Source organism: Streptomyces spirodelae, from assembly GCF_017676385.1.
Classification (GTDB): Bacteria; Actinomycetota; Actinomycetes; order Streptomycetales; family Streptomycetaceae; genus Streptomyces; species Streptomyces spirodelae.
Genome location: NZ_JAFFZN010000005.1, coordinates 56,399 through 113,126, shown reverse-complemented (window position 1 = coordinate 113,126; position 56,728 = coordinate 56,399). Strand labels below are relative to the sequence as shown.

Here is a 56,728-nt window from a genome sequence, read left to right as displayed (position 1 = left end):
AGGAGTCCCGGCCCGCCGCTCCCACCCTGTACACCACCCAGCTCGACGGCCGCCCGGCCACGGCGGAAGAGCTCGCCCCGCTGGCCTTCGCCGGTTACGCGCACTTCACCGCGGTGCAGGTGCGGGACGGCCGGATGAGGGGGCTCGATCTCCACCTGGAACGGCTGCGCTCCGCCTCGGTTGAGCTGTTCGGCCGGGCGCTGCCCGACGACCGGGTGCGGTCGTATCTGCGGACGGCGCTGGAGGGGGGCCCTGCCGATGTCTCCCTGACGGCGGCCGTGTTCTCGACGGCAGGCGAGTTCACCGCAGCCGGTGACCAGGCCGGGCTCTCCCTGCTGGTGCGGACAGGACCGCCCGCGTCCGGCCCGGCGGGTCCGCTCGCGCTCGGCACAGTCGCGTACGAACGGCCGCTGGCGACGGTGAAACACGTCGGAGAGGTGGCCAAGACCTACTACCTCAGACAGGCGGTGGGGGAGGGGTTCGACGACGCCGCATTCGTCGACCGGCGGGGTCGGCTCAGCGAGGGAACGATCTGGAACCTCGCCTTCTGGGACGGTGAATCCGTGCTGTGGCCCCGGGCCGGAATGCTGGGCGGGACCATGATGGGCGTGGTCCGCCGCCAGCTGACGCGCCTCGGCGTACCCCAGCAGGATCGCGAGATCACCCTCGCCGACCTGCCCGCGCTCTCCGGAGCCGTCGTGCTGAACTCCTGGACGCCGGGCGTGGCGGTGCACCGTATCGGTCCCGAACCGATGCCACCGGCACCGTCGTTCCTCGACCTGCTGCACCGCGCCCACCGGGCCGAACCCCTCACCTCACCCTGAGAGCGGGCGGCGGCGCCGGTAGACGACGCTGGGGCGGAGCGGGCCCGGCGGGACGGTGGGGTCCTCGAAGTCGTCGGCGGGGTCGTGGGCCATCCCCAGGCGGCGCATCACCGCCTGGGAGGGGAGGTTGGTCGCCGTGGTGATCGCCACGACCTCCGGCAGCCCCAGCGACTCGAAGCCGAACCCCAGCGCTGCCCGGCCCGCTTCGGTCGCATAGCCGTGGCCCCACGCCGAGCGTGCCAGCCGCCAGCCCGCCTCCACCCCGGTGACCGGCAGCTCTTCCTCCACCGGGTCCAGCCCGGCGAACCCGACGAACTCCCCGGTCGCCCGGACCTCGACCGCCCACCATCCCCAGCCCCGCGCTTCCAGATCCCGCTGGAACCGTGCGACGGACGCGTCACTCTCCGCGCGGCTGAGCACTCCGGGGAAGTGCTCCCGCACCTGGGGGTCGGCATTCAACGCCGCCCACGGCCCGAGATCACTCTCCCGCCATTCGCGGAGCACCAGGCGTTCGGTTCGCAGCATTCTCACAGTGCGAAGCTAACGGCCCGCAGGATGGAGCGCGACGGAATAACCGCGAGGGAACAGCACGGAGCTACGCGGAACACGGAGCAACCGCGACGGAGCAGCGCGGCCGGCCCCCGGACGGTCAGCCGCGCAGCCGCTCCCGCAGCTCTTCCAGGTCGGTCAGGAACCAGGTCTGCCGCCCGCGGTTGCACTCCCGTACGAAGTCACGGAGCGAAGAACTGCCCTCGAGATGCCGGGAGATGTCGCCGACGACCGCGAGGCGCAGCCCGTACTGGACGAACTTCTGGACGACGTCCCCGGCCAGCCGGGTGCGCAGTTGGAAGAACGCCTCGTCCAGCCGTGAAGCCGGGATCACCGCCCATTCGGCGCCCTGGTACGAGGTGTTGCCGATGACATCGAGGGCATCGCTCTCGCTGCCGATGGTCTCGCCGTCGGCGTCCCATACCAGGACGGTGACGCCGTTGATCGTCTCCAGGCCGCTGCTGCTCATGGCCGTCAAGGCTAGAGCGGTCGACGGGCGAGGGCGACCGGGTTTCGGCGGCGCGCTCAGCCCGCCGCCGGTTCCCGTACCGATCCGTGACCCGGTTCCGCGTCGTCACGGCTTCCGGGCGGGTGGTGGCCGGCGGGCGTGCGCCGGCCACCTGGGGTTCCGTGCCGGTGGTGGTCGCAACGGGCCGCGTGCGGCACTTGGGCGAACGCCCCGTCCGTGCGCTCCACCAGCAGCCGTCTGCCGTGCGCCAGCACAGCGCCTGGCTCCAGGCCGGTCAGACTCGCGGCCGTGTGGACGGCGCTGAGGCTGGCGAGGTCGTGCACGATTCCGATGCTGAACAGGGACCGGGTCTCGGCGATGGCCTCGTGGTCGCCTGCCCGAATGACGACGCGCAGCTGGTCGGCGACGGCTCGTGCGGCGACGGCCACCGAGATGTTGTCCAGGTCGTCGGAGGCGACGGCAGCCATGGCCTGGGCCCGGTGAAGGCCGAGCTTGCGCAGCACGAACCGGTCTTTGGCGTCCGCGACGACGACGGGCACGCCGAGTGCCTTCGCCAGCCGGAGGTTGGGCGCCGCCGGGTCGCGTTCCACCGCGATCACCCCCACGCCGAGACCCTGCAGGCGGGTGCACAGCCGCAGCCCGACCTGGCCGAGCCCGACCACCACCACATGGCCGGAGCGGGGCAGCGCCCTGGGGCCTACCATGCCGATGGAGCGGGGGGCCAGCAGCCGGTCGACCATCCCGGCGGTGAAGACGGCGGTGAAGACGATGGTGGTCAGCATGGCGATACCGGCGAACACCAGGTAGCCAGGCGAGCCGTGCGGCGCAGCAGGGCCGACGGTCGCCAGGGTGCGCGCGGCTTCGAAGAAAGCGTCCACCGGTGGCCGGTGGTTGAGGGCCACCGACCATGTCCAGTCAGCCACCAGCACGGCGAAGAGCCCGGCCAGGCCGGAGAGCATGATCCGCGAGCTGCCGTCGTGCGGTCGCAGCTGTCCCCGGATCTTGCCCAGCCGCGCCCGGTATCTGAGCGAGCGCGGCGGGCGGTACGGTTCGAGCCGTACCGTGTCCTCCTCCCAGCGGGCGCCGATGTGTCCCGAGGAAGTCCGGTCGAGGGCAAGCAGATCGGGCTGGAGACAGGCGGCCAGCAGGACGGGGGCTGCGACCTCGGCAGGTGAGGTGACCCGGCAGTTGGGCACCGTGCTCTCGAGTTGGTCCGCGACCGTCCGGTCGAAGATCGTCACCACCAGATGTACTCCGGGGCGGATGTGTTCGACGGCCAGCGCGTAGCGCAGGGACTCGGCGTCGTCGTCGAAGAGCACCGCGACGCCCGCCACCTCGCGGACCCGGCCCAGGTGCTGGCCCTCGTCGGGCCCGGAGCCCACGGCCCGGTGCAGCGCCGCGTCCGTGGGATAGGCCAGATGGCACACGCTGTGCCCGGCCGCCTGCAGATGGCCGCAGACCCTCCGCGCCGCATCGTCGCCGATCACGACGTAGTGCTTCCGCTGTGTCCGGCCGACGGGGCGCTCGCCGGAAGCCTCAGACACCGAAGGCGCAGTCATCGGACCGGTAGGGGTCGCAGTCGAGGCAACGCAGGCTCTGGCAGCCGTCGCACCTGGTGAGCAATCGGCCGCAGTGGCACCTGGGGCCGCTCTTGTCAGTGGGTTCCGTGTCCGTTGCCGGGCGCCCGCTTGCGGCGCTCATGAACGCTCCAATCAGGGAGAATCGAAAAGGTGAGCGGGAGGGCGGGGGCCGCAAAGGGGCCTGCTCCCGCACACGGTGGTCGGCCTGGACGCTCGGCCGAGCGGACCGGGCCGCAAGTGGCTCATTGGCCGCCCGGCCCGCCTCGCTGCTCCGGACGTCGCGGCTGCGCTCCAGGATGCCGGTGTGCGCAGCGAGCGCGAGCAGCGCGGACGGAAAACTCCCACCGTCCGTGGCGGACCGGGCCGGCCGGCGGAGAAACCGGGGGTCACCCGGCGCGAATCTCGCGCACCCCGACGGTAGGGGTGCCGCCTCCCCCGGACTATGTACAGGTGTCACACCTCTGCCGCCCGCGGTTGGACAGATGCTCAAGGGGTGCGCCCCCTCGGTGCGGGGCCGGTGACCGCGGGCAGCGGTGGCCGGCCGGTCGCTGCTGCCCGGGGGCGGCCGGTCAGGGTTTGCGCGGGGCCCACTCGTAGGCGCCGCCGCCCCGCCAGTCGATGAGGGAGGCGTCGTCCAGCCGGATGTGTTCGCGGTCCATACCGGCGTCTTCGAGCAGGTTCAGCAGTTCCATGACGTTGTGCGCCGTGCCGAGGATCCGGTCGCGGGCCACGACGCGCCGGCCGCCTTCGGCGTCGGGCGGGTGCACGGTGACGGGTGCCGCCATGGGTCCACGGTGCGGCCGCGCGGCGCCGTCCGCATCTCGGGCCGGGTCCCGCAGTCCTGACCTGCGCTGAGGCTTGCGTGAAGGCCGCACGAAGGCCGCACGAAGGCCGGGCGGGGCCGGGTGCGGACGGCGCGGGGGCTGGTACGGCGCCAGGTCCGGTCCGGAGCGCGTAGACACTGTCTACTCGACCCTGGTAGACAGTGTCTATGACGGAATCGAACACTGATACCGGGCCGCCGCCCGGAGGGGCCCTGCGCGCCCTCACCCTGCTCGCCGGTGCCACGGGGGCCGCCGTGGTGGCGCTGGACGGCACCGTGCTCGTGGTCGTCCAGCCCGCCATGCGGCGCGAGCTGGGGGGCACGCTCGCGCAGTTGCAGTGGGCCGGCACCGGCTATCTGATCGCCGTGGCGAGCCTGCTGGTCTTCGCGGGGCGGCTCGGTGACCGGTACGGGCACCATCGCCTCTTCGCGCTGGGCATGCTGGGCTTCGGCGCGGCCTCGGCCGGTATCGGGGCTGCCGACGGCATCGGCTGGGTCATCGGACTGCGCGTCGTGCAGGGGGTCTTCGGGGCGCTGCTGCAACCGGCCACGCTCGGCATGCTGCGCGCCGTCTTCCCGCCGGAGCGGCTGGGTATGGCGATCGCCGTGCGGACGAGCGTGATCGGGCTGGCGGCCGCTGCGGGGCCGGTGCTGGGCGGAGTGCTGGCCGTCGGACCGGGCTGGCGGGCGGTGTTCTTCCTCAACGTCCCGGTGGCGGTGGCCGTGGGGCTCCCCGCGCTGCTGGCTGCGCGGAGAGCGCCGGGGAGGACGGCGCGGGGCGCCGGTCTCGACCTGCCGGGCGCCTGCCTGCTCGGTGCCGCGCTGCTCTGCCTGGTGCACACCCTCGTCGCCGTGCCCGATGGCGGATTGACGGCGGTGAACGGCCTCGTGGCGGCCGTCGGTGTCGTGGCGGCCGCCGCCTTCGTCCGGCACGAACGCCGGTACGCCGCAGCGCCGTTGGTGCCCGGTGGGCTGCTGCGTACACCGGGCATCACGCCCGCGCTGGCGTTGCTGCTCGTGAGTTCGGCGGCGCTCCACGGGACGCTGTTCGTCGGTACGTACTTCCTTCAGGACGTGGTCGGACTCGACCCCTTCGCATGCGCGATACGCACGCTGCCGCTCGCGGTGACGATGGTGCTGGGCGCTCCGCTGTGCGCCGTACTGCTGCGGCGGTACGGTCCGCGCCGTACGGCCGCGGCGGGCGCGTTGGTGCTGGCTGCCGGGGTGGCGCTGTTGTCCCGGGCGGGGGCGGAGGTGGGTGCGGGAACGGTGGGTGCGGCCTTCTTCGCGCTGGGCGGAGGCTTCGTGGCCGTCATGGTCACCGCCACCTCCGTCGTGGTGCGGCAGGCACCGGCCGGGCAGGCGGGGGTGGCAGGCGGCCTGAAGCAGACGGCGGTGAACGTGGGCCCCGCGCTGGGCGTTGCCGCGGCCACCACGCTGATGTCCGTCCGTACGGCTGCCGGACAGCCGCCCGATACGGCCTTTCTGGCGGCGATGCCCCTGGCCCTGGGCTGCCTGGCGCTCGTGGCGGCCACCGGGCTGCTGTCGGCCGGCCGCTTGCCCCGCTCCGGGTCCGGCTCCGACTCCGGCCCCGGGTCCGACTCCGGCCCCGGGTCCGACTCCGGCTCCGACTCCCGCTTCCGGACAAAAAGTTACCGACGAGTTGACAGTGTTTCCCGCCACGCTCACTCTTAGCTGCGCCGTGTACATGCCACCTTCAGTCGTGGGGGGTGGCATCTGCACGCAGCAGACCCGACGCGCCAGACAGGCGAGGAGAGACGCATGGGAACTCAGGGGGACCGCAGCGCAGTCAGCAGACGCATGGTGCTCGCGGGCGTCGGCGGCGCGGGCGCGGCCGCCGTACTCGGCGCGGGCGGCGCGGCGGCGCAGCCCGCGCGGGGCACCGAAGGCGGCGTCGACAAACTGCCGATACCCGACAAGGCCGAACTGACCCTGCTGCTGACCGGTGACGCGGGCACCGGCGAGGACGGCCAGTGGAAGGTCGCCGACGCCGCCCGCGCGGTGTGCGCGCGGCGCGGCGTGGACCTGGCGATCGGGCTCGGCGACAACATCTACGAGAACGGCCCCGAGAGCGCCACCGACGACGAGTTCCAGTCCAAGTTCGAACGCCCCAACACCGGTATCGACGTCCCCTGGCTGATGGTGCTCGGCAACCACGACACCAGTGGCATCATCCCCGGCAGCGGCGGATGGCCCTCGCGGGGCGACCACGAGGTGGCCTACCACGCGCACTCGGCCCGCTGGTACATGCCCGGCCGCTACTACTCGGTGGCCGTACCCGGTGGTGCCGCCGAGCCGGTCGCCGAGTTCTTCGCGCTCGACACCACGCCGCTCTCCTCCTACGTGCTCCAGACCGACCCCAGGTACTACTGGGACGGGCCCTTCGCGCGCGAGCAGCGGGCCTGGCTGACCGAGTCGCTGGCCGCTTCCCGTGCCCGCTGGAAGTTCGTCTTCGCCCACCACCCGCTCCGCAACAACGGCACGCACCGCAACGCCGGCGAGTACGAGGGCGTGACCTGCGGCGACTACCTCAGCGGCAAGCACGTCAAGGAGCTGTACGAGCAAGTCGTCGTCGGCAATGCGGAGTTCATCCTTTCCGGCCACGACCACACCCTGCAGATCCTCGACACCGGCGCCGACCACCGGGGCACCCAGCAGATCGTGTGCGGCGCGGCGGCCAAGACCAAGGGCCGCGCGGACAAGCCCAGCAACAAGGCGTTCTGGGAGGCGTACGACACCCTCGGTTTCATGCTGCTGACGATCAACGCGCAGCAGGTCGTCGTGGACGCCTACACCGTCGACCCCGGCACCGGAGAGCACACCCACGCCTACCGCCACACCCGCACCGACCGGCTGCCCGCCCCCGCCGGAGCCGTCTCGTAGGCCGATGTCCGCACCATGATCGGCCCGGCGTAGATTGGCCCGATGGCGGAGGGGACGAAGACCACAGTCGGGGTGGGGGACCAGTCGGCGGCGGCCGCGGCGAAGCCGGGACTCGCCCGCTCGTCGTTGCTGATGGCGGCCGGTACGGTCGTCTCGCGTGCCACCGGACTCATCCGGCAGGTGCTCCAGGCGGCGGCACTCGGCACCGGGTTGCTGGCCAGCACGTACAACACGGCCAACACCGTGCCGACCAGCCTGTACACGCTGCTGATCGGCGGCGCGCTCAACGCCGTGCTGGTGCCCCAGCTGGTCCGGGCGCGGGCCACGCACCCGGACGGCGGTCGCGCGTACGAGCAGCGGCTGGTCACCCTGGTCGTCACCGTGCTCGCGCTCGGTACCGCGCTCGCCGTCTGGGCGGCGCCGCAGATCGTCGGCCTCTACATGCGGGACACCCCGGCCCAGCACGAGGCGTTCGAGCTGACCGTCGTCTTCGCGCGCTTCCTGCTGCCGCAGATCTTCTTCTACGGCCTGTTCGGGATGCTCGGGCAAGTGCTCAACGCGCGCGAGAAGTTCGGCGCGATGATGTGGACCCCCATCCTCAACAACGTCGTACTCGTCGCCATGTTCGGCGCCTACCTGGGGATGATGACCGTCCCCGAGCGGGTCGCCGACATCACCGAGGGGCAGGTGCGGCTGCTGGGCCTCGGCACCACCGCAGGGATCGCCCTGCAGGCCCTGGCGCTGATCCCGTTCGTCCGCGCCGCCGGCTTCCGCTTCCGGCCGCGGTTCGACTGGCGCGGCACCGGGCTGGGCAGCAGCGCCCACGCCGCCAAGTGGACGCTGCTGTTCGTACTGGCCAACCAGGTGGCGCTCACCGTCGTCACCAACTACGCCAACGCCGCCGACCAGGCGCTGCCCGAAGCGGGCGCCGGGTACTCCGCGTACACCTACGCACAGACGATCTGGATGCTGCCGCAGTCCATCGTCACCGTCTCGCTGGTGACCGCGCTGCTGCCCCGGATGAGCCGCGCGGTGGCCGAGGGGCGCCCCGCTGACCTGCGCGCCGATCTGGCGCGTGCGCTCCGGCTCACCGGCGCCGTGATCGTACCGACCGCCTTCCTCTTCCTCGCGCTCGGACCGCAGATCGCCGCGCTGCTGTTCGCACACGGCGCCGCTGACGCCCAGTCGGCACAGCCACTGGGACAGATGCTCCAGGCGTTCGGCCTCGGGCTGATCCCGTTCTCGGCGCAGTACCTGCTGCTGCGCGGCTTCTACGCGTTCGAGGACACCCGGACGCCGTTCTTCATGGCCGCTTTCATCGCGGCCGTCAACATCGCCCTGGCCACCTGCTGTCACCTGGCGCTGCCCGCGCGGTGGGCCGTGACGGGCATGGCCGCTGGCTATTCGCTCTCCTACGCGGCCGGGTTCGCCCTCACCGCCTGGCTGCTCCGCCGCCGACTGGCCGCGCCGCTGGACCCTTCGGGGCGTGTGCTGGGCGTGTACGGGCGGCTGTTCCTGGCCTCGGCTGCCGCGGCGGGGCTCGCCTGGTGGGCGGCGGATGTGGTGCGGGGTGCGACGGGCGAGGGCACGGCCGGCTCGGCTGCCGCCCTCGTGGCGGGCGTCGTGGCGCTGGCGCTGGGCTATGTGCTGCTGGGGTGGCTGTTGCGGGTGCCGGAACTGCGGGGGCTGGCGGGCCGGCTGAGGGGGCGCGCCCCGAAGGGGCGCGGGGAGCTGCGCGACTAGCCACAGCCCGCCCGCACCCGGGCGAACGACCTCGACCCGAGCGCCGGCTCCCCGCCACCTGGGGCGCCGCACCCGGCATGAACGTACCGTAGTGCCGCCAAGAGGCTGGACCGTGCCAAGGTGAAAGGGCCGAGATGACCGCTGAACACCCCATCGCCGTACTGGGCGAATGCGTCGCCGACGCATTCGTGGCGCCGCCGCGCGGCGAGGACCCCGCACCGCTCGCGCTCGACGTCTTCCCCGGCGGAGGCCCGGCCAACACCGCGGTGGCGCTGGCGCGGCTGGGCACCCCGACCCGCTTCCTCGGGCGGCTCTCGCACGATGTGTTCGGGCGGCTGTTCGCCTCCCGACTCGCGGAGTCGGACGTCGATGTGAGCCACACGGTGCGCGCGCCCGAGCCCAGCACCCTGGCCGTCGCCGACGTCGCCGAGGACGGCAGCGCCGACTACGCCTTCCACGCCCAGCAGACCGCCGACTTCCAGTGGACCGACGAGGAGCTGGCCTCCGGTACCGCCGACCCCCTCTCCTGCCTGCACACCGGCTCGCTGGCGCTGGTGCAGCAGCCCGGCGGTGCGGCTGTCGAGCGGCTTTTGGCGAAGATACGGGACCGCGCCACGGTCTCCCTCGACCCCAATGTGCGTCCCCTGCTGGTCGACCCGGCCGTCTACCGTGCGGCGCTGCCCCGCTGGTGTGCGGCCGCCGACATCCTGCGGCTCTCCGACGACGACCTGGCCCACCTGCGGCCCGGCGCAACGCCGGACGAGGCCGCCGACGCCTTCCACGCGGACGGGGTGCCGCTGGTGGTGGTCACTCTGGGCGCGGAGGGGGTCATGGCCTCGCTCGACGGCAACCGCTTCCGCGTTCCGACGCCGCCCACCGAGGTGGTGGACACCGTCGGTGCGGGCGACTCCTTCATGGCGGGCTTCCTCCACGCCCTTGGCGGGGCGGGCGCGCTGGGCGGCAGACTGGACGCCCTCACCGGGTCCCAGGTCAGCGAGGCGCTGGCCTTCGGCGTACGGGTCGCTGCCGCGGTCGTCTCGGTACGCGGCGCCAACCCGCCCTGGGCGCGGGACCTCGATCAGTAGCCGCGATCCGCAAGGGGCACCCCCCTGAGGATGCCGGCCCCCTCAGGGGCAGTGCACCACCTGGCCCGCCCAGGAGAGACCGCCGCCGAAGCTGAGGAGGAGGACGGGGGCGCCCGGCGGCAGTTCGCGGCGCTCGACCAGCTTGGCGAGGGCCAGCGGTACGGAGGCGGCCGAGGTGTTGCCGGACTCGGCCACGTCGCGGGCGACCACCACGTCCTCGGCGAGATCCAACTGACGCACCAGGGCCTCGATCATGCGCAGGTTGGCCTGGTGGGTGACCACACCCGCCAGGTCCCCCGGCGCCAGCCCGGCCCGTTCGCAGGCGCGGCGGGCCACCGCCGGGAGTTCGGTGGTGACCCAGCGGAAGACCGCCTGGCCTTCCTGGGCGAAGCGCGGCTGCCAGTCGCCCAGCAGCCGTACCGTGTCGCCGCGCGTCGGGTCCGAGCCCCACTCGACGGGCCCGATACCGTCCGGCTCCACCGCGTCGCCGCCGTCGGGTACGGCGCTGACGATCGCGGCGCCTGCGCCGTCGGCCAGCAGGACGCAGGTGGTGCGGTCGGTCCAGTCGGTGACGTCGGACATCTTCTCCGCGCCGATCACCAGCGCGTGGCGTGCCGCGCCCGCGCGCACCGAGTGGCTCGCGGAGGCGAGGGCGGTGCAGAAGCCTGCGCAGCCGTTGTTGAGGTCGTAGGCGACGGCTGAGGGGATGCCGAGCGCGCCCGCGACCTGGGCCGCGTTGCTGGGGCAGCGGTCGCGTGCGGAGCAGGTGGCCAGTACGACCATGTCGATGTCGGCGGGGTCCAGGCCGGAAGCTGCCAGCGCCTTGCCCGCCGCCACCGTGGCCAGCCCCGCGACGGTCTCGGACTCCGCCGCGATCCGCCGGGTGACGATCCCGGTGCGCTGACGTATCCACGCGTCGCTGGTCTCGACCATCCCCGCGAGGTCGTCGTTGGTCAGTACGCGGTCGGGCTGGTGGTGGCCCAGCGCTGCGATACGGGTTCCCGGCACGGTGCTCTTCTCCTCGTCGAGGGGACGGTGTGGCGGGAATATAGCAACCGATCGATCGGAAGTTAAATCACTCCGGCCGGTTACGATGGGTGCATGAGTCCACGCAAGTCCGCAGCCGAGGCCCGCAGAACGCGCGAACGGATCATCGAGCGCAGCGTCGCCATCGGCTCCGTCGAGGGGCTTGAGGGGCTGACCATCGGGCGCCTCGCCACCGACCTCGGCATGAGCAAGGCGGGCGTGCTCGGCCACTTCGGCTCAAAGCAGGCGCTCCAGCTGGCCGCACTGCACGGCGCCTCGGGACTCTTCACCCGCCTGGTGTGGGAGCCGGTCGCCGGACTGCGGCCCGGGCTGGTCCGGCTGCGGGCCTTCTGCGAGGCGTGGATCCGCTATCTGGAACGGGAACGCACCGCCTTCCCCGGCGGCTGCCTGTTCACCGCCGCCTCCGTCGAATTCGACGCGCGTGGCGGCCCCGTGCACGACACGGTGGCCCGCTTCATGCTGCGCGGACGGCGGCTGCTCGTGAACGACCTGCGGATCGCCGTCGAGGTGGGGGAGCTCCCCGGCGAGGTGGAGCCCGAACAGCTCGCCTTCGAACTGCACGGCCTCTACATGGGGCTGAACCAGGAGCTCCAGCTCTTCGCCGACGCCACGGCCCCGGCCAGGACCCGCCGCGCCCTGGACCGGCTGCTGGCGCCGCCGCCGGGCGGCTGACGCCTGGCCTCGGGGTGGCCGGCTGCTACCGGGGTGCCTGCGGAGCGCTCCGTGTGCCTGCGGCGCCGTCCCGCAGGCGTTCCGTACTGTGACCTGTGGGGTGTGCCGGACAGCCGAACGGACACCCGGGCGCCCCGCACGCGGACGCTGGAGGCAGGCACAGTGCACGATGAGCACAGCGAGCGACAGACACCCGGACCCGCCGCGGCCCGGATCTTCTTGCGGCCGGTTGCCAGCAGCCTTCCGCTGGGCCTCTTCTCCTTCGGCATGGGCACGATCCTGCTGTCGGCCGACCAGCTGCACTGGGTGCCGCTGCGGCACACCGGCCAGCTGTTCGTCCTGATGCTGGTGTTCGTCGTACCGTTGCAGCTGCTCGCCGGAGTGCTGGCCTTCCTCGCGCGCGACTCCGACGCCGCCGCCTCGATGCCCACGCTGGGCGCGACCTGGGGCGGGACGGCCGTGCTGTCGCTGTTGCAGCCGCCGGGAGCGCGCAGCCTGGCGCTGGCGGTCTTCCTGCTGTCCGCCGCCGCCTTCGTGCTGATGCTCGGGCTGGTCGCGTTCGCCGGGAAGCGGGTACTCGGTGTGCTGCTGACGCTGGCGGCCGTGCGGTACGCGCTGGACGGCGTCTACGAACTGACGGGCGTCGGTGCCGTACAGACGGCGTCCGGCTGCCTCGGCGTGGCTCTGGCGGGCATCGCACTGTACGGGGGGACGGCGGCGCTGCTGGAGGAGATGACCGAGCGGTCGCCGCTGCCCCTCGGCAGGCGGGGCCGGGCGCGTACAGCCGTCACGGGAACCCTGTCGGACCAGCTCGTCACCGTGCGGAACGAGGCAGGCGTCCGCCGCCAGCTGTGACCGCCCGGCCGCGGCCGGCCAGGACCGGTAAGGCCCTACGCCGCCGGCAGCGCCCGCTCCACGATCGCCCTCAGGTCCAGTCCTGAGGGCAGCGTGCCGAAGGCCGCACCCCAGTCGCCGCCCAGTCGCGAGGCGCAGAAGGCGTCCGAGACCGCCGTCGGCGCGAACCGCACCAGCAGCGAGCCCTGCAGCACCAGCGCCATCCGCTCCACCAGCCGCCGCGCCCTGGACTCGATCCCTTCCAGGTCCGCGAGCTGCGCGAACACGTCCTTCGTCGCGGCGTCCAGCCGGTGGTCGGCGCCGTGCGCCTGCCCGATCTCGGTGAGGAAGGCGTTCAGCGACCCGGGGGAGCGCTGGAGCGCACGCAGCACATCGAGGGCCTGGACGTTCCCCGAGCCCTCCCACAGCGAGTTGAGCGGCGACTCGCGCAGCAGCCGCGGCATCGGCGACTCCTCCACATAGCCGTTGCCGCCGAGGCACTCCAGCGCCTCGCCCGCCAGCGGAACGCCCCGCTTGGTAACCCAGTACTTCGCCGTCGGCAGCGCCAGCCGCAGGAAGGCGCGGTCAGCCGCCGCCTGTTCGCCCTCACCCGCCGCACTGTCGTACGCGGCGGCCAGCCGCAGCGCCAGCGTGGTGGCCGCCTCCGACTCCAGCGCCATGTCCGCGAGGACGTTCCGCATCAACGGCTGCTCGATCAGCGGCTTGCCGAACGCCGAGCGGTGCGCGGTGTGGTGGACGGCCTGGACGACCGCCTGCCGCATCAGCGCGGCCGAGCCCGTCACACAGTCCAGCCGGGTCGCCGCCACCATCTCGATGATCGTCGCCACCCCGCGGCCCTCCTCGCCGACGCGGCGCGCCCACGTGGTGCCGTCGAACTCCACCTCGCTGGAGGCGTTGGAGCGGTTGCCCAGCTTGTCCTTGAGCCGCTGGATACGGAACGCGTTGCGGGTGCCGTCCGGCAGCACCCGGGGCACCAGGAAACAACTGAGCCCTCCCGGGGCCTGCGCCAGCACCAGGAAGACGTCCGACATCGGCGCCGAGCAGAACCACTTGTGGCCCAGCAGCGTGTACTCGCCCTCGCCGCTGCCCTCGCCCGTCAGCGGCACGGCCTCGGTCGTGTTGGCCCGCACATCGCTGCCGCCCTGCTTCTCCGTCATGCCCATCCCGGCGATCGCGCCCCGCTTGGCGCTCGCCGGCCGGTCCAGGCCCCAGTCATAGGAGTGCGAGCTCAGCCGCGGCTCCCACTCGGCGGCCAGCGCGGGGTCCTTGCGCAGCGCGGGCACGGCCGCGTGCGTCATCGAGACCGGACAGCTGTGCCCCGCCTCCACCTGGGACCACACATGGAAGCCTGCCGTACGCAGCAGCTGCCCGTCGGGCCGCGACCACGCGTCCGTCAGCCCGGCGCCCACCGCCCGCTCCATCAGCCGGTGCCAGGAGGGATGGAACTCCACCTCGTCGATCCGGTGCCCGTACCGGTCGTGGGTACGCAGCACAGGCGGGTACTCGTTGGCCTGCCGGCCCCACTCCTGCGCCTCGGCCGAGCCCGCGGCGCGGCCCAGCTCCGACAGCTCGGCGCGGGCCTCCGCGGCGTGTTCGGGGGCCACATGGCGGGCAACGCCTTCGGCCAGTGCGGGGTCGGCGGCGAAGACGTCGTAGTCGACCAGCGGCGGAGCCTGGTTGGTCACGGTGTGTGTCGAGGGTGGCATACAGATACGTTAAAGAGGTGCGTGCAGTCGAGGAAACCCCTGAGCAGACCGCCGGACGGGCCCCGCGGTGGGCTCCCCGGCGGTCCCACAGCCAGTTCCGCAGGGCGCGGGTGAAGTACCGGGACGTCCCCAAAAGGAGGATGGCCTGGCTGCTGCTCAAGGACACCGTCAACTCGTGCATGGAGTACCGCGTGCTCGGGCTGGCGGCCGAGGCGGCGTTCTTCACACTGATCTCGATCCCCCCGCTGCTGCTCGGCGTGATCGGCCTGCTGGGCTACCTGGACTGGATCGGCGCCGACACGATCGAGATGATCCGGCGCAACTTCCTGGACGCCTCAGCGACCGTCCTCTCCGACCGGGGCGTCGACCAACTGGCGCGCCCGCTCATCGACGACGTGATCAAGGGCGGGGGCCCCGACGTGATCTCGCTGGGCTTCGCGCTGGCCCTGTGGTCCGGCTCGCGGGCCGTGAACGTCTTCATCGACACCATCACCGTGATGTACGGACTGGACGGTCGGCGCGGCATCGTCAAGACCCGGCTGCTGGCCTTCTTCCTCTATCTCGTGGCCCTGGTGATCGGTGCCGTGGCGCTGCCGCTGATGGTGGCAGGACCGGACGCGGTACTGCGGCTGGTCCCGCAGGCCGAGTGGGTGGTCGGCGTCTTCTACTGGCCCGTCGTGCTGCTGCTGTCCATCGTCTTCCTCACCACGCTGTACCACGTCTCCGTGCCGGTGCGCTCCCCTTGGCGGGAGGACATCCCCGGCGCGCTGGTGGCCCTCGTCATGTGGGTGCTCGGCAGCTTCCTGCTGCGGCTGTATCTGACGAACACCGTCGAGGGCCCCACCATCTACGGCTCGCTGGCCGCGCCGGTGGCGGTGCTGCTGTGGATCGGCGTCTCGGCATTCGCCGTGCTGGTGGGAGCGGCCGTGAACGCGGCGATCGACCATGTCTGGCCCTCGGTGGCCACGGCAGCGGCGCGGCGCGCCAACGAGCGGCGCCGGGAGGAGGCGGCCGCCGAGGTCGTCGCAGCGGTCGCCGCTCGGCGCCGCCGGATGGAGGAGTACGAAGACGGCGAGGGCGACGGCTTCGACCTGGACGCTCCCGCCGAGTTCCCCGAACGCTGGACCAAGTTCCTGCCGCCCGAGGACGTCCGGGGCCGTCTCCTGCGCCCCCGGGGCCGCGATCGCGGTGACGACAGCGAGGGATAACAGGGTGACGACAGCGAGATAAACGGTGGCGGCGTGGCGCCCTGCCGGGCTACTGTCCGACCGGACCCGCACGGTGGCGCACGAGCCCGCCGTGCCCTGCGACAAGAACGGAGGTGTCACTGATGGCTGTCATCGCGCTGGGCGCTGCCCACAACCAGTCCGTCACATTCACCTCCGCGGCCACCGGCTGACTCTTCCTTTCCGGAGCCGGGGCCGCCCTTGTGAAGGGTCAACCCCTTGTCGCAGCACACCTCGCACACTCGCGCTCACACATCCGCGCAGGATCACGCCGTACTGGCCGCCTACGGTTGGGACGCCGGCTGGCACGCGGCGTACGCACGGGCGATCGCCGACCCGGCCACCGCCGGCCCCGACCCGCTGCCCGGCCGGGTGGTACGGGTCGACCGTGGCCGGTGCGACCTGGTCACCCCGGTCGGCACCCTGCGTGCGGACACCGAGTTCGTCGTCCCACGCGACCCCATGCGGGTCGTGTGCACCGGCGACTGGGCGGTCGTCGACGCGGACGGTGCCCCGCCGTACGTACGGACGCTGCTGCCCCGCCGTACCGCCTTCGCCCGCTCCACCTCCTCCAAGCGCTCGGAGGGCCAGGTGCTGGCCGCGAACGTCGACCACGCGCTGATCGCCGTCTCCCTCGGCGCCGAGCTGGACCTGGGACGTATCGAGCGGTTCATCTCGCTGGCGTGGAGCAGCGGCGCCCAGCCGCTGCTCGCCCTCACCAAGGCGGACCTCGTCCCCGACGCCGTGACCGTCGGGCACCTGCTCACGGACGCGGAGACCGCCGCACCCGGCGTCCAGGTGCTGCCGGTCAGCGCGGAGACGGGCCAGGGGATCGACATCCTCGCCGCCGTCCTCGCGGGCGGCACCACGGCGCTGCTCGGCCAGTCCGGCGCGGGCAAGTCCACGCTCGCCAACGCGCTGCTGGGGCGCCGGGCGCAGACCGTCCAGGCCATTCGCGACCGGGACGGCAAGGGACGGCACACCACGACCACCCGCAACCTGCTGCCCCTGCCCGCCGAGACGGGAGGCGGTGTTCTGATCGACACCCCGGGGCTGCGCGGTGTCGGCCTCTGGGACGCCGAGGACGGTCTCGGCCAGGCGTTCTCCGAGATCGAACAGCTCGCCGCCGAGTGCCGGTTCCAGGACTGCGCGCATCGGGAGGAGCCCGGCTGCGCCGTGCTGGCCGCCGTCGAGGGTGGTGTGCTGCCCGAGCGTCGGCTGGAGAGCTACCGCAAGCTGCTGAGGGAGAACGCCCGCTTGGCCGCCCGTACGGATGCGCGGTTGCGCGCCGAGCAGCGTCGGGTTTTCAAGCAGCGGCAGGCACTGGGGCGGCACATGAGTGAGCGCAAGCGCGGTCGCCGCCGCTGATGGTGCCGCGCGGTTCTTGGGCCCCCTCCCGGTTCTTGGGGGAGGGGGCGCCGCTTGCTGCCGCGTGCAGTCTGCGGGTGAGTTCGCGGCCGCTCGCGCAGTTCCCCGCGCCCCCGACGGGCGTCCCGACGGCCATGTCCGATTTCCGCTAGCTCTTGCCCAGGGCACTGCCCACACTGGGGAACGTGACCACACAAGACAGCAGGTACGAGGCCGTACGCAGCAGGGACGCCCGCTTCGACGGGGTGTTCTTCCTCGGCGTACGCACCACCGGGATCTACTGCCGACCCAGCTGCCCGGCCGTGACGCCGAAGCGGGAGAACGTCAGCTTCTACCCCACGGCGGCGGCCGCCCAGGCCGCCGGCTTCCGTGCCTGCCGCCGGTGCCGCCCGGACGCGGTGCCCGGTTCCGCCGAGTGGAACGTACGCGCCGACCTGGTGGGCCGCGCGATGCGGATGATCTCCGACGGGGTCGTGGACCGCGAAGGCGTCGCCGGACTCGCCCAGCGCCTCGGGTACAGCCCACGCCAGGTGCAGCGCCAGCTGACCGCGGAGCTCGGCGCGGGTCCCGTCGCGCTCGCCCGAGCGCAGCGGGCGCACACCGCGCGTGTGCTGCTCCAGACGACGCCGCTGCCCGTCACCCAGGTCGCGTTCGCGGCCGGATTCGCGAGCGTACGGCAGTTCAACGACACCGTCCGCGAGATCTACGCCCGTACGCCCAGCGCATTGCGCGCCGCCTCGGCGCGGGGCGGGCACGGCCCGGCGGGCCGCCCCGAGGTGCGGGACGCGGCGACGCACGGTGGCGGGGCCGCAGCCGGGGTCCCGCTGCGGCTGGCCTACCGGGGCGCGTACGCGACCGAGCAGGTCTTCGGCTTCCTCGAGCGCCGCGTCATACCGGGCGTCGAGGAAGTGCTGGGCGAACCCGGCAGCCGCACCTACCGCCGCACACTGAACCTGCCGTACAGCACCGGCATCGCGGAGGTCGACGAGTGCCCGGCGCGCAGCGGAAAGGGCTGGCTCGAATGCCGGCTGCACCTGGGTGACCTGCGCGACCTGACGACCGCCGTGCAGCGCATACGGCGCCTCTTCGACCTGGACGCCGACCCGTACGCGGTCGTCGAGCGGCTCGGCGGCCGCACGGCGCTGGGCGAGTTGGCCGCCCGCACACCGGGGCTGCGCTCACCCGGCGCCGCCGACACGCACGAGCTGGCGATCCGCGCCGTCCTCGGCCAGCAGGTCACCGTCGGTGCCGCGCGCACGCTGGGCGGCAGGCTCGTCGCCGCGTACGGCAAACCGCTCGCTTCCCCCGCCGGCACCCTCACCCACCTGTTCCCCGCGCCCGACGCGCTCGCCGAGGCACCACTGACCGAGCTGGGCATGCCCGAGACCCGCCGCCGCACCATCCGGGCCGTCGCGGCCGCCCTCGCGGACGGCACCGTCGTGCTCGACCCGGGCGCCGACCGGGAAGAGACCGAACGGGCACTGCTGGCCCTGCCCGGAGTCGGCCCGTGGACGGCCGGCTACATGCGGATGCGCGCCTTGGGCGACCCGGACGTCTTCCTGCCCGGCGACGCGGGCGTACGGCACGGACTGGCACTGACCGGGGCCGCGCCCGGCGACGCCGACCAGTGGCGCCCGTGGCGTTCCTACGCGCTGCACCACCTGTGGTACGCGACGGGCCTCACTCCTCCGCCAGCCCCCAACTGTGCACCTTCCGCGGGTGAATGACGATCAGCTCGTCACTGAAGTGCGGACCCAGGTCGTGCGGCCCCTCGCGCAGCTCGGCCACGCCCCGGATCTCCACGCCGCGCACCCGCCACGGCTTGAGACTGACGATGTCGTCCACGACCAGCGAGAGACGCGGCTGGGTGAGCAGGTTGCGCCACTTCTTCGTCGTACCGAGCGCGTAGCCGCCCACCAGGACCGTGCCGTCGTCCTGCGGGAAGAACCCGACCGGATTGTTCTGCGGCTGCCCCGCCGTATCCACCGTCGCCAGCCGCCCGAGCCGCTGGGAGGCCAGGAATTCCCGCTCGGCGGCGGAGAACTCCCAGCCGCCGGAACCGGCGGGAGCGGCACCGGAATTCTGTGTCACCTGTGTCATACCGGCAGTGTCGTACCCCCCACTCGGCCCCGCATCGGAACCCGGTCGTACCCCCGTCCCCGCCTTCCGCCCTAGGTCCTGCCCCACCGGTGCCGGACCGACCCGGAGGAGGGGACAATGAGGCCATGAGCCGACAGGGGGCACAGGGTGGTGGGCAACCCCGGGACTGGTGGGCGCAGTTGTACGACCCGCGTGCTCCCGATACGGGCCGGGCCCGGGCCTCGGACAGCTTGGATGAGCGCTACCGCTCGGTGAGCCGCACCCTGACCGACGCCTCCGGCGCGGAGCCAGGACCTTCCGGCGCCGTCGCCCCGGAGCCCGCGGGGGTGCTGCCGATGACCGACCCCGGCTCGGTGGCCGAGGTGGTGCCGGACACGGTGCTGGAGGGGACGCGGTACGGGCGCGCCGCGCTGCGGGCGGCTTCGGTACGCGGGGAAGCGGCGCGGCGTGCAGGGGAGTTGCGCACGGACGCGCTGTTGGTCGTACGGTTCGGAGCGGGCGAGGACGGGTTGCTGCTGGCCGCGGTGGCGGCAGGGGCCGGGTCGGGACCCGGCGGGCACCGGGCCGCGCGCGAGGTGTGCCACTCGGTAGGGGCTGCCGTGGGCCGTAGCAGCGCGCGGCTCGTGGCTGATCTGCGCGCGGACCGCAGGAGCGAGCTCCAGCCGGGCCTGCACCGGCTGACGGACCGCGCCTTCGGCAGGCTGCGCGCCAAGGCGGCGGCGCTGGGTCTTGAGCCCGGCCGGTACACCGCCGACCTGCGGTGCCTGCTGCTGCCCGCCGATCCCCGCTGCCGTACGCGTGTCGCGTTCGGCACCGGCGAGGGCGGGCTGTTCAGGCTGCGCGGCGGCGCCTGGCAGGACATCGGGCCTCCGGCCACCATGTTGTGGCCGCCGGAGCGGGATTCGGTGATCGGCCGTGATCCGGCCGCCGGCGCCGCGGCGGCCCGGGACGGGTTCACCCCCGCGCAACCGCCCGAGCCCGCCCGAACCGAGCCGTTCCGCTTCCGCTCCTGCGCCGCGGACCCCGGTGACGTGCTGCTGCTGTGCGGTCCCGGTCTGGCCGAGCCGCTACGTGCCGCGCTGTCCCCTGCCGGGCAGCCGCACGCCGAGCCGACCCTCGCGGACCGGCTCGCCGCCCGCTGGGCGCCCCCGGGAGGGGAACTGCCCGGACCCGGCGCCTACCTCGACGAGTTGGGGCGCGGTGGTGAGGGTTCTGACGGGGACCGTACGGCGGTCACCATCTGGGAGAGCTGACCGGCAGTCTCACGCCTGCGGCGCCCGGGTGGCGCGTACCGCCTCCAGGTACTCGGCGATGGCGTCCCGGTTGCGGCTCAGGCACTCCACGCGTGCCGTCATGCGCTCCAGTTGGTCCTCGAGGGTGGCGAGCATCTCGGGGGTGGCGTCCTGGAAGTGGATGACCCTGGGCTTGTCGAGGCACGGCAGGATCTGTTTGATGATCCGGGTGGGGAGCCCGGCGTCGAGCAGTCCGCGGATCTGCAGTACACGGTCGACGAACCGCTCGTCGTAGTCGCGGTAGCCGTTGGGCAGGCGGTCGGCGACGATGAGGCCCTGTTCCTCGTAGTAGCGCAGCAGGCGCCTGGGCGTTCCGGTGCGCTCCGAGAGTTCTCCGATTCGCATACCGCGCCCCTCGATCTGACCGGCCGGGTTAGGTTGCGGTTCCGGGTTCGGCTCGGAGCCCGGTTCCGGTTCCGGTTCCGGTTCTGTTTCTGGTTCTGGTTCTGGTTCGATTTGACCTTCACATCAATGTGAGGGTTCGAGCATACCGGCCATGCGAACCGACACCGCGCATGCAGCGCACACCGCGACCGGGGCAACGCCCCCGGCTTCCCCTGAAACCCCCGCGCCCCGGGCCGGCGACCGCCAGCGCCTGCCGCTCGCCGCCCTGCTGGCGCTGGCCACCGCCGTCTTCATCACCAGCCTCACCGAGACCCTGCCCGCCGGACTGCTGCCCGCGATGAGCGCGGATCTCACCGTCAGCGAGTCCGCCATGGGCCAGACGGTCACCGTCTACGCGGTCGGCACCGCTCTCACAGCCATCCCGCTGACGGCGTTCACCGCCGGGTGGCGGCGCAAGCGGCTGCTGCTGACGGCGATGGCGGGCTTCGCCGCGGCCAACACCGTCACGGCCGTCTCCACCGACTACACCCTCACCATGGTGGCGCGCTTCGTCGCCGGGGTGGCCGCCGGGCTGGCCTGGGCGCTGCTGGCCGGCTACGCGCGCCGCCTGGTGCCCCCGCACCTGGGCGGCCGGGCCATCGCCATCGCCATGGCGGGAATTCCGGTGGCGCTCTCGCTGGGCGTCCCCGTCGGCACCTTTCTGGGCAGGGCGCTGGGCTGGCGGGTCGCCTTCTGGGCCATGACGGTGCTCACCGCCGCACTGCTCGCCTGGATCACGGCCGCCGTCCCCGACCAGCCCGGGCAGCGCCCGGAGGCGCGGACACCCATGCTGCGCGTCCTTCGGATACCGGGGGTGGCACCCGTGCTGTTCGTCACGCTCGGCTATGTGCTGGCCCATACGGTGCTCTACACCTACATCGCGGCCTTCCTGGGCGACGCGGGGCTGGGCGGTCAGGTCGACCGCGTCCTGCTGGTCTTCGGCGCCGCGTCCCTTGCCAGTATCTGGTTCGTCGGCGCGCACATCGGGCGCAGGCTGCGCGCCCTCACGATCGGGGGCGCGCTCCTGGTCGCCGTCGCGGCAGCCGCGCTGGCGGTGGCGGCCGACAGCACACCGCTGGTGTACGGCGCGGTCGCCGCGTGGGGACTCGGCTGGGGAGGGGCACCGACGCTGCTCCAGACGGCCGTCGGAGAGGCGGGCGGTGAGTCCGCCGACGCCGCGCAGGCGATGCTCGTCACGCTGTGGAACGCGGCCATGGCGGGCGGCGGCGTGGTGGGCGGCCTCCTGCTGGACGCCTTGGGCGCCGGAGCCTTCCCGTGGAGCGTGCTGGCGCTGATGGCGCCGATGCTGGCCGTGGTCCTGGTGGCCCGCACCCACGCCTTCCCGGCACGGCGCGCCAACGCCACCGGGTGAGGCGCCCGGATCACGCCCCCGCCGAGGTGCCGGAGGCGTGACCGTACCGTCAGCCGAACTGGCGCTCGATCTGGGCCAGTTTCTCCTCCAACGTGTCGAGCCGGGGACTGGCGGCGTTCTTCTCACCGCTGATCCCCTCCCCCTCCCGGCCCAGATCACCGCGGGCAGCGGCGCTGTCGTCCCCCACGGCCTGCAGAGCGGGTCTGCTGCGCGGCACGGGCGCGGCGCTCACCGCGGGCAGGTCGGTGGGGCGCTCGCCGGGGACCGGCGAGGCAGCCGGGGAAGCGGGCGGCGAGGCCGCCGTCGCGGGGCTGCCGATCTCGACCTCCACATGGGGTCCCGGCTGGCCGCGGCCCCGGCTCCAGCGCCGGTGCTGCCGGTTGATGGCCTTGACCCGGGCCCGGTCCAGGCGCTCCTGGTCCTTGCGGCGGAGCCGCTCCTGCTCACGCCTGCGCCGGTCGTCGCGTACCTCGTCGACGGCCTCGTCCAGCGTCCGCACGCCCTCCAGGAGCATCAGCGACCATGCCCCGAACGTCTCGCGGGGAGCCCGCAGCCAGCGGACGATACGGATCTGCGGCAGCGGCCTGGGCACCAGGCCCTGGTCGCGCAGTGCGGCGCGGCGGGTCTGCTTGAGCGCGCGGTCGAACAGGATCGCCGCCGAGAGGGACATGCCGGCGAAGAACTGCGGGGCGCCGTCGTGGCCGACCCCGCGCGGCGCGTGCACCCAGTTGAACCACGCCGCTGCGCCCGCGAAGATCCACACCAGCAGCCGCGATCCCAGCGAGGCGTCACCGTGGCTGGCCTCGCGTACGGCGATCATCGCGGAGAACATCGCGGCCCCGTCCAGCCCGAACGGGACCAGGTACTCCCAGCCGCCGCTCAGCCCCAGGTTCTGCCTGCCGAAGCCGACCAGTCCGTGGAAGGAGAGTGCGGCGGCCACGGCGGCGCAGCAGAACAGGAGCAGATACGCGGCTGTCGCGTAGAGGGTCTCCTTCCGGCGGCGCCGCTCCTCCATGCGCTCCCAGGAGTCGGGCTCTCCGTGCCCGCCCTGGGCCGTGGCCGCATCGTCCCCGGCTGAGGCACCGCTCTCGGCGGAGGAGCCGTGGCGGCGCGAACGTGCCATCACGAGCACCGCGGTCAGAGTGCCGACGAGCAGTACGGCGCTCGGCAGCACCCAGTTCAGCGATATGTCGGTCAGTCTCATCGGGTGTGCCCCTTGCCGCGCGGTACCGGGGCGCGCACATCACGGACGCCGCGTACGGGCCCGTACGTGCGCGGGGCGGTGCCGCGCTCGCGCTCTGGCTTGCTTCGTGTTGCCGAGAATCTTTACGGCAGCGCGGTACCCCTATGGGGGGTTTCAGGGCAAGAGAACGCCAAAAGGGGGGCACCGAGGGCCGACAGAGGTGCGTGGGGTCGAACTTCTCAGCGGGTGCCGGTCATCCGCTCGATACGTTCGGCGTCGCACGTACGGGGGCAGGTGACACAGGTGTCCTCGGGTCGGAGGGTGTAGAAGAGGCAGCAGCTCGCCCGGTCACGGGTGGTCAGCGCGGCGCCGTCGGGCGCTGTCAGCCGGCGGAAGCCCGCCGGCTGGGCGAACGGTTTCAGCGAGCCGGGGAGCAGGAGTTCGGCCTCCGCCTTCGCGCGCGGTTCCTCGCCCAGCAGATGGCCCAGATACCAGAGCCCTTCGGTGATCTCGTCGGTGGCCATCCCCCACAGCGCCCGCGAACCGCGCCGCATCCGCGGCCTGAACCCCTCCAGCACGGGGGCCAGATGGGCCGCCACAGCGCTCCGCACCTCGGCGCGCAGGGCCTCCTCGCCGGACACCACCCGGGCCCCGGGCGCAGTTGCCGCCGGGTCGTCGGGCAGGCACGCGAACTCTTCGATACGGACCGCCAGCCGGCCCAGCGACCGCTGGAAGGTCACCGCATCGACGGGCAGCCTCGGTACCCGCCGCTGCAGGAACCAGGGGATGGTCACGAGCAGGCAGACGGGCCAGGCGTAACGGTGCAGCCCGAAGCTGGCGATGACCTCCGGGCGGCCCGGCTGCCCGTAGTCGCGCAGAATCTGCTCCTCGTCCCAGGCCAGGAACGAGTCGAGCGCCTCGCCGCCGGCCGCCAGGGTGCTCGCGCGGACCCAGCCCGCGCCCCCGGGCAGGGGCTCACCGGCCGTGGTCTCGGTCACACGCAGCGAGGGGAACACCTCGGTCAGCCGCGCGTACGCCGCACGGAAAGGGGAGACGTCAGGGGCTACGCGGGCGAGGGTGGGCACGGCCATGAGGACCACCGAATCGACGATCGTTAGCAGGTAAGCCTTACCTTAACGGATTGTGCCCGAGGTTTGATCTCGTGTCGCGTCGGCCTAGGGTGCACGGCAGCCTGCACTGGTGATGACGTACGGAGAGTGCTGGGGGCCATATGGAGCAGAGCCGAGCGCGGTCGGCCACGGCGCCGACAGCCGTCTCACGGACCGCCGTCGCACCGACAGCCGTCTCGCCGACAGCCGTGTGGCCCGAGAGCGTGCCGGACGCGGTCCCCTTCGCGTCGCTCGAAGCGAGTACCGGACGGGAGCCGGAGCCTGCCACCCGCGGCGAGCACACCCACAGCGAGCCGGCGCCCCCGAAGGTGGTGCCACAGCGGCACTCCGTGCGCGACCAGATCCTGGAAGCCCTGCGCGACGCGCTGCTCTCCGGCGAACTCGTCCCTGGCGAGGTCTACTCCGCACCGGCTCTCGCGGAGCGCTTCGGCGTCTCGGCCACACCCGTACGGGAGGCGATGCAGCTCCTGGCGAGCGAGGGCGCCGTCGAGACGGTGCCCAACAGGGGCTTTCGCGTGGCCCGGTACAGCCCCCGCGACCTCGCGGAACTCTCCGAGATCCGGGCCCTGCTGGAAGTGCCGGCCGTACTGGCGCTCGCCCGGTCCCAGCCCGCGGAGCGCTGGACCCGCCTGCGGCCGCTGGCCGAGGACACCCTGCGGGCGGCGGCGTGCGGGGACCGCACCGCGTACGCCGAGACCGACCGCGCCTTTCACCGGGGCGTGCTGGAGCTGACCGGCAACCGGCAACTGGTCGCGGTGGCCGAGGACGTACAGCGGCGGGCGCATCTGTCGGCCCTGCGCGCCTCGCCCGCACCCCGCACCACCGATCTGCTGGCCGAGGCCGCCGACCACCTCGCACTGCTGGACGCGCTGACGGACCAGGACCTCCCCGCGGTCGAGCGCCTGGTACGCGGCCACTTCTGACCTGCGAGCGACCCCCTTGTGGCGGCCGGTACACGGTCGCTCGGAATGGGCGGCCGACGGCTCGTGAGGCCGAAGCGTCGGCCGCCGCGTCACCCCTCGTTCGGTGACGCCCCCTCAGCGGCGGCGTCCGCGGTGGCCTCGCTCTCGGCTCCGCCGGTGTGCGCCTCGCTCTCGGGCGCGTCGGGCAGCCGGCCCGCGAGCCAGGTGGGCACCCCGCCCAGCAGCCGGAACAGCCGCCCCGCCTCCCGGCGCAGCCGGGTCGCCTCCGGCGCCGACTGTACGTCGGCGAGCGAGGCGAGCGCGGGCGCCATACCGACCAGGAACCCCAGCTCCTCGCGCAGCCGCAGCGACTCGGCGAAGCCGTGGCGCGCCTCGGCCAGTTCGCCCTCGCGCGCCGCGAGCCCGGCCAGATGCCGCCAGGTCGAGGAGCACAGCAGCAGGTCACCGCGTGCGGTCGCGCCCGCGTGCGCCCTGCGGTACGCGGCCCGCGCCGACTCCGGGGTCTCGCTCAGGTTCTCCGCCAGCAGCCCGCGCCGGAAGTCCAGCATGGCGCGGCCCGGTGCGTTGGGCTCCAGCAGCGCCGCGGCCCGGCCGAGCGCGGCCCGCGCCTCGTCGGTGCGGTCGCGTACGCCCAGTACGGTGGCCGCGTAGGCGAGTTGGCCGCGTTCGCAGGCCGCGGCGCCGCGGTCGTCGTCCACCTGCGCGACCGCCTCGGCGACGCGCAGCGCGTCCTCGGCCGCCGCCCAGTCGTCCGCCGTGTACATGCACCGTTCGACGAAGAGCGCGGCTCGGCCGAGCGCCGCCTGCGGGTACTCGTGGGCGTACGGCTCCAGCAGCGCAGCCGCGTCCTCCCAGCAGCCGCGTGAGCGCAGTCGCCACACGGCCCGGCCCAAGGGGGTGTCAGGACCCATCGCAGGTGGGCGCCCCTCGCGCTCCGTGGGTCCTATGGGGTCTGTGGTGCCTGCGGGATCCAGCCTTTCCGAACGTGACATGGCGGTGTCCGCCACAGTGCCCTCCCCAAGCGCGCCGTCGAGCCGGATGTGATCGCATCACAGCACGGGTGGAGCCGCCCGGCCAAGAGGCTGGTGTGAATCAGTTCACAAAGTTTTACCGGCGACCACGGAGTGCCAAGTAGAGGGCAAGGCTCGGAGAGGGGCCGGAAGCGAGGGCCAGAGGGCCGGAAAAGGGCAGCACGGAGCCCGGAGGGGGCAGCGGCGGGGCCCTGACCGGGGCCGGACGGAGCTCGAGCGGCAGCGCGAGGGGCAGAGCACGGGGTAGAGCCAGCTCTACCCCAAGTCGGCAGCCAACTGTGGCGATCTTCGCGGCGAAGAGCGGTTCGCTGGCTGGGTGAACACCACAGCCGCACGTCATGCCGTATACGCGGTCCCCGCCCTGTGGGCCGGATGCGCTGTCTTCGCCGCTCTCACCGCCGCGGTGACCACGCTGCCACCACACCGGGTGTGGGGCGCGTTCGCCGCGTGCGGATACGCCGCTGCCGCGCTCGCCTCGCTGGCCGCCACCCGACGTGCCCGGCGCTTCCGGCGCTTCCGGCGCTTCCGCCGCACCTGGCGCACCCGGCTCTCCCGCTGCGGCCCGGCGCCGGGCGCGGCGTGCCGGTCCGGTCCGCCGCCACTTCGCCGCACGCCGTCACCCCGCTGCACGCCGCTGACCCGCACAGCCACGTACCTGTGCTGCGGGTCGGCGGCCCTGGTGCCGCTGCTCGTGCTCGCGTTCACACACAGCGCCCAGGAAGAGGTGCACGTCGTACACCGCGCCGCCGCCCGCCTGCTGGCCGAAGGCACGCCCTATCAGAGCCCCGGCCGACTCGCCGGCGCCGACTACGCGGCCTACAACCCCTATCTGCCCGGCATGGCCGTCTTCGGCGTACCGCATCAACTCATCGGTCTGGACGCGCGGTTCTGTTTCGCCGCTGTCTTCTTGCTCACGTTCGCCCTCAGCCTCCGGATCGCCGGAGCCCGGTCCGTCGGCCGCCGTACGCTGCTGCTGACCGCTTCGCCGTTGATCGCGCTGCCCATGGCGGTCGGCGGGGACGACCTGCCGGTGCTCGGCCTCGTCTGCCTCGGGCTGGCACTGGGGTGCCCCTGGCCGCCGTCGTCGGGCCGCAGCCCCGCGCGGTACGCGATGTCCGCCGGTCTCGTCATCGGCGCTGCCTGCACCCTCAAGGCGACGGCCTGGCCCGCGCTCGCGGTTGCCCTGGCACTCCTCGCAGCACGCGGTGGGCGCCTCGCGGTGCTGCGGCTCCTCGTCGGTGCGGCGCCGCCCCTGGCGGCCGGACTGGTGCTGCCCGCGCTGGCCGACGGACCCGGCCTGATGGCCAACGCGGTCCGCTTTCCGCTCGGCATGGCGGAGGCCGCCTCCCCTGCGGCATCCCCCTTGCCGGGCACGCTGCTCGCCGGCCTCGGCCCGGCCGGGCACCTGTGCGCCGTCGCCGCACTGGTGCTCGCCGCCCTGCTGACAGCCGCCTCGCTGCTGCTGCGGCCGCCCAGGGACGCGAGCCGGGCCGCTCTCCGGCTCGCGCTGGGGCTGCTGCTGGCCATGGCGCTGCTACCCGCTTCCCGCTTCGGCCACGCCGTCCACCCCGCCGTACTCGCCCTGTGGGCGCACTGGAGGACCCTCGATGCCCGACGAGAGAACCGACCGGATACCCGACCGGATACCCGACGAGACGAATCAGCCGGACCGACCCCTGCCGGGCGCAGCGGCGCCGGACAGCCGTCCCGCACCCCGCCGGGAACAGCCGTGTCCCCGACCGGGCCGCACGCTGATCGTGACGAACGACTACCCGCCGCGCCGGGGCGGCATCGAGACGTTCGTCCACGAGGTCGCACGCCGGTTCCCACCCGATGAGGTCGTCGTCTACACGGCGGCCCAGCCCGGCTCGGACGCCTTCGACGCGGCCCAGCCGTTCCCCGTCGTACGGGAGCGGGTCCGCACGCTGCTGCCGACACCGCGGGTGGCGCGGACGGCCCGGGCGCTGGCCTTCCGCTACGGGTGCGACCGGGTGTGGTTCGGCGCGGCCGCCCCCCTGGGACTGCTCGCGGGACGGCTCGGACTCCCCTCGGTGGCCACCATGCACGGGCACGAGATGTGGTGGGCCGCGCTGCCCGGCACCCGGCAGCTGCTGCGCCGGATCGGCGACACCGCCGGGGTGGTCACCCACCTCACCGCGTACTCCCGGGCCCGTACGGCAGGCGCGTTCGGGCCCCGGGCCCGAGCGGCCCGCCTGGTGCCCGGTGTCGACGCGGCGCTCTTCCGGCCGCGCGGCCGGGACCGGGCGCGGGAGACACGGCGGGAACTGGGCGTGGGCGAGGGGCCGTTGATCCTCACCGTCTCGCGGCTCGTCCGCCGCAAGGGACAGGACACCCTGATCCGCGCCATGCCCCGGGTGCGGGCCGCCGTGCCGGGAGCCACCCTGCTGATCGTCGGCTCAGGCCCCCGCGAGCGGGCGCTGCGCCGGATGGTGCGGCGGCTGCCGGGGCTGCCCGAAGGCGCGGTCGTCTTCGCCGGTTCCCGGGCGCACGAGGAGCTTCCGCCCTGCTACGCGGCAGCCGACGTCTTCGCCATGCCCTGCCGCACCCGCCGCCTGGGGCTGGAGGCCGAGGGGCTCGGCATCGTCTGTCTGGAGGCCGCGGCCGCCGGACTCCCCGTGCTGACGGGGAAGTCGGGCGGCGCACCCGAGGCCGTACTGGACGGGGAGAGCGGCCACGTGGTCGACGGGCGCGATGTCGACGCCGTCGCCGACAAGCTCATCGGGCTGCTCGGCGCTCCCCGGACAGCCGCCGCGATGGGCGCCAGGGGCCGCGCCTGGGCCGGGGCCGAGTGGAGCTGGGACGCCACCGCCCGTCGGCTGCGCTCGCTGCTGTCCCATACGGTCGAGACGTGGTGAGCAGCGATACGCGGGTGGCTACGAGGGCGGCGGAGGCCCCGGTCGCGGATGCCGGAAGTGTGTGGCAGGCACTGGCGGGCGGGCCCACGGGTTTTCTCGGGTCGCTGTGGCCGCTGCGCGCACTGGGCTATCTGCTGGCGGGCGGGGTGCTCGGGCTCGGCTGGCTGTTCCTGGCCGTGGGCCTCGTGTTGGTGGGGATTGTGCTGCTGCCCACCGGGATCGGTGTGGTCGCGCTGCTGTGCGTACCGGCGTCAGCGGCGGGGCTCGCCGGGCTGGAGCGGCGGCGGCTGCGCTGGCTCGACCGGCGGGACGCGCCGTCGCCGCACCAGGACGCGTCCGAAGCGGCCCGCGACGAACCGGGTGCGGGCGGCAACGCCGCGCGGCGGGCGCTGCGCAGGCTGTGGCGGCGCACCAAGTCGCCCGCGACCTGGGTGGAATTGGGTTTCGCCGTGCCCAACGCGGTGCTCTCGGTGCTCGACCTGCTGGTGGCCGTGGTGGGGCTGGGCCTGGTCGCCAGCCAGCCGTTCGCGCTGTTCACCGTGGTGGGCGGGGACCAGGTGATGTACGGCGAGGGCATCGTGCTGACCGAGGCGGCGCAGGTACTGCCGTGGCTCCTGCTGACGCCGGTCTTCGCCGCGCTCGCCTGCTATCTGTTCGCGGCGCTGGCCGGAGCGCGGGCCACGCTCGCGCGGGCCGTGCTGGTGGGGCCGCGCCGCGAGAAGGAGCTGGACGCGCGGCTGACGGAGGTGACCGCGTCCCGCGCCCGGCTGGCCGACGCCTTCGAGGTCGAGCGCCGCCGTATCGAACGCGATCTGCACGACGGCGCCCAGCAGCGGCTAACAGGGCTGATCATGACGCTCGGACTTGCCAAGCTGGACGCCGATCCGGCGCTGGTGGCCAGGGCGCAGGACGAGGCCCGTGCCGTCCTGGCCGAACTGCGGGACCTGGTGCGCGGAATCCACCCGTCCGTGCTCACCGACCGGGGCCTGGGTGCCGCGGTCGAAGCCCTGGCCGAACGCTCGGCCCTCCCCGTGCGGGTGGCGGACGGGCTCGGTGCCCGGCGGCCTGCCGAGGCGCTGGAGGTCGCCGCGTACTTCGCCGTCGCTGAGGCGCTCACCAACGCGGCCAAGCACAGCGGTGCCTCGTACGCGGCGGTGACGGTACGCGGCGGCGAGGAGCTGACGGTGGAGGTCCGCGACGACGGGCGGGGCGGCGCCGACCCGGACGGCGGCACCGGGCTGACGGGGCTCGCCGACCGGCTGGCGGTGCACGGTGGAAGGCTGCGGCTCTCCAGTCCGCCAGGCGGCCCTACGGTGGTGCGCATAGAGCTGCCGTGGACCGACGGGCAGGATGGGCGGGGGACGGCATGAGAGCCACGGGACCGGGGGACCGGGCGGGGGAGCAGAAGTGCGACTGGTGATCGCGGAGGATTCCGTACTGCTGCGCGAGGGGCTGAGCCAGATCCTCGCGCGCTTCGGCCACGAGGTCTGCGCGGGAGTCGGTGACGCGCCCGCGCTGCTGGAGGCGGTGGCCGAGCACGCGCCGGACTGCGTCGTCACGGATGTCCGGATGCCGCCTGGGCTGCGTGACGAGGGGCTGCGTGCCGCGCTCCAACTCCGTGCCGAGCGCCCGGCGTTGCCGATCCTGGTGCTGTCGCAGTACGTGGAGAACTCCTACGCGGCCGAGCTGCTGGCCACCGGCGACGGGGTCGGCTATCTGCTCAAGGACCGGGTGGGTGACGTCGCGGAGTTCACCGAGGCGCTGGAGCGGGTGGCGGCGGGCGGCACCGCCATCGACCCCGAGGTGGTCCGGCGGCTGCTGGCCCGGGACCGGGAACCCGCCGAACTGCGGCGGCTGACGCCCCGGGAGCGCGAGGTGCTGGCCGCCATGGCGGAAGGCCGCTCCAACGGGGGCATCGCCCGCGCGCTGGTCATCAGCGAGGCGGCGGTCGTCAAGCACGTCCGCTCCATTCTGACCAAGCTCGATCTGCCGCCCGCGCCGGACGACCACCGTCGGGTGCTGGCCGTCCTCGCGTATCTGCGACGGCCCCGGGCTGTCCGGTAAGAGGGAGTCCCCGCCTGTCGGTTCCGCCCCTCAGCTCATCCGCCCCTCAGCTCATCCGCAGCGCCAGGAAGAAGTCGAGCTTGTCCTCAAGGCGGGACAGGTCCCGGCCGGTGAGCTGTTCGATGCGGCTGACGCGGTAGCGGAGCGTGTTGACATGCAGGTGGAGGCGGCCCGCACAGCGGGTCCAGGAGCCGTCCGAGGAGAGGAACGCCTCCAGGGTGGGCACCAGTTCGGCGCGGTGCTTGCGGTCGTACTCGCGCAACGGGTCCAGCAGCCGCGCTGTGAAGGCGCGGCGCACGTCGTCCGGCACGAACGGCAGCAGCAGCACATGCGAGGCCAGCTCCTCGTGGCCCGCGGCGCGGACCGCGCCCGCGCGTGCCGCCGCCACCCGGCGGGCGTGCCTGGCCTCCTCCAGTGCGCCCCGCAGGCCCTCGGCGGAGTGCACGGCGGCGCTCACGCCGAGCGTGAGCCTGCCGTCGTCGGCAAGGGCGCGCCCCAGCGGCTCGCTGACCTCGGCAAGCAGCGAGTCGGCGTGCAGCCCCTCGCCGCCGGGTGCGCCGGTGAGCCCGGCGGGCTCCTCCCCGGCCGGAGCCGTGCCGCGCCCGGCGCTCTCCCCGGCGCCGTGCTGGGAGCCCTCGGTGCGCTGGAGGCCGTGCGTGCCCTCGGGCCCGGCCGGCTCCTCGCCGGTGAGCGGCACCAGTGCGATCGCCTCGCCGTCCACCTGTGCGACGGCGATCCGGTCCGAGCCGTCAGGACCGGTCGTACGCGGGTCGACCAGCAGCTCTTCCAGCAGCGACTGGGCGATCGACCCGCCGTCCAGGGCGCGCGCCGGGTCCGACTCGTCCCATTCGACGCGGGCGACGATCACCTGCCAGGCGGGGTCGGCACCCTGGCCGGGCAGCAGCACCGGGGCCGCCACCCGCAGCCGTGCGGCGATCTCGGAGGGCGGCGCGCCGGTCTGCACCAGCTCCAGCACCTCCTGGGCGAGCCGGCGCCGCACGGTGCGGGCGGCATCCCGTCTGTCGCGCTCGACGGCGATCAGCTGGGTGACGCCGTGCAGCAGGTCGAGGCGTTCGGCGGGCCAGTCGCCGGTGTCGGCGGCCACGGCCAGCAGCCAGTCGGACAGGACGGTGCGGCGCGGGTCGCCGGTGGCGCGGCTGACGGGGAACAGGGAGTAGGCCACGCCCTCGTCGGTGGTCCGGTGCGGGCTGCGCCGTCCGGCGCGTACGGCGGCCATATGGGCACCCGCCAGCCGGGCCGCGGTGGGGTGCGGCAGCTCGGGGCCCTGGCTGGGCCCCGCGATCTGGCGGCCGGTGGGGGAGAGCACCCAGGCGGCCAGGTCGAGGTCCGAGCCGAGCAGGTCGAGCACCACGTCGGGGCCCCCGCCGGCCGGGCCGGAGGACATCAGGCGGCGGTGCCGGTCCACGACGGCGGCCAGGTCGCCGGCGCGCTCGGTGGAGACCTGGCGGACGACGTGCTCGGTGATGGTGGCGAAAGCGACGGACTCGGTGACGGAGAACAGCGGCAGCCGGTGCCGGGCGCAGGCGTCCACCAGGTCCTGGGGGACGGGGCCGAGCTCGGCCTCACCCGCGGCGAGGCCCGCGACACCGGCCGTGGCCAGGATCTGGACGAAGGGCTCGGAGTCCTCGGGGGAGCGCCGCCAGGCCAGTCCGGTCAGCACCAGCTCGCCGCCGGACAGATAGCGGCTGGGGTCGCGCAGGTCGGTGGTCATGACGCCGCGCACCGTCCGGTCCAGCTCGTCCTCGCCGCCGAGCAGCCCGAGGCCCAGCGAGTCGTTCTCCAGGAGCGCGCGCAGCCGCATCGTCTCGTCGCCTGCCGTTCGTGTGTCGTGATGTGCTGGTTGGTGCTGAGGTCACGGCCGTGCCGCGGGGTGACCGTGGCCTTGCCACGGGCGTGTGACCGTAAGGAAGCCGTGAGGTTACCTGTTCCCGGCTTTCGTTTGAATCTACAAGACCGGATGGCCGACCAGCCAAACGCTTCATGTTTTCGGTGACTGCACCGGAGCGGGTACCTGTCGGTGTACTGACCGCGTCCCCCCACGACCACCTCCCACTCCATCGCACCACTCCGGATCGCACACCAGTACAGGACCCCCGAGGCGGCACTCGTCTCAGCACCCCCGCCAGTACACCGAGAAGAGACACCATGGAGTTCCTGCGCCCGGCCAGTTGGGAGGAGGCGCTCGCCGCGAAGGCGGAGCACCCCTCAGCCGTGCCCATCGCGGGCGGCACCGACGTCATGGTCGAGATCAACTTCGATCACCGCCGCCCCACGCACCTCATGGATCTGAACCGGGTCCCCGAGCTGCACGAGTGGGAGGTCGGTGACGGGACCGTCCGGCTCGGTGCCTCCGTCTCCTATTCGAAGATCATCGATGAGCTGGCCCCTGTGCTGCCGGGCCTCGCACTGGCTTCGCACACCGTCGGCTCCCCGCAGATCCGCAACCGGGGCAGCGTCGGCGGCAACCTCGGCGCCGCCTCCCCCGCAGGGGACTCGCACCCCGCGCTGCTCGCAGCGGGCGCCGAGGTGGAGGTGGAGTCGGTGCGGGGCATCCGGTCCATCCCCGTGGAGGACTTCTACACCGGTGTGAAGCGCAACGCGCTCGCCGAGGACGAACTGATCAAGTGGGTCCACATCAGGAAGGCCGACGGGCCGCAGCAGTTCTCGAAGGTCGGCACCCGCAACGCCATGGTCATCGCCGTGTGCGCCTTCGGCATAGCGCTGCACCCCGGAACCCGCACCGTACAAACCGGCGTCGGCTCGGCGGCCCCGACCCCGCTGCGGGCCCGCGCCGCCGAGGACTTCCTGAACGCGGCCCTGGAGGACGGCGGCTTCTGGGACAACGGCAGGACGATCCCGCCCTCCGTCGCGCGCGAGTTCGCCCAGCTGTGCTCAGGCGCCTGCAACCCGATCGACGATGTACGGGGCAGCGCCACCTACCGCCGCCGCGCCGTGGGAGTCATGGCCCGCCGCACCCTGGGCTGGATCTGGGAGAGCTACCGGGCCGGCGGAAACGGCCGCACCACCGAGGGAGGCGCCCGATGCGCGTGACATTCACCGTCAACGGACGGCGGCACGAGGCCGACGACGTGTGGGAGGGCGAGTCCCTGCTGTACGTGCTGCGCGAACGGATGGGACTCCCCGGCTCCAAGAACGCCTGCGAACAGGGTGAGTGCGGCTCGTGCACGGTCCGGCTGGACGGCGAGTCGGTCTGTGCCTGCCTGGTGGCCGCGGGCCAGGCCGAGGGCCGTGAGGTCGTCACCGTCGAGGGCCTGGCCGAGTACGCGAGGGAGCGCGACGGCTCCGCGCCGGCGGGCGGCAGCGGTGACCTGGCACCGGTCCAGCAGGCGTTCATCGACGCCGGCGCCGTGCAGTGCGGCTTCTGCACCCCCGGCCTGCTGGTCGCGGCCGACGAGCTGATCGAGCGCAACCCGCAGCCCTCGGACGCGGACATCCGCGAGGCCCTCTCGGGCAACCTGTGCCGCTGCACCGGCTACGAGAAGATCATGGACGCCGTCCGCCTCGCCGCAGCGCGCGCCGACGACAGCGCACAGGAGGTGGTCTGAGGTGGCACCCACGACCCGGCCCACCGGCACCCCCACCAAGCTGGAGCAGGGCGCCGGCGCCGAGGCGGGGGTCGGCGACTCCCCGCTGCGGCCCGACGGCACCCTCAAGGTGACCGGCGAGTTCGCCTACTCCTCGGACATGTGGCACGAGGACATGCTGTGGGGCTGCACGCTGCGCAGCCCGCACGCGCACGCGGAGATCGTCTCCATCGACATCGGTGAGGCGCTCGCGCAGGCGGGCGTGTACGCCGTGCTCACCTACGACGACCTCCCGACCGAGGTGAAGAACTACGGCCTGGAGATCCAGGACACCCCTGTCCTGGCCCACGGCCGGGTCCGCCACCACGGCGAGCCGGTGGCGCTGGTGGCGGCCGACCACCCGGAGACGGCACGCCGTGCCGCGGCGAAGATCAAGGTCGAGTACCGCGAGCTGCCCGTCGTGCACAACGAGGAATCCGCGCTGGCGGCGGACGCGCCGCTGCTCCACGAGGGGCGCGCGGATCACCACAGCCCGCACGTCCCGCACCCCAACATCGTGCACCGCCAGCCCATCGTGCGCGGCGACGCCAAGGCGGCGGCCGAGCGCGCCGAGGCCATCGTGACCGGCGAGTACGAGGTCGGCATGCAGGACCAGGCATTCCTCGGCCCCGAGTCGGGGCTGGCCGTGCCCGCCGAGGACGGCGGTGTGGACCTCTACATCGCCACCCAGTGGCTGCACGCCGACCTGCGCCAGATCGCCCCCGTGCTCGGGCTGCCCGAGGAGAAGGTACGGATGACGCTCTCCGGCGTCGGCGGCGCCTTCGGCGGGCGCGAGGACCTGTCCATGCAGATCCACGCCTGCCTGCTGGCGCTGGTCACCGGCAAGCCCGTCAAGATCGTCTACAACCGCTTCGAGTCCTTCTTCGGGCATGTGCACCGGCACCCGGCCAAGCTGTGGTACGAGCACGGCGCCACCCGCGACGGCAAGCTCACCCATATGAGGTGCCGCATCGTGCTGGATGGCGGGGCCTACGCCTCGTCGTCCCCGGCGGTGGTCGGCAACGCGGCCTCGCTCAGCGTCGGCCCGTATGTGGTGGACGACGTGGAGATCGAGGCGCTGGCGCTCTACACCAACAATCCGCCATGCGGTGCGATGCGCGGCTTCGGCGCGGTGCAGGCGTGCTTCGCCTACGAGGCGCAGATGGACAAGCTCGCGGCCGAACTGGGCATGGACCCGGTCGAGCTGCGGCAGAAGAACGCCATGTCCCAGGGCACCGTGATGCCCACAGGCCAGACCGTCGACTCCCCGGCCCCGGTGGCCGAGCTGCTGCGCAGGGTCAAGGCGATGCCGCTGCCGATGGAGGCGCAGTGGGAGAACGTCGGCGGTGAGCCCGATGTACGGGCGCTGCCGGGCGGCCTGTCCAACACCACGCACGGCGAGGGCGTCGTACGGGGTGTGGGCTACGCCGTCGGGATAAAGAACGTCGGCTTCTCCGAGGGCTTCGACGACTACTCGACGGCGAGGGTGCGGCTGCAGGTCGTCGGCGGGGAGCCGGTGGCCATGGTGCACACGGCGATGGCCGAGGTGGGCCAGGGTGGTGTCACCGTGCACGCCCAGATCGCCCGCACCGAGCTGGGCGTCGCCCGGGTGAACATCCAGCCCGCCGACACCAGGGTCGGCTCGGCCGGCTCGACCTCCGCCTCGCGGCAGACGTATGTGACCGGCGGCGCCGTCAAGTACGTGTGTGAACTGGTGCGCGAGCAGGTGCTGGAGCGCGGGCGCCGGAAGTTCGGCACCTACCACCCCGCCTGGGCCACGGCCGAACTGCTGCTGGAGGGCGGCAAAGTCGTCACCGACGGCGGCGAGGTGCTGGCATCGCTGGCGGACGTGCTCGGTGACGAGCCCGTCGAGGCCGAGGACGAGTGGCGGCACCGGCCCACCGAGCCCTTCGACCTGCGGACCGGTCAGGGCTTCGGCCACGTCCAGTACTCCTTCGCCGCGCACCGGGCCGTGGTGGAGGTCGACACCGAGCTCGGGCTGGTCAAGGTCGTCGAACTGGCTTGCGCACAGGACGTGGGCAAAGCGATGAACCCGCAGGCCGTGGTGGGCCAGATCCAGGGCGGCACCACGCAGGGGCTCGGGCTCGCAGTGATGGAGGAGATCGTGGTCGACCCCGGGGCCAAAGTCCGCAACCCCTCCTTCACCGACTATCTGATCCCCACGATTCTGGACACGCCCACCATCCCGGTGGACGTGCTGGAGCTCGCCGACGAGCACGCCCCCTACGGGCTGCGCGGTGCGGGCGAGGCGCCGACCCTGTCCTCGACGCCGGCCGTGGTGGCGGCCATCCGGGCCGCGACCGGCAAGGCGCTGCGCCGGGTGCCGGTGCGGCCCGAGCACATCGTCGAGGTGTGAGGCGCAGGGGGCCCCGGCCCCCGACCCCCCGTTTTCCCTGCTCGCGCGCCCCTTCGCGGGTGGGTGGGGAACGAGCAAGACGCGGGCCGTCCCCCGGGTCGTGCTTCCCAAATCCTCGGTAGCTGCCGGGGTGCCCCTATGAACCTTGGGAGTCAGCACAATGACCCAGTCGAAAGTAGGGCCGACGACGACACCGGAGGATGCGGGTCCTGGGTCCCGTATCCCCGCGGGGCGCTCGTGGCTCGACAGGTACTTCCACATCTCCGAGAGAGGGTCGACCTACGGCCAGGAGATACGTGGCGGTATCACCACCTTCATGGCGATGGCGTACATCGTCCTGCTCAACCCCGTCATCCTGTCCGTGCCCGACGTGCACAAGCACACCCTGGACGGTGGGCAGGTCACCACGGCGACGGCGTTCGCCGCCGCGGCGACCACCATCGTGATGGGCTTCATCGGCAACGTCCCGCTGGCCCTGGCGGCGGGGCTGAGCGTCTCGGCCGTGATGGCCTTCCAGGTCGTGCCCGAGATGAGCTGGGGCAACGCCTGGGCGATGTGTCTGATCTACGGTGCCGTGATCGTGCTGCTGGTGGTCACCGGGCTCCGCGAGCTGATCATGAACGCGATCCCCTTGGCGCTCAAACACGCGATCACCATGGGCATCGGACTGTTCGTCTGCCTCATCGGGCTCGTCCAGGCCGGCTTCGTCACCTCGATGCCAGGGCCCGGCGGCATCCCAGGGCAGAAGCCCATCCAGCTCGGCACCGCTGACATGCTCACCGGCTGGCCCGTGCTGTGCTTCGCCTTCACGGTGCTGCTGATCTTCGCGCTGCAGGTCCGCAAGGTGCCCGGAGCCATTCTCATCGGCATCGTCAGCGGCACGGTCCTGGCCGCGCTGATCCACCAGTTCGCCGGTCTCGACAAGAAGGACTGGGGCGGCAGGAACGCCCCGGAGCTGCCCGGGTCGATGGTCAGCTCCCCCGACTTCGGGCTGTTCGGGTCCATCTCCTTCAACGGCCTGGGCGATGTCGGCGGCATCACCATCGGCGTCATCGTCTTCACCCTGGTGCTGGCCGGGTTCTTCGACGCCATCGGCACCATCATCGGCATCGGCCAGCAGGCCGGTCTCGCCGACAGGGACGGCCGGATGCCGGGTCTGAACAAGGCGCTGACCATCGACGGTGCCGGCGGCATGATCGGCGGTCTGTCCGGCGCCTCGGGCCAGACCGTGTTCGTGGAGTCCACCGCCGGCGTCGGCGACGGCGCCAGGACCGGCCTGGCCAGCGTCGTCACCGGACTCGGCTTCGCCGCCTGTCTGTTCTTCACGCCCCTCGCGCAGGTGATCCCTCCGCAGGTGGCGGCCGCGGCGCTCGTCGTCATCGGATCGATGATGATGACCAATGCCATGCACATCGACTGGACCGACCCGGCGACCTCGATCCCGGTCTTCCTGACGACGGTGCTGATGCCGTTCACGTACTCCATCACGGCCGGTATCGGTGCCGGTGTCATCGCCTACGTCCTCATCAAGGCCGTGCAGGGAAAGATTCGCGAGCCCGGATGGTTGATGTGGGTGTTGTCGCTCGTCTTTCTGGCCTATTTCGCCCTGAACCCGATCGAGCAGTGGCTGGGGGTCAAATAGCTCCCTAGCCTCTGCTTCCCGGCCCGGGCGGGAGCGGGTGCGGTCTCCCTGGCCGTTCCCCCTCCCGTCGTGGCCGTTGTCACCGCCGAGGAGAGAAGCACATGCTTGACATCGCCGCTGAGCTGCACCGCTGGTGCCAGGAGGGGCGGGACTTCGCCGTCGCCACCGTCGTCGCCGTCGGCGGCAGTGCGCCACGGCAGCCCGGCGCGGCGCTGGCCGTCGACGCGGACGGCGAGGCCGTCGGCAGCGTGAGCGGCGGCTGCGTGGAGGGTGCCGTCTACGAGCTGTGCCAGGAGGCGCTGGCCTCGGGCGGCAGCGTGCGCCAGACCTTCGGCTACAGCGACGAGGACGCCTTCGCCGTCGGCCTCACCTGCGGTGGCGTCATCGACGTCCTGGTCACCCCGCTCCGCTCGCGGGCGGCGCGCGAGGTGTTCGCTCGGGCCGCGGCCGAGGCGGTCGAGGGCCGTACGGCGGCGCTCGTACGGATCGTGGAAGGGCCCCAGGAGTTGCTGGGCGGCGCCCTGTGGCTGGACGCCGAAGGGCAGCCGCACGGAGCGCTGGGCGGGGCACCCGAACTGGACGCCACCGCCGCGGCTGAGGGCCGGGCGCTGCTGGCGGCCGGCCGTACCGCGACGGTCACCGTCGGCGCGGACGGCAGCTTGTGCGGTCAGCCGGTGACGCTGCTGGTGGAGTCCAGCGTCCCGCCGCCGCGGATGCTGGTCTTCGGCGCCATCGACTTCGCCGCCGCGCTGGTGAGGATCGGCAAGTTCCTCGGCTTCCACGTGACGGTGTGCGACGCGCGGCCCGTCTTCGCCACGGCCCGCCGCTTCCCCGGGGCCGACGAGGTCGTCGTCGACTGGCCGCACCGCTATCTCGACTCCCAGGACCTCGATGCCCGGACGGTCGTCTGCGTGCTCACCCACGACGCCAAGTTCGACGTGCCCCTGCTGGAGCGCGCGCTGCGGCTGCCGGTCGCCTACGTCGGCGCCATGGGCTCCCGGCGCACTCACCTCGACCGGCTGGAGCGGCTCCGCGAGGCCGGGCTGACCTCGCTGGAGCTGGCCGCGCTGCGCTCCCCGATCGGCCTGGACCTGGGCGCCCGCACCCCGGAGGAGACGGCGCTGTCCATCGCCGCGGAGATCGTCGCCACGCGGCACGGCGGCAGCGGAGTGCCGCTCAACGGGGCACACAGCCCCATCCACCACGACAGCGGCCCCGCCACGCCGATCACCGGGGGCGGCGCCGACGACCGGGCCGCCGGCTGAGCGCCCGGGAGCCGTCCCACAGCAGTACGGAGCTGTCCCACAGCAGTACGGAGCTGTCCCACAGAGTTCGGGGCCGTCTCACAGCAGCTTCACGTTCACCAGCAGCGCGCGGTGGTCCGTGCCCCGCAGGTCCAGGAACTTCCCGTCCACAGGCAGCAGAGTCTCGCTCAGCAGCACATGGTCGATCTGGGCGCCGAGCAGCGGGGTGGTGCGGGTGGGCCAGGTGGGGGTGCGGGAGTTGCCCAGCATGCGGGCAGCGTCTCGCATACCCGTCTTCAGGATGGCGCGGAAGGCGGCGTGGTCCTGCGAGGAGTTGAAGTCGCCGGCCATCAGTGTCGGCAGCTTCCCGCGCGCGTCAGCGGCGGCTCGCAGCCGGTCCAGCTCCACCCGCCACGCCCCCGTGCTGTCGGGCATCGGCGGCATCGGGTGCGCGACCTGGAGGGCGACCCGCTCGCCGTGCACGTTCGCGACGGCGCCGGGCATCGAGAGCCTGCCGCGCACCTCGCTGCGGTTGTGCAGCGGATAGATGCTCAGCAGCGCGGACCCGCGCGCACCCCCGCCGCCTGTGATGATCCGGTACGGGTACTCCTCACGCAGCACGGGGTCGCGCAGCGCCGCCGCACACCGCGCGTCGCACTCCTGGAGCGCGACGATCTGCGGGCGCTCCCTGCGCACCGTCGCGACCAGGTCCGAGGTGGCGGCCCCGTACTTCAGATTCGCCGTCAATACCCGGAACTGGGCCTTCGCCGGCCTGCCCGCCGCGTCGCCGGGCGCGGGGGGCCCGTACGGCCGCAGGAACCACCCGGTGCCCGCCAGCACGGCCAGCGCCCACAGCAGCACCAGCCACCGGCGGGCGAAGGCCGCACCCAGCGCCGCCAGCCAGGCCGGGGCGAGGAACCAGGGCAGGAACGCCAGCAGTTGTGGCACCGGCGTCGGCCCGTCCTCGTCGCCGGCCCGGAACGCCAGCGGCACCGAGAGAACCAGCAGGGTCAGCACCGACAGCGCCGCGACGACGGGCCGGCGCCGCCCGCGCCGCCGGGCGCGGCCCAGCCCGACCTCGTCCGCCGCTTCCCGGTCCCTGCGTGTGCCGGCCCCCGTGTACACATCTCCGATGATGCCGCACCTCCTGTCACATGCGCGTAAGCCCCCGGCCGGGGGTGGTGCGCGCGCGGGTGGACGTACACGATGGCTCCCAACGCCCGCAGCACCCCGCTGAGCAGGAGGAAACATGGTCCCGTCCACGCCCACCGAACAGTTCCGGGCCGCCCGCGACACGCTGCTGCGACACCGGACGGACTACGAGGCCGCACGCGCCGCCTTCAGCTGGCCCCGGCTCGAACAGTTCAACTGGGCGCTGGACTGGTTCGACCACATCGCCGCCGGCAACGACCGGCTCGCGCTGCACATCGTCGAGGAGGACGGCACCGAGCGGCGCGTCACCTTCGACCAGATGCGGACCCGCTCCGACCAGGTCGCCAACTGGCTGCGCGACCGCGGTGTGGCACCCGGCGACCGGGTCATCGTCATGCTCGGCAACCAGGTCGAGCTGTGGGAGACGCTGCTGGCGCTGATGAAGCTGCGTGCCGTCGTCATCCCCGCCACCCCGCAGCTGGGCCCCCGCGACCTGGCCGACCGCGTCACCCGCGGCGAGGCCCGGCATGTGGTCGTGCGCGCGGCGGACACCGGGAAGTTCACCGGCACCGACGTGCCCGGCGACTACACCCGCATCGCCGTCGGCAGCGGCGGCACACCCGCCTCCGGCTGGCTGGCCTACGAGGACGCGTACGAGGCCGTGAGCGTGTACGACCCGCAGGGTGTCACCCGCGCCGACGACACCCTGCTGCTGTACTTCACCTCCGGTACGACCGCGCTGCCCAAGCTGGTCGAGCACACCCATGTGTCGTATCCCGTCGGGCACCTGGCGACGATGTACTGGATCGGTCTGCAGCCCGGCGACGTGCACCTGAACATCTCCTCGCCCGGCTGGGCCAAGCACGCCTGGTCCAACTTCTTCGCGCCCTGGAACGCGGAGGCGACGATCTTCATCCACAACTACACCCGGTTCGACCCGAGCCGCCTGATGGCCGAGATGGAACGGGCCGGCGTCACCAGCTTCTGCGCCCCGCCCACCGTCTGGCGCATGCTCATCCAGGCCGACCTCAGCCGACTGTCCGCCGTCCCCCGCGAGGTCGTCGCCGCCGGTGAGCCGCTCAACCCTGAGGTGATCGAGCACGTCCGCCGGGCCTGGGGCGTCACCATCCGGGACGGCTTCGGCCAGACGGAGACCGCCGTCCAGGTCGCCAACACCCCGGGCCAGCCCCTCAAGCCCGGCTCGATGGGCCGCCCCACGCCCGGTTTCGAGGTCACTCTGGTCGACCCGGTCACCGGCGAGGCGGGCGTCGAGGAGGGCGAGATCTGCCTCGACCTGTCCGCCCGCCCTGTCGGCCTGATGGTCGGCTACCGGGGCGACGCGGAGCGCACCGCCGATGCCATGGCCGACGGCTACTACCGGACGGGGGACATCGGGGCCCGGGACAAGGAGGGGTACCTCACCTACGTGGGCCGCGCCGACGATGTCTTCAAGGCCAGCGACTACAAGATCTCCCCCTTCGAGGTGGAGAGCGTGCTGCTGGAGCACGAGGCCGTCGCCGAGGCGGCGGTCGTCCCCTCGCCGGACCCGGTGCGGCTCGCCGTGCCCAAGGCGTATGTGGTCCTGGCGGACGGCTTCCGCGCCGACGCGGAGACCGCCGCCTTGTTGTTCGCGCACTCGCGGGAGCGGCTCGCGCCCTACAAGCGGGTGCGGGTCGTCGAGTTCGCGGAGCTGCCCAAGACGATCTCGGGGAAGATCCGCCGAGTGGAGCTCCGCGCGCATGCGGCCGGCGAGGCCGGCGCCCCCGGTACGGAGTTCCGGGACCGGTAGGGGGTGCCCCTCCTGCTGCGCTTGGGCAGTCTGCGCCAGGGGCGCAGGGTGCAAAGCGCAGCCCCCCATGCGGGTACGCAAGCGTCAGCGCGGCGTGCGAATGAGATGCTCCGCTGCTTCATTGACGGCGCGCGGCGTCCCCGTCAGGTCGAGGACGAAGAGGGGGAGCCGCAACTCGTCGGCGCGGCCCCGCGCCTCACGCAGATACCCCGCGAGGGCGAAGCACACGGCGACGACCGAGTCGTTCAGCCCGTTGAGCCACAGTGTCTCCACATCCCGCACCCCGGCAGGGGACGTGGACGGGTCGACATGCGCGACGACGGACGGGCCCCGCACATCGACACCCGAGGCGGGCGTCCGCTCGGCGACGCGTATGCCCTCGAACCCGAGCCACCGCAGGTACTGCGCCGCGGCGAGCTTCGCGTCGTAGGCCGTGCGGATGGTGACGGGCCGGAAGGGCGGCCGCGGCACGGGGGCACGCGCGGCGGAGGCGGGCTCCGGGCCGGTGGGCGGCGCCGGAGCCGGCTCCTCGGCGGGCGGCGCGGCCACCCCGGTACGGCCCCGGGCGACGGGCACCCGCAGCGTCGTACCGCAGCCGCAGCCCAACTCGGGCTGCGGCCACTCGTCCACGCGCCCGCAGGACGGGCACCGCACGGAGATCCAGGACCCCGCCCAGGTGCGGTGCCGCACCTGGATGGCGGCGGCGGAGGACAGCAGCGGCAGGGCGACCGGCGCGCCACAGCCGCAGGGGTAGACCGGCGCTGTGTAGCTGTGCTCGCGCCGGCACACCGGGCAGCGCACAAGCACTCTCTCAGCCATCGTTCGGCTCCTGGCACGGGTGGTCCGGTGGGCACTGCCTGAGAGCATGCCCGGTCGCCCCCCCAATCGTCGCCGATGGGAGCGGTTTTACGAAGGGGAGGGTGCCGGGCCGTACGCCGGTGGGGGAGGATGGTACGGGTATGCCCCCGCGCGGGACGGCCACCCCTCATCAACTGGACCGTCCCGCACGGGGGCGCGCGCCGGGCCGACCTCCCAATCAGCCCGGTACGCCGCTTGGTGCGCGCCTCTTGCGGGCGCGCCGGTGAAGGGGGCGCTCAGCCCTCCTGGAGTTCGCGCACCGCGGCCTCCACACGGCGCCCGTAGTCCGGGTCGGCGGCGGTGAAGTGGGCGATGTTCTTCTCGATGACGTCCTCGCGGGTCACCTGGGAGAGCCCGCCGGCGATGTTGGCGACCAGACGGCCCTTCTCCTCCTCCGACATCAGCCGGAAGAGCTCGCCGGCCTGGAAGAAGTCGTCGTCCTTGGTGTGCTGCGGGGCCTCGTGGGTGCCCCAGTAGCCGGTCACCGGGCGGGGTGCGGACAGCGGGATGCCGGTCTCGACGGGGCCGCCGTAGGAGTTGGGCTCGTAGTTCTTGGCGTACCGGTCGTAGGCGTTGGCGGCCATGAAGCCGTCCCTGCCGTAGTTGTTCGCCTTGCCGGAGGGGACCGCCTTGGGCGCGTTGACCGGCAGTTGGGTGTGGTTGACGCCGAGCCGGTAGCGGTGCGCGTCGGCGTAGGCGAACAGCCGGCCCTGGAGCATCTTGTCGGGCGAGGGGCCGATGCCGGGCACGAAGTTGTTGGGCGAGAACGCGGACTGCTCGACCTCGGCGAAGACGTTGTCCGGGTTGCGGTCCAGCACCAGGCGGCCCACGCGGTGCAGCGGGTAGTCCTTGTGCGGCCACACCTTGGTCAGGTCGAACGGGTTGAAGCGGTAGTCGGCCGCCTCGTCGGCGGGCATGATCTGCACATACAGCGTCCAGGACGGGAAGACGCCGCGCTCGATGGACTGCAGCAGGTCCGTCTGGTGGCTGTTGGGGTCGGTACCGCACAGCTCGGCGGCCTGCTCGCTGGACAGGCAGCGGATGCCCTGGTTCGTCTTGAAGTGGTACTTGACGTAGAAGACCTCGCCCTGGGCGTTGGTCCACTGGTAGGTGTGCGAGCCGTAGCCGTTCATGTGCCGGTACGAGGCGGGGATGCCGCGGTCGCCCATCAGCCAGGTGACCTGGTGGGTGGCCTCGGGGGAGTGGGCCCAGAAGTCCCAGACGTTGTCCGGCTCCTGCTTGCCGGTGAACGGGTCGCGCTTCTGGGAGTGGATGAAGTCGGGAAACTTCAGCGGGTCCTTGATGAAGAAGACCGGGGTGTTGTTGCCGACGAGGTCGTAGTTTCCCTCTTCCGTGTAGAACTTGAGGGCGAAGCCGCGCGGGTCGCGGGCCGCGTCGGGGCCGCCGAGGTTGTCGGCCACGGTGGAGAAGCGCAGGAACGTCTCGGTACGGCGGCCGACCTCGCCGAGGAAGTGGGCGCCGGTGTAGTCGCTGACGTCGTCGGTCACCTCGAAGTAGCCGTAGGCTCCGGAGCCGCGGGCGTGTACGACACGCTCCGGGATGCGCTCCCGGTTGAACCGCGCCAGCTTCTCCAGCAGGTGCTGGTCCTGGAGCAGGAGCGGGCCACCGATGCCGGCGGAGGTGGAGTTCTGGTTGTCGGCGACGGGCGCGCCCGCCTCGGTGGTCAGCGTGGGCTTCGACGACTTCGACATGGACGACCTTCCTGGGGCGTGATTCACGGAAAGCAGTTTCCGCATCTTGGAGCGTAGGGACGCCCCCGTGGGGCGTCAACACTTTGTTGAAAGGCTTGCGCCCCGAAGGGGCGCGGGGCTGTGCCTGATCTGCGGCTCCGCCGCGTGGGCGCCAGCAACCTGGGGGTCCCTCCCGGCCGGAGGCTGGGGGAGAACCCGCAGACGGCGTCCGGAGAGTAGGGGCACCCCCTGCCCTCCCGGGCGCCGACCTCGCACAAGGGACAGAGCAAGCCCTGGCACCTGCGGCGGCCTCAAACCAGCGGCACCGTGGCGGTCGGCGCATGCGCGGCCTCGCTCGCCAGCTCCTCGAACTCGTTGACCGAGGCGATATCGGACCCGCTCATCGAGATATTGGTGATCCGCTCCAGGATCGCCTCCACCACGACGGGCACCCGGTACTCCGCAGCGATCTTCTTCGCCTCCTCGAAGGCGGGCAGCAGCTGGTCCGGCTCGGTCACGCGCAGCGCCTTGCAGCCCAGCCCCTCGGCGACCTTCACATGGTCGACGCCGTAGCCGCCCAGCTCGGGCGCGTTGATGTTCTCGAACTCCAGATTGACCTGGAAGTCCATGTCGAAGTTGCGCTGCGCCTGCCGGATCAGGCCGAGATAGGAGTTGTTCACCAGCACGTGCACATAGGGAATGCGGTGCTGCGCGCCGACCGCCAGCTCCTCGATCATGAACTGGAAGTCGTAGTCGCCCGAGAGCGCCACGACACTCGCCTGCGGGTCCGCCTTGGCGACACCCAGCGCCGCGGGCACGGTCCACCCCAGCGGACCCGCCTGACCACAGTTGATCCAGTGCCGCGGCCGGTAGACGTGCAGGAACTGCGCGCCGGCGATCTGGGAGAGACCGATGGTCGACACATAGCGTGTCTCGGGCCCGAAGGCCCGGTTCATCTCCTCGTACACCCGCTGCGGCTTGAGCGGCACGTTGTCGAAGTGCGTACGGCGCTGGAGCTCACCCTTGCGCTCGCGCGCGCCGGCCGCCCACTTCGACAGATCCTTCAGCTTCCCGCCCTGCTTCCGCTCCCTGGCGATCTCGACGAACAGCTTCAGCGCCGCGTGCGCGTCCGAGACGATGCCGTAGTCCGGCGCGAAGATCTTGCCGATCTGCGTCGGCTCGATGTCCACGTGCACGAACTTCCGGCCCTCGGTGTAGGTGGCCAGCGCGCCCGTGTGCCGGTTGGCCCAGCGGTTGCCGATCCCGAGCACGAAGTCGGACTCCAGGAACGTGGCATTCCCGTAGCGGTGCGAGGTCTGCAGCCCCACCATGCCCGCGTGCAGCGGGTGGTCGTCCCCGATCGCGCCCCAGCCCATCAGGGTCGGCACGACGGGGATACCGGTCAGTTCGGCGAACTCCACCAGCAGCTCGGACGCGTCCGCGTTGATGATGCCGCCGCCCGCCACGATCAGCGGACGCTCGGCGGCGGCCAGCATGTCCATGGCCTTCTCGGCCTGCCTGCGGCTCGCCGCCGGCTTGTGCGGCACCAGCGGCTCATAGGTGTCCGGATCGAACTCGATCTCCGTCATCTGGACATCGATCGGCAGGTCGATCAGCACCGGACCCGGCCGGCCCGAACGCATCAGGTGGAACGCCTCCTGGAAGACGCCCGGCACCTGCGCCGCCTCCTTGACGGTGGTGGCCTTCTTGGTCACCGGAGCCGCGATCGAGGCGATGTCGACGGCCTGGAAGTCCTCCTTCTCGATCACGGCGACCGGAGCCTGACCCGTGATGCACAGAATCGGGATCGAGTCGCCGATCGCCGAGTAGAGGCCGGTGATCATGTCGGTGCCCGCGGGGCCCGAAGTGCCGATGCACACCCCGATGTTGCCGGGCGCCGTACGGGTGTAGCCCTCGGCCATGTGCGAGGCGCCCTCGACGTGGCGGGCGAGCGTGTGCTCGACGCCGCCCGCGGCGCGCAGCGCCGCGTAGAAGGGGTTGATCGCCGCACCCGGCACGCCGAAAGCGGTGTCCACACCCTCGCGCTTGAGGATCTCAACTGCCGCGCGGGCAGCGGTCATACGAGCCATCGGACTCTCCTGGTTCGGTGCAGGTGGTATCCGGACGGCGGCGCCTGGGCGCGACAGGACAGTGTCGACGCCGCCGTCCGGAGTCTGTGGGGAGGGCCGGGGCGGCCCTCAGTTGGCGCCGTCGGGGTTCTCGCCCGACAGCCGCTTGACGCCGCGCACCAGCGCCGAGTGGTCGAGCCCGCCGTCACCCTGCGCCCGCAGCGCCGCGACGAGCTGGGCGACCAGCGCACCGGCGGGCACGGCGGCGCCGACCGCGCGGGCCGCGTCGGTCACGATGCCCATGTCCTTGTGGTGCAGGTCGATCTTGAAGCCGGGCTTGTAGTCGCCCGCCAGGATGCTGTCCTTCTTCCGGGTCAGCACCGTGGAGCCGGCCAGTCCGCCGTTGAGCACGTCCAGCGCGGCCTTGAGGTCCACCCCCGACTTCTTCAGGAAGACCACGGCCTCGGCGACGGCCTCGATGTTCACCGCGACGATGAGCTGGTTGGCGGCCTTCACCGTCTGTCCGGAGCCGGCCGGACCGCACAGCACGATCGTCTTGCCGAGCGCTTCGAGGATCGGCTTCGCCGCGTCGAAGGTCTCCTGCTCACCGCCGACCATGATGGACAGTACGGCCTCGATCGCACCCGCCTCGCCGCCCGAGACCGGCGCGTCCAGCGCCTTGATGCCCTTGGCCTTCGCGGCCTTCGCGACCTCGATCGAGGTCTGCGGGGTGATCGACGACATGTCGATGAGGGTGCCGCCCGTACGGAGGTTGTCCAGGACGCCGCCCTCGTGCAGGACGACCGCCTCCACGTGGGGGGAGGCCGGGACCATCGTGATGACGACATCGGCGTCCTTCGCGGCCTCCGCCACGGAGGCCGCGCCCTTGCCGCCGTCCTTGACGAACTCCTCGACCTTCTCGGTCTCGAGGGTGTGAGCGGTGACGTCGTAGCCGGCCTTGAGCAGATTACGGGCCATGGGAGCGCCCATGATCCCCAGACCGATGAAACCGATCTTGGTATTGCCGGGCGTGTATGTCATTTCTGTCGCCTTTCGCAGAGCAGATCCAAAAGAGTGGGGCCGCCGGCCCCGCGAGTCCCGGAGGGGATCAGGAGCGCCAGCCGAAGGCCGCCGCACTTCCGCCGTCGCCGGGCTTGTACTCCAGCCCGATGACCCCCTCGTAGCCCGCCTTGTCCAACCGGCCGAACAGGTCCGCGAAGTCGAGCGCCCCCGTCCCCGGCGCTCCGCGCCCTGGGTTGTCCGCGATCTGTACGTGCGCGGTCTTGCCGGTGTACGCGTCGATCACCGCGCCGAGGTCCTCGCCGTTCATGGACAGGTGGTAGAGGTCCATCAGGAAGCGCGCGTTGTCCAGGCCGGTGGCCTTGTTGACCGCGTCGACGACCTCGATGGCGCGGGGAGCGCTGACGATGGGGCACTTGGGGGACTCGGGGGCGTTCAGCGCCTCGATCAGGAGCACGGCCCCGGCGCGGTCCGCCGCCTGCGCCGCGAGGGCGAGGTTCTCCAGCGCGAGGGCGTCCTGCTCGGCCTCCGTGGCACCGTCGACGCGGTTGCCGTAGAGGGCGTTGAGCGCCCTGCACCCTACGGAGCGGGCGAATTCGGCGGTGACCTCGATGTTGGCGCGGAACTTCTCCGACTCCTCGCCGGGTACGGACAGGGCGCCGCGGTCGGGACCCGGCAGCTGCCCAGCGTAGAAGTTCAGCCCGGTGAGCTGGACCTGAGCGTCCTCGAGCGCGCTGCGCAGCGCGTCGAGCTCGGCGCGCTCGGGCACGGGTGCGTCGACCCAGGGCCACCACAGTTCGATCTTGTCGAAGCCCGCGGCCGCGGCGGCCGCCGGGCGCTCCAGCAGGGGCAGCTCGGTGAAGAGGATCGAGGCGTTGACGGTGAACCGGTCCGAGGAGACCACAGCGACCGCCCTCCCTTCCTTCGGGGATCCGTAAGTCAGAAGCTTTAATTTCGTATCGTGAAACTCATATTCTGCTCACTGGAAGATTGCTCTGCGGTCGGCAGTCCTGTCAAGAGCCGACTTCCGGGCCCCCAGGCGGGACAGCGCTCCCCCCGCGCAGACAGACACGCGCAGACAGGCCCCCCGCAGGCAGACGGAGGCCCCGGGTCCCGTCTCGGCGACGACGCCCGGGACCGGGACCGGAGTGGGGGCCGGCGCCGGGGTGGCCGAGCTGACCGGCGCTGTACCGGGCGAGGGGAAGCTGAAAGGCGCCGAGGCGCCCCTTAGTGCGCCAGTCCGACCCCCGCGCCCTGATCGGCGGCGCGCAGATGTGGGCAAGTGCAATTGCAAGGGCACGGGCATCCGCACAGGCAGGTGCAAGGGCAAGTGCAGGCGCCCGGATCGCTGTCCGCGTGGGAGGCGCGCACCTGTGCGCACCCGTCGTCCGGCCCGCTCGCACCGCGGTGCGCGGAATCGTGGTTGCCCTCCGGGGCCGGGGGGCCTACATTCTGCGTCTTCAACTACTGTGCCCGGGAGGCTGGTTGCCGGGTTGGCGTTGGGGGAGTATGGGAAGCTCCGTGCGGAACGGCCGTGCGATGCCCGCGTATTCTCCCGGTACCTGTACCGGACCGGTACACCGGTGCCACACTGTTGTGACCGCCCAATCACCCTTGGGAGTCGGAATGCCCGCCATGATGCAGCCCTCTGGTGAACCGTCGCTCCGCTCCGCCCAGGAGCAGTCGAACGGGCCAACCGCGCTGCGGATCATCCTGGGCGTCAAGCTGCGCAGGCTGCGCCAGTCACTCGACATCTCCCGGGAGGCGGCGGGCCGGGCCATCCGCGGCTCGCACGCGAAGATCACCCGCCTGGAGCGCGGACAAGTCGGCGCCAAGGAGCGCGATCTGCGGGACCTGCTGACGCTCTACGGCGTCCACGGCACGGACGAGCGCGAGGAGTTCTTCGATCTGGCCCGGCAGGCCAACTCGCCCGGCTGGTGGTGCCAGTACTCGGACGTGCTGGAGGACTGGTTCGAGCTGCATCTCGGACTGGAGGACGCGGCGTCACTGATCAGGACGTACGAGGTCCAGTTCCTGCCCGGACTGCTCCAGACCGAGGACTACGCGTTCGCCGTCAGCCGGCTCGGCTATCCGACCACCGAACCGCGCAAGGTCGCCCGGATCGTCGAGCTGCGCATGGCCAGGCAGAAGCTGCTGGAGCGCGCCGATCCGCCGCGCCTGTGGGCCATCGTGGACGAGGCGGTGCTGCGGCGTCCCTTCGGCGGTCCCGAGGTGATGCGCGAGCAGCTCGAACATCTGCTGAAGGTGATCAAGCTGCCGCATGTGACGCTTCAGGTCGCGCCGTTCGAGGTGACGGCGGCCGCTGCCGGCACGCCGGTGACCCTGCTCCGCTTCGCCGACCCGGATCTGGGCGACAAGGTGTATCTGGAGCACCTGACCAACGCGGTCTACCTCGACAAGCCCTCCGAGGTCGACCAGTACACGCTGATCATGGACCGGCTGTGCGCCGAGGCCCGGCAGCCCGCGGAGACCGCCGCCTTCATCGAGGGCATCCTCGACGGGCTGGGCTGACCCCCGAGCCGACCGCGCTGACCTGCGGCGGGAGACGGGGTTCTCGGTACTGTGGCTCCATGAGGCGATTGCGAGTGGAGTTCACGACGGAGCCCTTCGATCTGGACGAGGCCCCCAGGCACGCGGTCGTGGCCCGGGAGGTCGTCCAGTCGGCGGCACTGGATGCCGTGGATGTCGGCCCGTTCGGCAACACCGCCGAGGGCTCGGCCGACGAGGTGCTGGACGCCGTGGCGACGCTGCTGCGCAGCTCGCTGGAGGCCGGGGCGACCCGGGTCTCCCTCCAGGTGAACGTGATCGGGGAGGGCGAGGGCTGATGGGCCAGGACGAACACGCCTCGGGGCCCACGGCAGGCGGCCCCACGGCGGGCGGTGCCGCTTCCGGGCATCCGTTCGTCGTCGCGATCAAGCCTCTGGTGGACGCCATGGGCGGCGCGATGGTGGCCCCGCAGGAGGCACAGGGCGACGATGTGGTGCTCGCCTGGGAGGGCGAGGACGTGGTGGCCGTACAGCTGCCGCACCTGTCCGACTCCCTCGACCACATCCTCGCGGAGCTGGAGCGGCGGCACGGGGTGCCGCTCGCAGAGCTCGACCGCAAGACGAAGCAGTCGGTGGTGCGGATTCTGGAGACGCGTGGCGCCTTCTCGGTGCGGCACGGCGTCGAGACCGTGGCCAATGCGCTGGGCGTCTCCCGCTTCACGGTTTACAACTACCTCAACAGGGAGAACGGCCGGACAAGCTGACCGCCCGCACTCCGAGGGCGCGTCCGGGGGCCCCGAAGGCGCCTCCGGGGCATCCTGAAGGCGCCTCTGGAGGGCTTCCGTATCGCGGGCTTCGTTTTCCGGAAAGTCGAAAGACCTTCAACAAACTGTTGACGTGCTGTGCGCTGAGGACTTAGCTGTTCCCAGCCCGAACAGCACCACGGCCACGGAGGTCCCCGTGACTTCGCGCTCGACGCCAGGTCTCACCTGGTTCAACTCCGCAGCGGACGCCGAGGCGCGCGCCGCGCTCCACGAGGTGTGCGCCGCCCGGGGCTGGGGGAGCGCGCTGCTCGCCCAGCGTCCCTACGGCAGTGCCGATGCCCTCTTCGCCGCGAGTGACGAGGCCACCGCAGCCCTCACCGACGAGGGGCTGGACGAGGCCATGGCCGGGCACCCACCCATCGGCCGCCCGAAGCCAGGTGACCCGACCTCGTCCCGCGAGCAGCGGGGCATGGCCGGCGCCTCCGAGGTGCTGAAGGCCGAAATGCTCGAACTGAACCTGGAATACCAGGACAAGTTCGGGCATGTGTTTCTCATCTGCGCCACCGGCAGAAGTGCCGAGGAGATGAGGGACGCCGTTCGTCACCGGATCGACAACACACCGCAACAGGAGCGGGAGATCGTGCGGCGGGAGCTGGCGAAGATCAACCGCCTCCGGCTCACCCGCCTTGCGGAGGAAGGACCCACGGTATGAGCGACGCGACGAGCACGTCGGTGTCCACGCACATCCTGGACACCAGCCGCGGCCGCCCGGCCGTCGGGGTCGGCGTACGGCTGTCCGTACGCCAGGGTGACGAGCAGGCCGCATGGGTCGCGCACGGGGCGTCGAAGACCGACGCCGACGGGCGCTGCAAGGACTTTCCGGCGCTGCCGGAAGGCGCCACCCACGTGCGGTTCGAATTCGAGACCGAGCCGTATTTCGTGGAAGAGCACAGTTCGAATCCGCGCAGCCAGCGCGAAGCCGCGGAACAGCAGGACGCCCCCCGCGTAAGGGACAGCGCACCAGGCAGCTTCTTTCCCGAGGTCACCATCGTCTTCGCGGTGAATCCGGGCGAGCACTACCACGTGCCGCTGCTGCTCAACCCGTTCGGCTACTCCGTGTACCGAGGGAGCTGACACCATGCCCACGATTCTCGGCCAGAACCAGTACGGCAAGGCAGAGAACCGCGTCGTCAAGATCACGCGGGACGGCGACACCCACCACATCAAGGATCTGAACGTCTCCGTCGCCCTCAGCGGCGACCTGGACGACGTCCACTACTCCGGCTCCAACGCCCATGTGCTGCCGACCGACACCACCAAGAACACCGTCTTCGCCTTCGCCAAGGAACACGGCATCGAGTCGGCCGAGGCGTTCGGTGTCCTGCTCGCCCGGCACTTCGTGGAGAACACCGAGCCGATCCACAAGGCGCGCATCCGCATCGAGGAGTACGACTGGGAGCGCATCGAGACCTCCGACGCCAACTCCAAGTTCATCGGCGCCGATGAGGTCAAGCACTCCTTCGTGCGCAAGGGCCAGGAGATACGCACCGCGCAGATCACCTTCGACGGTGAGAGCGTCGAGGTGCTGTCCGGACTCAAGGGGCTGACGGTCCTCAACTCCACGAACTCGGAGTTCTGGGGCTACATCAAGGACCGCTACACCACCCTCAAGGAGGACTACGACCGCATCCTCGCCACCGAGGTCGCCTCCGTGTGGCGGCACAACTGGACCGGTGCGGAGGGGGAACGGACGCCCAACTGGGACAAGTCCTACGCCCAGACGAAGAAGCACATGCTGCAAGCCTTCGCCGAGACGTACTCGCTCTCGCTCCAGCAGACGCTGTACCAGATGGGTTCGCGCGTCATCAACAGCCGGCCCGAGATCGACGAGATCCGGTTCTCGATGCCGAACAAGCACCACTTCAAGGTCGACCTGTCGCCGTTCGACATCAAGAACGAGGCAGCCGACGGTGCCGTCTACTACGCGGCGGACCGGCCGTACGGCCTCATCGAGGCCACCGTCCTGCGCGATGGGGCGACCCCTCGCATACCCGTGGACATGACGAACCTGTAGTTCCCTCTCTCCTCACCCCACCCCCACCGGGGCAGCTTTGGGCCCGGTGGGGGCGGGGGAGGGGCACACCCCCAAGCGAGGACACCCCATGGCCTACCCGGAACAGACCACAGGCCGCATCGTCATCGAGAAGTGCGCCATCGCGACCGTCGACGCTCAGGACACCGAGTACGCGACCGGCCACCTGGTCATCAACGGCAACCGGATCGAGTCCCTCGGTCCTGGTGCCGCGCCCGAGGGCCTGGGGAACGTCACGCGCCGTATCGACGGCACGGGCCACCTGCTGACCCCGGGCCTGATCAACACCCACCACCACTTCTACCAGTGGATCACCCGCGGCCTGGCCCAGGACGCCAACCTCTTCAACTGGCTCGTCGCCCTCTACCCGACCTGGGCGCGGATCGACGAGGAGATGGTCTACGCGGCGGCCCGGGGCTCCCTCGGGATGATGGCCCGGGGCGGTGTGACCACCGCGATGGACCACCACTACGTCTTCCCGCGCGGGGCCGGCGACCTGCTCGGCGCCGAGATCCGCGCCGCAGCCGAGCTGGGGGTCCGGTTCACCGCGGCGCGGGGCTCCATGGACCGCGGGGAGTCGGACGGCGGCCTCCCGCCGGACTTCGCCGTCGAGACTCTCGACGGCGCCCTCACCGAGACCGAGCGGGCCATCGACACCTACCACGACGCCTCGTTCGGTTCGATGCTGCACATCGCCGCCGCACCCTGTTCGCCGTTCTCCGTATCGACCGAACTGATGCGCGAGGCAGCCGAGTTGGCCCGTCGCAAGGGCGTGCGGCTGCACACGCACGGCTCGGAGACGACGGAGGAGGAGAAGTTCTGCCACGAGCTGTTCGGCATGGGCCCGACCGACTACTTCGAGTCCGTCGGCTGGCTCGGCGAGGACGTGTGGATGGCGCACTGCGTCCATATGACCGACGAGGACATCGCCGCCTTCGCCCGCACCAGGACGGGCGCTGCGCACTGCCCCTCGTCCAACGCCAGGCTCGCCGCGGGCATCGCCCGGGTACCCGACATGCTCGCGGCGGGCGTACCTGTCGGCCTCGGCGTGGACGGCACGGCGTCCAACGAGTCGGGTGAGCTGCACACCGAACTGCGGAACGCGCTGCTCGTCAATCGCCTCGGCCCGCACAGGGAGGACGCGCTGACCGTGCGCCAGGCCCTGCGCCTCGGCACCTACGGCGGTGCCCAGGTGCTGGGCCGCGCCCAGGAGACGGGCTCGCTGGAGGCCGGGAAGCTCGCCGACGTCGTGCTGTGGAAGCTGGACGGCATCGGACACTCCTCCATCGCCGACCCGGTCGCCGCGCTGGTCCTGGGCGCCGCAGCGCCGGTCACCCTCTCCCTGGTGGGCGGCAGGCCGATCGTCGAGGACGGTCATCTGCTGCGGGCGGACGAGGACGAGATCGCCCGCGACGCACGGGACGAGGCACGCCGTCTCGCCCGGATCGCGGCAGACGCGGGCTGACCGCCGGCACCGTCGGCTGAGGCGCCGCCGCGCAGCGCGGCGCGGCTTCGGCCGGCCCCTTGGACACCGGCCGGGAGGGACGGCTCCCGGCCGGTTCGCCCCACCCCCATCCGGACTCCTGTCATGTTCCGGACATTCATGGGCGCACGCACTCGCACCACAAATTCATCAGCACTACCACCTTGCACACCGCACCACCTCCGGAAACCGTGTGCCGCACGGCGCCGAAAACGACAGGAGGACCCCGTGGCCAAGACGCCCAGGTTCACCAAGCAAGGAAAGACGGCAGACGGCAGTGGGGGCGATCGGGGCCGGGGGCTGCGCGAGACCGCGCAGCCCAAGCACCCGGTCGACCAGGGCATGCCACCGCTGAAACTGTTCACCACCGGCCTCCAGCACGTCGCCGCGATGTACGCGGGGGTGGTCGCGCCGCCGCTCGTCATCGGCGCAGCGGTGGGCCTCTCGCCGACCGAACTGACGTTCCTGACCGGTGCCAGCCTCTTCATGGCCGGTATCGCCACCCTGCTGCAGACCCTGGGCGTCTGGAAGGTCGGCGCCCGGCTGCCGTTCGTCAACGGGGTCACCTTCGCCACCGTCGCGCCCATGCTGGCCATCAACAAGGCCGAGGGACCCGCCGACGCGCTGCCCGTCATCTTCGGCGCCACGATGGTCGCCGCCGCGCTCGGCTTCCTCATCGCCCCGTTCTTCAGCAAGCTCGTCCGGTTCTTCCCGCCGGTCGTCACCGGCAGCGTCATCACCCTCATAGGCGTCTCGCTGATGCCCGTCGCCTTCAACTGGGCGCAGGGCGGCAACGCCGAGGACCCGCACTACGGCGACTTCTCCAACATCGGGATGGCCGGCGCCACCTTGCTGATCGTGCTGCTGCTGCGCCGGTTCACCAGCGGGTTCCTCAAGCAGATAGCCGTGCTGATCGGGCTGGTCGTCGGCACCCTGATAGCGATACCCGTCGGCATCACCGACTTCACCGCGATCAAGGAAGCCGACATCATCGGCTTCCCCACGCCCTTCCACTTCGGCGCCCCGCAGTTCGCCCTTGCCGCGATCGTCTCCATGTGCGTGGTGATGCTGGTCTCGATGACCGAGTCCACCGCCGACATGCTGGCGCTGGGCGAGGTCGTGGAGCGCCCCTCCGACGAGAAGACCATCGCGGCCGGGCTGCGCGCCGATACGCTCGGCTCCTTCGTCAGCCCCTTCTTCAACGGCTTCATGTGCAGTGCGTTCGCGCA

49 protein-coding genes (2 of these 49 cut by a window edge) are annotated in these 56,728 nt (G+C 72.1%); 31 read left to right on the top strand and 18 right to left on the bottom strand.

All coding sequences use genetic code 11. The features are described from left to right. A protein-coding gene (locus JW592_RS08055) for an aminotransferase class IV family protein (protein ID WP_209264230.1) crosses the window boundary here: on the top strand, window positions 1–824 show its 3' portion. It extends 40 nt beyond the left edge of the window; the window shows 824 of its 864 coding nt (coding positions 41–864); its start codon lies off the left edge, out of view; it ends in the stop codon at window positions 822–824. Here the strand turns inward: JW592_RS08055 and JW592_RS08050 are convergent. The 4 genes from JW592_RS08050 to JW592_RS08035 form a co-directional block, all read right to left on the bottom strand. Beyond that, window positions 816–1,355 (bottom strand): GNAT family N-acetyltransferase, encoded by a 540-nt coding sequence (locus JW592_RS08050; RefSeq protein WP_209264229.1) that lies wholly within the window; start codon window positions 1,353–1,355, stop codon window positions 816–818. The genes JW592_RS08055 and JW592_RS08050 overlap by 9 nt on opposite strands. 118 nt (window positions 1,356–1,473) lie before the next feature. Next, on the bottom strand, window positions 1,474–1,842 hold the full coding sequence (locus JW592_RS08045) for a DUF4180 domain-containing protein (RefSeq protein ID WP_209264228.1): 369 nt from the start codon (window positions 1,840–1,842) through the stop codon (window positions 1,474–1,476). Window positions 1,843–1,898: 56 nt separating this feature from the next. After that, the gene (locus tag JW592_RS08040; RefSeq protein WP_307805327.1) at window positions 1,899–3,386 is read right to left on the bottom strand and encodes an NAD-binding protein; all 1,488 of its coding nucleotides are present in this window, start codon (window positions 3,384–3,386) and stop codon (window positions 1,899–1,901) included. Between the two features lie 605 nt (window positions 3,387–3,991). Then, on the bottom strand, window positions 3,992–4,207 hold the full coding sequence (locus JW592_RS08035) for a hypothetical protein (protein ID WP_209264226.1): 216 nt from the start codon (window positions 4,205–4,207) through the stop codon (window positions 3,992–3,994). Between the two features lie 206 nt (window positions 4,208–4,413). On the opposite strand from JW592_RS08035, the gene JW592_RS08030 reads away from it, so the two are divergent. The 4 genes from JW592_RS08030 (at window position 4,414) to JW592_RS08015 (ending at window position 9,977) form a co-directional block, all read left to right on the top strand. After that, window positions 4,414–5,940 carry an MFS transporter gene (locus JW592_RS08030; RefSeq protein WP_209264225.1) on the top strand — a complete coding sequence of 509 codons (1,527 nt, stop codon included), beginning with the start codon at window positions 4,414–4,416 and terminating at the stop codon, window positions 5,938–5,940. Between the two features lie 87 nt (window positions 5,941–6,027). Further along, a complete protein-coding gene (locus JW592_RS08025; RefSeq protein ID WP_209264224.1) occupies window positions 6,028–7,149 on the top strand; it encodes a metallophosphoesterase in 1,122 nt (373 codons plus the stop codon). Between the two features lie 42 nt (window positions 7,150–7,191). Then, window positions 7,192–8,892 (top strand): murein biosynthesis integral membrane protein MurJ, encoded by a 1,701-nt coding sequence (gene murJ / locus JW592_RS08020; RefSeq protein WP_209264223.1) that lies wholly within the window; start codon window positions 7,192–7,194, stop codon window positions 8,890–8,892. 134 nt (window positions 8,893–9,026) lie between these two features. Beyond that, the gene (locus JW592_RS08015) at window positions 9,027–9,977 is read left to right on the top strand and encodes a carbohydrate kinase family protein (protein ID WP_209264222.1); all 951 of its coding nucleotides are present in this window, start codon (window positions 9,027–9,029) and stop codon (window positions 9,975–9,977) included. A 42-nt stretch (window positions 9,978–10,019) separates the two neighbouring features. On the opposite strand, the gene JW592_RS08010 is transcribed toward JW592_RS08015, so the two are convergent. Beyond that, window positions 10,020–10,985 (bottom strand): beta-ketoacyl-ACP synthase III, encoded by a 966-nt coding sequence (locus tag JW592_RS08010; RefSeq protein ID WP_209264221.1) that lies wholly within the window; start codon window positions 10,983–10,985, stop codon window positions 10,020–10,022. Window positions 10,986–11,078: 93 nt separating this feature from the next. Between JW592_RS08010 and JW592_RS08005 the strand changes: the two genes are divergently transcribed. Then, complete coding sequence (locus JW592_RS08005; RefSeq protein ID WP_209264220.1) at window positions 11,079–11,696, top strand: TetR/AcrR family transcriptional regulator; 618 nt, start codon at window positions 11,079–11,081, stop codon at window positions 11,694–11,696. A 162-nt stretch (window positions 11,697–11,858) separates the two neighbouring features. Continuing rightward, entirely contained in the window at window positions 11,859–12,551 is a 693-nt protein-coding gene (locus JW592_RS08000) for a GPR1/FUN34/YaaH family transporter (RefSeq protein ID WP_209264219.1), read from the top strand. A 35-nt stretch (window positions 12,552–12,586) separates the two neighbouring features. Here JW592_RS08000 and JW592_RS07995 read toward each other — a convergent pair whose 3' ends face one another. After that, window positions 12,587–14,257: an acyl-CoA dehydrogenase family protein gene (locus JW592_RS07995; protein WP_209264218.1), complete on the bottom strand. Its 1,671-nt coding sequence runs from the start codon at window positions 14,255–14,257 to the stop codon at window positions 12,587–12,589. A gap of 17 nt (window positions 14,258–14,274) precedes the next feature. Between JW592_RS07995 and JW592_RS07990 the strand changes: the two genes are divergently transcribed. The 3 genes from JW592_RS07990 (at window position 14,275) to JW592_RS07980 (ending at window position 18,578) form a co-directional block, all read left to right on the top strand. Next, a complete protein-coding gene (locus JW592_RS07990; RefSeq protein ID WP_209264217.1) occupies window positions 14,275–15,465 on the top strand; it encodes a YihY/virulence factor BrkB family protein in 1,191 nt (396 codons plus the stop codon). A gap of 237 nt (window positions 15,466–15,702) precedes the next feature. Then, the gene (gene rsgA, locus JW592_RS07985; RefSeq protein ID WP_209264216.1) at window positions 15,703–16,851 is read left to right on the top strand and encodes a ribosome small subunit-dependent GTPase A; all 1,149 of its coding nucleotides are present in this window, start codon (window positions 15,703–15,705) and stop codon (window positions 16,849–16,851) included. Between the two features lie 185 nt (window positions 16,852–17,036). Next, window positions 17,037–18,578: a DNA-3-methyladenine glycosylase 2 family protein gene (locus JW592_RS07980; protein WP_209264215.1), complete on the top strand. Its 1,542-nt coding sequence runs from the start codon at window positions 17,037–17,039 to the stop codon at window positions 18,576–18,578. On the opposite strand, the gene JW592_RS07975 is transcribed toward JW592_RS07980, so the two are convergent. Next, on the bottom strand, window positions 18,532–18,951 hold the full coding sequence (locus JW592_RS07975; protein WP_209264214.1) for a PPOX class F420-dependent oxidoreductase: 420 nt from the start codon (window positions 18,949–18,951) through the stop codon (window positions 18,532–18,534). The two genes, JW592_RS07980 and JW592_RS07975, sit on opposite strands and share 47 nt — an antisense overlap. 125 nt (window positions 18,952–19,076) lie before the next feature. Here JW592_RS07975 and JW592_RS07970 point away from each other — a divergent pair, with 125 nt between their 5' ends. Next, a complete protein-coding gene (locus JW592_RS07970; protein WP_209264213.1) occupies window positions 19,077–20,204 on the top strand; it encodes a protein phosphatase 2C domain-containing protein in 1,128 nt (375 codons plus the stop codon). 9 nt (window positions 20,205–20,213) lie between these two features. Here JW592_RS07970 and JW592_RS07965 read toward each other — a convergent pair whose 3' ends face one another. Beyond that, on the bottom strand, window positions 20,214–20,588 hold the full coding sequence (locus JW592_RS07965) for a MerR family transcriptional regulator (RefSeq protein WP_209264212.1): 375 nt from the start codon (window positions 20,586–20,588) through the stop codon (window positions 20,214–20,216). A gap of 151 nt (window positions 20,589–20,739) precedes the next feature. On the opposite strand from JW592_RS07965, the gene JW592_RS07960 reads away from it, so the two are divergent. Continuing rightward, on the top strand, window positions 20,740–21,999 hold the full coding sequence (locus JW592_RS07960) for an MFS transporter (protein ID WP_209264211.1): 1,260 nt from the start codon (window positions 20,740–20,742) through the stop codon (window positions 21,997–21,999). Window positions 22,000–22,048: 49 nt separating this feature from the next. Here JW592_RS07960 and JW592_RS07955 read toward each other — a convergent pair whose 3' ends face one another. Both JW592_RS07955 and JW592_RS07950 read right to left on the bottom strand, forming a co-directional pair. Then, window positions 22,049–23,203: a DUF2637 domain-containing protein gene (locus JW592_RS07955; RefSeq protein ID WP_209264210.1), complete on the bottom strand. Its 1,155-nt coding sequence runs from the start codon at window positions 23,201–23,203 to the stop codon at window positions 22,049–22,051. Window positions 23,204–23,421: 218 nt separating this feature from the next. Next, complete coding sequence (locus JW592_RS07950) at window positions 23,422–24,273, bottom strand: (2Fe-2S)-binding protein (protein ID WP_209264209.1); 852 nt, start codon at window positions 24,271–24,273, stop codon at window positions 23,422–23,424. Window positions 24,274–24,413: 140 nt separating this feature from the next. On the opposite strand from JW592_RS07950, the gene JW592_RS07945 reads away from it, so the two are divergent. Then, on the top strand, window positions 24,414–25,235 hold the full coding sequence (locus JW592_RS07945; protein ID WP_209264208.1) for a GntR family transcriptional regulator: 822 nt from the start codon (window positions 24,414–24,416) through the stop codon (window positions 25,233–25,235). A gap of 89 nt (window positions 25,236–25,324) precedes the next feature. Here the strand turns inward: JW592_RS07945 and JW592_RS07940 are convergent, their stop codons facing one another. Continuing rightward, a complete protein-coding gene (locus tag JW592_RS07940) occupies window positions 25,325–26,227 on the bottom strand; it encodes a hypothetical protein (RefSeq protein ID WP_372446466.1) in 903 nt (300 codons plus the stop codon). 355 nt (window positions 26,228–26,582) lie between these two features. Here JW592_RS07940 and JW592_RS32640 point away from each other — a divergent pair, with 355 nt between their 5' ends. The 4 genes from JW592_RS32640 to JW592_RS07925 are packed head-to-tail and all read left to right on the top strand — an operon-like array spanning window position 26,583 to window position 31,206. Further along, the gene (locus JW592_RS32640) at window positions 26,583–28,103 is read left to right on the top strand and encodes a hypothetical protein (RefSeq protein ID WP_307805326.1); all 1,521 of its coding nucleotides are present in this window, start codon (window positions 26,583–26,585) and stop codon (window positions 28,101–28,103) included. Next, window positions 28,021–29,142: a glycosyltransferase family 4 protein gene (locus JW592_RS07935; RefSeq protein ID WP_307805338.1), complete on the top strand. Its 1,122-nt coding sequence runs from the start codon at window positions 28,021–28,023 to the stop codon at window positions 29,140–29,142. The genes JW592_RS32640 and JW592_RS07935 overlap by 83 nt, the downstream gene beginning before the upstream one ends. Beyond that, entirely contained in the window at window positions 29,136–30,512 is a 1,377-nt protein-coding gene (locus tag JW592_RS07930; RefSeq protein WP_307805325.1) for a sensor histidine kinase, read from the top strand. The genes JW592_RS07935 and JW592_RS07930 overlap by 7 nt, the downstream gene beginning before the upstream one ends. A gap of 46 nt (window positions 30,513–30,558) precedes the next feature. Continuing rightward, window positions 30,559–31,206: a response regulator gene (locus tag JW592_RS07925; protein ID WP_307805337.1), complete on the top strand. Its 648-nt coding sequence runs from the start codon at window positions 30,559–30,561 to the stop codon at window positions 31,204–31,206. 46 nt (window positions 31,207–31,252) lie between these two features. Here the strand turns inward: JW592_RS07925 and JW592_RS07920 are convergent, their stop codons facing one another. Continuing rightward, window positions 31,253–33,028, bottom strand: a complete 1,776-nt coding sequence (locus JW592_RS07920) for a PucR family transcriptional regulator (RefSeq protein WP_209264205.1) — start codon at window positions 33,026–33,028, stop codon at window positions 31,253–31,255. 344 nt (window positions 33,029–33,372) lie between these two features. On the opposite strand from JW592_RS07920, the gene JW592_RS07915 reads away from it, so the two are divergent. The 5 genes from JW592_RS07915 (at window position 33,373) to JW592_RS07895 (ending at window position 40,095) form a co-directional block, all read left to right on the top strand. Then, window positions 33,373–34,278: an FAD binding domain-containing protein gene (locus JW592_RS07915; protein WP_209264204.1), complete on the top strand. Its 906-nt coding sequence runs from the start codon at window positions 33,373–33,375 to the stop codon at window positions 34,276–34,278. Further along, entirely contained in the window at window positions 34,269–34,793 is a 525-nt protein-coding gene (locus tag JW592_RS07910) for a (2Fe-2S)-binding protein (RefSeq protein ID WP_209264203.1), read from the top strand. Before JW592_RS07915 ends, JW592_RS07910 begins: the two co-directional genes overlap by 10 nt. Before the next feature lies 1 nt (window position 34,794). Beyond that, window positions 34,795–37,188, top strand: coding sequence for a xanthine dehydrogenase subunit D (gene pucD / locus JW592_RS07905; RefSeq protein ID WP_372446465.1), 2,394 nt, complete (start codon window positions 34,795–34,797; stop codon window positions 37,186–37,188). A 160-nt stretch (window positions 37,189–37,348) separates the two neighbouring features. Further along, complete coding sequence (locus JW592_RS07900; protein ID WP_209264202.1) at window positions 37,349–38,830, top strand: NCS2 family permease; 1,482 nt, start codon at window positions 37,349–37,351, stop codon at window positions 38,828–38,830. A gap of 101 nt (window positions 38,831–38,931) precedes the next feature. Further along, the gene (locus tag JW592_RS07895) at window positions 38,932–40,095 is read left to right on the top strand and encodes an XdhC family protein (RefSeq protein WP_209264201.1); all 1,164 of its coding nucleotides are present in this window, start codon (window positions 38,932–38,934) and stop codon (window positions 40,093–40,095) included. 78 nt (window positions 40,096–40,173) lie between these two features. On the opposite strand, the gene JW592_RS07890 is transcribed toward JW592_RS07895, so the two are convergent. Beyond that, the gene (locus JW592_RS07890) at window positions 40,174–41,199 is read right to left on the bottom strand and encodes an endonuclease/exonuclease/phosphatase family protein (protein ID WP_209264200.1); all 1,026 of its coding nucleotides are present in this window, start codon (window positions 41,197–41,199) and stop codon (window positions 40,174–40,176) included. A 124-nt stretch (window positions 41,200–41,323) separates the two neighbouring features. Between JW592_RS07890 and JW592_RS07885 the strand changes: the two genes are divergently transcribed. Continuing rightward, window positions 41,324–43,015, top strand: coding sequence for an AMP-binding protein (locus JW592_RS07885; protein WP_209264199.1), 1,692 nt, complete (start codon window positions 41,324–41,326; stop codon window positions 43,013–43,015). A gap of 84 nt (window positions 43,016–43,099) precedes the next feature. Here the strand turns inward: JW592_RS07885 and JW592_RS07880 are convergent, their stop codons facing one another. The 5 genes from JW592_RS07880 to JW592_RS07860 form a co-directional block, all read right to left on the bottom strand. Further along, window positions 43,100–43,834 carry a hypothetical protein gene (locus JW592_RS07880; protein ID WP_209264198.1) on the bottom strand — a complete coding sequence of 245 codons (735 nt, stop codon included), beginning with the start codon at window positions 43,832–43,834 and terminating at the stop codon, window positions 43,100–43,102. A 275-nt stretch (window positions 43,835–44,109) separates the two neighbouring features. Beyond that, a complete protein-coding gene (locus tag JW592_RS07875) occupies window positions 44,110–45,585 on the bottom strand; it encodes a catalase (protein WP_209264197.1) in 1,476 nt (491 codons plus the stop codon). Between the two features lie 290 nt (window positions 45,586–45,875). Beyond that, entirely contained in the window at window positions 45,876–47,645 is a 1,770-nt protein-coding gene (gene gcl, locus JW592_RS07870) for a glyoxylate carboligase (protein ID WP_209264351.1), read from the bottom strand. A 117-nt stretch (window positions 47,646–47,762) separates the two neighbouring features. Continuing rightward, window positions 47,763–48,674, bottom strand: coding sequence for a 2-hydroxy-3-oxopropionate reductase (locus JW592_RS07865; protein WP_209264196.1), 912 nt, complete (start codon window positions 48,672–48,674; stop codon window positions 47,763–47,765). 67 nt (window positions 48,675–48,741) lie between these two features. Next, on the bottom strand, window positions 48,742–49,557 hold the full coding sequence (locus JW592_RS07860; protein WP_209264195.1) for a TIM barrel protein: 816 nt from the start codon (window positions 49,555–49,557) through the stop codon (window positions 48,742–48,744). Between the two features lie 722 nt (window positions 49,558–50,279). On the opposite strand from JW592_RS07860, the gene JW592_RS07855 reads away from it, so the two are divergent. The 8 genes from JW592_RS07855 to JW592_RS07820 form a co-directional block, all read left to right on the top strand. Continuing rightward, window positions 50,280–51,185: a Sco1979 family transcriptional regulator gene (locus JW592_RS07855; protein ID WP_209264194.1), complete on the top strand. Its 906-nt coding sequence runs from the start codon at window positions 50,280–50,282 to the stop codon at window positions 51,183–51,185. A 59-nt stretch (window positions 51,186–51,244) separates the two neighbouring features. Beyond that, on the top strand, window positions 51,245–51,499 hold the full coding sequence (locus tag JW592_RS07850; protein ID WP_209264193.1) for a YkoF family thiamine-binding protein: 255 nt from the start codon (window positions 51,245–51,247) through the stop codon (window positions 51,497–51,499). A gap of 107 nt (window positions 51,500–51,606) precedes the next feature. Next, window positions 51,607–51,924: a helix-turn-helix domain-containing protein gene (locus JW592_RS07845; protein ID WP_209264350.1), complete on the top strand. Its 318-nt coding sequence runs from the start codon at window positions 51,607–51,609 to the stop codon at window positions 51,922–51,924. 196 nt (window positions 51,925–52,120) lie between these two features. Further along, window positions 52,121–52,636, top strand: a complete 516-nt coding sequence (uraD, locus tag JW592_RS07840; RefSeq protein ID WP_209264192.1) for a 2-oxo-4-hydroxy-4-carboxy-5-ureidoimidazoline decarboxylase — start codon at window positions 52,121–52,123, stop codon at window positions 52,634–52,636. Then, on the top strand, window positions 52,633–53,058 hold the full coding sequence (uraH, locus tag JW592_RS07835; protein WP_209264191.1) for a hydroxyisourate hydrolase: 426 nt from the start codon (window positions 52,633–52,635) through the stop codon (window positions 53,056–53,058). Before uraD ends, uraH begins: the two co-directional genes overlap by 4 nt. A gap of 4 nt (window positions 53,059–53,062) precedes the next feature. Next, window positions 53,063–53,998, top strand: coding sequence for a factor-independent urate hydroxylase (gene pucL / locus JW592_RS07830; RefSeq protein ID WP_209264190.1), 936 nt, complete (start codon window positions 53,063–53,065; stop codon window positions 53,996–53,998). Window positions 53,999–54,086: 88 nt separating this feature from the next. Further along, the gene (locus tag JW592_RS07825; protein WP_209264189.1) at window positions 54,087–55,481 is read left to right on the top strand and encodes an 8-oxoguanine deaminase; all 1,395 of its coding nucleotides are present in this window, start codon (window positions 54,087–54,089) and stop codon (window positions 55,479–55,481) included. A 360-nt stretch (window positions 55,482–55,841) separates the two neighbouring features. After that, window positions 55,842–56,728 carry the 5' portion of a nucleobase:cation symporter-2 family protein gene (locus tag JW592_RS07820; RefSeq protein ID WP_229375399.1) on the top strand. The gene runs 469 nt beyond the window's last position, so the window shows 887 of its 1,356 coding nt (coding positions 1–887); the start codon lies at window positions 55,842–55,844; its stop codon lies off the right edge, out of view.

Excerpts from the sequence above, each read along its gene's own strand:
- JW592_RS08025 (WP_209264224.1), top strand. The coding sequence starts at position 6,028 with ATGGGAACTCAGGGGGACCGCAGCGCAGTCAGCAGACGCATGGTGCTC.
- JW592_RS07825 (WP_209264189.1), top strand. The coding sequence starts at position 54,087 with ATGGCCTACCCGGAACAGACCACAGGCCGCATCGTCATCGAGAAGTGC.
- JW592_RS08030 (WP_209264225.1), top strand. The coding sequence starts at position 4,414 with ATGACGGAATCGAACACTGATACCGGGCCGCCGCCCGGAGGGGCCCTG.
- JW592_RS08045 (WP_209264228.1), bottom strand. The coding sequence starts at position 1,842 with ATGAGCAGCAGCGGCCTGGAGACGATCAACGGCGTCACCGTCCTGGTA.
- JW592_RS07975 (WP_209264214.1), bottom strand. The coding sequence starts at position 18,951 with ATGACACAGGTGACACAGAATTCCGGTGCCGCTCCCGCCGGTTCCGGC.
- murJ (WP_209264223.1), top strand. The coding sequence starts at position 7,192 with ATGGCGGAGGGGACGAAGACCACAGTCGGGGTGGGGGACCAGTCGGCG.
- JW592_RS08035 (WP_209264226.1), bottom strand. The coding sequence starts at position 4,207 with ATGGCGGCACCCGTCACCGTGCACCCGCCCGACGCCGAAGGCGGCCGG.
- JW592_RS08005 (WP_209264220.1), top strand. The coding sequence starts at position 11,079 with ATGAGTCCACGCAAGTCCGCAGCCGAGGCCCGCAGAACGCGCGAACGG.
- gcl (WP_209264351.1), bottom strand. The coding sequence starts at position 47,645 with ATGACCGCTGCCCGCGCGGCAGTTGAGATCCTCAAGCGCGAGGGTGTG.
- JW592_RS07910 (WP_209264203.1), top strand. The coding sequence starts at position 34,269 with ATGCGCGTGACATTCACCGTCAACGGACGGCGGCACGAGGCCGACGAC.
- JW592_RS07940 (WP_372446466.1), bottom strand. The coding sequence starts at position 26,227 with ATGTCACGTTCGGAAAGGCTGGATCCCGCAGGCACCACAGACCCCATA.
- JW592_RS07900 (WP_209264202.1), top strand. The coding sequence starts at position 37,349 with ATGACCCAGTCGAAAGTAGGGCCGACGACGACACCGGAGGATGCGGGT.
- uraH (WP_209264191.1), top strand. The coding sequence starts at position 52,633 with ATGAGCGACGCGACGAGCACGTCGGTGTCCACGCACATCCTGGACACC.
- JW592_RS08015 (WP_209264222.1), top strand. The coding sequence starts at position 9,027 with ATGACCGCTGAACACCCCATCGCCGTACTGGGCGAATGCGTCGCCGAC.
- JW592_RS07885 (WP_209264199.1), top strand. The coding sequence starts at position 41,324 with ATGGTCCCGTCCACGCCCACCGAACAGTTCCGGGCCGCCCGCGACACG.
- JW592_RS07970 (WP_209264213.1), top strand. The coding sequence starts at position 19,077 with ATGAGCCGACAGGGGGCACAGGGTGGTGGGCAACCCCGGGACTGGTGG.
- JW592_RS07915 (WP_209264204.1), top strand. The coding sequence starts at position 33,373 with ATGGAGTTCCTGCGCCCGGCCAGTTGGGAGGAGGCGCTCGCCGCGAAG.
- JW592_RS07945 (WP_209264208.1), top strand. The coding sequence starts at position 24,414 with ATGGAGCAGAGCCGAGCGCGGTCGGCCACGGCGCCGACAGCCGTCTCA.
- JW592_RS07950 (WP_209264209.1), bottom strand. The coding sequence starts at position 24,273 with ATGGCCGTGCCCACCCTCGCCCGCGTAGCCCCTGACGTCTCCCCTTTC.
- JW592_RS07875 (WP_209264197.1), bottom strand. The coding sequence starts at position 45,585 with ATGTCGAAGTCGTCGAAGCCCACGCTGACCACCGAGGCGGGCGCGCCC.
- JW592_RS07965 (WP_209264212.1), bottom strand. The coding sequence starts at position 20,588 with ATGCGAATCGGAGAACTCTCGGAGCGCACCGGAACGCCCAGGCGCCTG.
- JW592_RS07995 (WP_209264218.1), bottom strand. The coding sequence starts at position 14,257 with ATGCCACCCTCGACACACACCGTGACCAACCAGGCTCCGCCGCTGGTC.
- JW592_RS07920 (WP_209264205.1), bottom strand. The coding sequence starts at position 33,028 with ATGCGGCTGCGCGCGCTCCTGGAGAACGACTCGCTGGGCCTCGGGCTG.
- JW592_RS07845 (WP_209264350.1), top strand. The coding sequence starts at position 51,607 with ATGGGCGGCGCGATGGTGGCCCCGCAGGAGGCACAGGGCGACGATGTG.
- JW592_RS07955 (WP_209264210.1), bottom strand. The coding sequence starts at position 23,203 with ATGAGACTGACCGACATATCGCTGAACTGGGTGCTGCCGAGCGCCGTA.
- pucL (WP_209264190.1), top strand. The coding sequence starts at position 53,063 with ATGCCCACGATTCTCGGCCAGAACCAGTACGGCAAGGCAGAGAACCGC.
- JW592_RS07850 (WP_209264193.1), top strand. The coding sequence starts at position 51,245 with ATGAGGCGATTGCGAGTGGAGTTCACGACGGAGCCCTTCGATCTGGAC.
- JW592_RS07880 (WP_209264198.1), bottom strand. The coding sequence starts at position 43,834 with ATGGCTGAGAGAGTGCTTGTGCGCTGCCCGGTGTGCCGGCGCGAGCAC.
- JW592_RS07855 (WP_209264194.1), top strand. The coding sequence starts at position 50,280 with ATGCCCGCCATGATGCAGCCCTCTGGTGAACCGTCGCTCCGCTCCGCC.
- JW592_RS07865 (WP_209264196.1), bottom strand. The coding sequence starts at position 48,674 with ATGACATACACGCCCGGCAATACCAAGATCGGTTTCATCGGTCTGGGG.
- JW592_RS07960 (WP_209264211.1), top strand. The coding sequence starts at position 20,740 with ATGCGAACCGACACCGCGCATGCAGCGCACACCGCGACCGGGGCAACG.
- JW592_RS07895 (WP_209264201.1), top strand. The coding sequence starts at position 38,932 with ATGCTTGACATCGCCGCTGAGCTGCACCGCTGGTGCCAGGAGGGGCGG.